The organism is Psychrobacter nivimaris (assembly GCF_904846365.1).
Taxonomy (GTDB): Bacteria; Pseudomonadota; Gammaproteobacteria; order Pseudomonadales; family Moraxellaceae; genus Psychrobacter; species Psychrobacter nivimaris_B.
Genome location: NZ_CAJHAL010000014.1, coordinates 1 through 57,671, shown reverse-complemented (window position 1 = coordinate 57,671; position 57,671 = coordinate 1). Strand labels below are relative to the sequence as shown.

The 57,671-nt window shown below is 42.7% G+C and carries 47 protein-coding genes and 1 pseudogene (1 of these 48 running past the window's edge); 23 read left to right on the top strand and 25 right to left on the bottom strand.

Annotation, left to right across the window (positions count from 1 at the left end):
- A protein-coding gene (locus tag JMX63_RS07465) for a glycosyltransferase (protein ID WP_227673281.1) crosses the window boundary here: on the top strand, positions 1-899 show its 3' portion. It extends 274 nt beyond the left edge of the window; only the last 899 of its 1,173 coding nucleotides appear in the window; its start codon lies beyond the left edge, outside the window; its stop codon occupies positions 897-899.
- 52 nt (positions 900-951) lie between these two features.
- Here the strand turns inward: JMX63_RS07465 and JMX63_RS07460 are convergent, their stop codons facing one another.
- The 4 genes from JMX63_RS07460 to aspS form a co-directional block, all read right to left on the bottom strand.
- The gene (locus tag JMX63_RS07460; protein ID WP_201571830.1) at positions 952-1,809 is read right to left on the bottom strand and encodes a hypothetical protein; all 858 of its coding nucleotides are present in this window, start codon (positions 1,807-1,809) and stop codon (positions 952-954) included.
- Between the two features lie 96 nt (positions 1,810-1,905).
- Entirely contained in the window at positions 1,906-2,706 is an 801-nt protein-coding gene (locus JMX63_RS07455) for a glycosyltransferase (RefSeq protein ID WP_201571829.1), read from the bottom strand.
- Positions 2,707-2,856: 150 nt separating this feature from the next.
- Positions 2,857-3,903: a lysophospholipid acyltransferase family protein gene (locus tag JMX63_RS07450; protein ID WP_201571828.1), complete on the bottom strand. Its 1,047-nt coding sequence runs from the start codon at positions 3,901-3,903 to the stop codon at positions 2,857-2,859.
- A gap of 67 nt (positions 3,904-3,970) precedes the next feature.
- Positions 3,971-5,797: an aspartate--tRNA ligase gene (gene aspS / locus JMX63_RS07445; RefSeq protein ID WP_201571850.1), complete on the bottom strand. Its 1,827-nt coding sequence runs from the start codon at positions 5,795-5,797 to the stop codon at positions 3,971-3,973.
- A 374-nt stretch (positions 5,798-6,171) separates the two neighbouring features.
- On the opposite strand from aspS, the gene sohB reads away from it, so the two are divergent.
- The 5 genes from sohB (at position 6,172) to JMX63_RS07420 (ending at position 11,952) form a co-directional block, all read left to right on the top strand.
- Entirely contained in the window at positions 6,172-7,152 is a 981-nt protein-coding gene (gene sohB, locus JMX63_RS07440) for a protease SohB (RefSeq protein WP_201571827.1), read from the top strand.
- Between the two features lie 258 nt (positions 7,153-7,410).
- Entirely contained in the window at positions 7,411-8,661 is a 1,251-nt protein-coding gene (locus JMX63_RS07435) for an acyl-CoA dehydrogenase family protein (protein ID WP_227526716.1), read from the top strand.
- A 241-nt stretch (positions 8,662-8,902) separates the two neighbouring features.
- A complete protein-coding gene (locus JMX63_RS07430) occupies positions 8,903-10,147 on the top strand; it encodes a phosphotransferase family protein (protein WP_201571826.1) in 1,245 nt (414 codons plus the stop codon).
- A 48-nt stretch (positions 10,148-10,195) separates the two neighbouring features.
- A complete protein-coding gene (locus JMX63_RS07425; RefSeq protein WP_201571824.1) occupies positions 10,196-10,960 on the top strand; it encodes a histidine phosphatase family protein in 765 nt (254 codons plus the stop codon).
- A 122-nt stretch (positions 10,961-11,082) separates the two neighbouring features.
- Positions 11,083-11,952, top strand: coding sequence for an SDR family oxidoreductase (locus JMX63_RS07420; protein ID WP_201571822.1), 870 nt, complete (start codon positions 11,083-11,085; stop codon positions 11,950-11,952).
- Between the two features lie 89 nt (positions 11,953-12,041).
- On the opposite strand, the gene JMX63_RS07415 is transcribed toward JMX63_RS07420, so the two are convergent.
- The 6 genes from JMX63_RS07415 to JMX63_RS07390 all read right to left on the bottom strand — a co-directional run bounded on the left by JMX63_RS07415 (position 12,042) and on the right by JMX63_RS07390 (position 19,504).
- Entirely contained in the window at positions 12,042-13,742 is a 1,701-nt protein-coding gene (locus tag JMX63_RS07415) for an AMP-binding protein (RefSeq protein ID WP_201571820.1), read from the bottom strand.
- A gap of 641 nt (positions 13,743-14,383) precedes the next feature.
- Complete coding sequence (locus JMX63_RS07410; protein WP_102092208.1) at positions 14,384-16,081, bottom strand: AMP-binding protein; 1,698 nt, start codon at positions 16,079-16,081, stop codon at positions 14,384-14,386.
- Between the two features lie 406 nt (positions 16,082-16,487).
- Positions 16,488-16,685, bottom strand: a complete 198-nt coding sequence (locus JMX63_RS07405) for a hypothetical protein (protein ID WP_201571819.1) — start codon at positions 16,683-16,685, stop codon at positions 16,488-16,490.
- A gap of 461 nt (positions 16,686-17,146) precedes the next feature.
- Positions 17,147-17,923, bottom strand: a complete 777-nt coding sequence (locus JMX63_RS07400; protein WP_227673280.1) for an ABC transporter permease — start codon at positions 17,921-17,923, stop codon at positions 17,147-17,149.
- 147 nt (positions 17,924-18,070) lie between these two features.
- Entirely contained in the window at positions 18,071-18,910 is an 840-nt protein-coding gene (locus JMX63_RS07395; RefSeq protein WP_201571815.1) for an ABC transporter ATP-binding protein, read from the bottom strand.
- A gap of 6 nt (positions 18,911-18,916) precedes the next feature.
- Positions 18,917-19,504: a thioesterase family protein gene (locus JMX63_RS07390; protein WP_201571813.1), complete on the bottom strand. Its 588-nt coding sequence runs from the start codon at positions 19,502-19,504 to the stop codon at positions 18,917-18,919.
- Between the two features lie 205 nt (positions 19,505-19,709).
- Here JMX63_RS07390 and xthA point away from each other — a divergent pair, with 205 nt between their 5' ends.
- From xthA to JMX63_RS07375, 3 genes are all read left to right on the top strand, one after another.
- A complete protein-coding gene (xthA, locus tag JMX63_RS07385; protein WP_201571811.1) occupies positions 19,710-20,534 on the top strand; it encodes an exodeoxyribonuclease III in 825 nt (274 codons plus the stop codon).
- A 191-nt stretch (positions 20,535-20,725) separates the two neighbouring features.
- On the top strand, positions 20,726-21,949 hold the full coding sequence (gene argJ / locus JMX63_RS07380) for a bifunctional glutamate N-acetyltransferase/amino-acid acetyltransferase ArgJ (protein ID WP_201571809.1): 1,224 nt from the start codon (positions 20,726-20,728) through the stop codon (positions 21,947-21,949).
- A gap of 360 nt (positions 21,950-22,309) precedes the next feature.
- Positions 22,310-22,708 (top strand): DUF4377 domain-containing protein, encoded by a 399-nt coding sequence (locus tag JMX63_RS07375; protein ID WP_101204449.1) that lies wholly within the window; start codon positions 22,310-22,312, stop codon positions 22,706-22,708.
- 116 nt (positions 22,709-22,824) lie between these two features.
- On the opposite strand, the gene JMX63_RS07370 is transcribed toward JMX63_RS07375, so the two are convergent.
- On the bottom strand, positions 22,825-24,261 hold the full coding sequence (locus tag JMX63_RS07370; RefSeq protein WP_227673284.1) for an L-serine ammonia-lyase: 1,437 nt from the start codon (positions 24,259-24,261) through the stop codon (positions 22,825-22,827).
- A gap of 519 nt (positions 24,262-24,780) precedes the next feature.
- On the opposite strand from JMX63_RS07370, the gene JMX63_RS07365 reads away from it, so the two are divergent.
- Positions 24,781-26,205 carry a solute carrier family 23 protein gene (locus JMX63_RS07365; RefSeq protein WP_102092484.1) on the top strand — a complete coding sequence of 475 codons (1,425 nt, stop codon included), beginning with the start codon at positions 24,781-24,783 and terminating at the stop codon, positions 26,203-26,205.
- A 130-nt stretch (positions 26,206-26,335) separates the two neighbouring features.
- On the opposite strand, the gene JMX63_RS07360 is transcribed toward JMX63_RS07365, so the two are convergent.
- The 3 genes from JMX63_RS07360 to JMX63_RS07355 form a co-directional block, all read right to left on the bottom strand.
- Positions 26,336-26,878, bottom strand: a complete 543-nt coding sequence (locus tag JMX63_RS07360) for an IS630 family transposase (RefSeq protein ID WP_265089095.1) — start codon at positions 26,876-26,878, stop codon at positions 26,336-26,338.
- Entirely contained in the window at positions 26,829-27,179 is a 351-nt protein-coding gene (locus tag JMX63_RS14495) for an IS630 transposase-related protein (RefSeq protein ID WP_101204408.1), read from the bottom strand. The genes JMX63_RS07360 and JMX63_RS14495 overlap by 50 nt, the downstream gene beginning before the upstream one ends.
- Before the next feature lie 85 nt (positions 27,180-27,264).
- Complete coding sequence (locus JMX63_RS07355; protein ID WP_201571805.1) at positions 27,265-28,197, bottom strand: DMT family transporter; 933 nt, start codon at positions 28,195-28,197, stop codon at positions 27,265-27,267.
- 479 nt (positions 28,198-28,676) lie between these two features.
- Between JMX63_RS07355 and JMX63_RS07350 the strand changes: the two genes are divergently transcribed.
- Positions 28,677-29,693, top strand: coding sequence for a WG repeat-containing protein (locus tag JMX63_RS07350; RefSeq protein WP_201571803.1), 1,017 nt, complete (start codon positions 28,677-28,679; stop codon positions 29,691-29,693).
- Positions 29,694-29,710: 17 nt separating this feature from the next.
- Here the strand turns inward: JMX63_RS07350 and JMX63_RS07345 are convergent, their stop codons facing one another.
- Together JMX63_RS07345 and JMX63_RS07340 are read right to left on the bottom strand one after the other, a co-directional pair.
- Complete coding sequence (locus tag JMX63_RS07345; protein WP_057759800.1) at positions 29,711-30,760, bottom strand: alpha/beta fold hydrolase; 1,050 nt, start codon at positions 30,758-30,760, stop codon at positions 29,711-29,713.
- A gap of 27 nt (positions 30,761-30,787) precedes the next feature.
- Positions 30,788-30,952, bottom strand: a complete 165-nt coding sequence (locus JMX63_RS07340) for a rubredoxin (RefSeq protein ID WP_057759803.1) — start codon at positions 30,950-30,952, stop codon at positions 30,788-30,790.
- A 365-nt stretch (positions 30,953-31,317) separates the two neighbouring features.
- Between JMX63_RS07340 and JMX63_RS07335 the strand changes: the two genes are divergently transcribed.
- On the top strand, positions 31,318-31,884 hold the full coding sequence (locus JMX63_RS07335; RefSeq protein ID WP_201571801.1) for an adenine phosphoribosyltransferase: 567 nt from the start codon (positions 31,318-31,320) through the stop codon (positions 31,882-31,884).
- 151 nt (positions 31,885-32,035) lie between these two features.
- On the opposite strand, the gene JMX63_RS07330 is transcribed toward JMX63_RS07335, so the two are convergent.
- Together JMX63_RS07330 and JMX63_RS07325 are read right to left on the bottom strand one after the other, a co-directional pair.
- Positions 32,036-32,503, bottom strand: coding sequence for a hypothetical protein (locus JMX63_RS07330; RefSeq protein ID WP_201571799.1), 468 nt, complete (start codon positions 32,501-32,503; stop codon positions 32,036-32,038).
- 110 nt (positions 32,504-32,613) lie between these two features.
- Positions 32,614-33,558 carry a transaldolase gene (locus JMX63_RS07325; protein ID WP_201571798.1) on the bottom strand — a complete coding sequence of 315 codons (945 nt, stop codon included), beginning with the start codon at positions 33,556-33,558 and terminating at the stop codon, positions 32,614-32,616.
- 458 nt (positions 33,559-34,016) lie between these two features.
- Between JMX63_RS07325 and pheA the strand changes: the two genes are divergently transcribed.
- From pheA to JMX63_RS07290, 7 genes are all read left to right on the top strand, one after another.
- Positions 34,017-35,189 carry a prephenate dehydratase gene (pheA, locus tag JMX63_RS07320; protein ID WP_201571797.1) on the top strand — a complete coding sequence of 391 codons (1,173 nt, stop codon included), beginning with the start codon at positions 34,017-34,019 and terminating at the stop codon, positions 35,187-35,189.
- Between the two features lie 119 nt (positions 35,190-35,308).
- Entirely contained in the window at positions 35,309-36,451 is a 1,143-nt protein-coding gene (gene hisC, locus JMX63_RS07315) for a histidinol-phosphate transaminase (protein WP_201571796.1), read from the top strand.
- 98 nt (positions 36,452-36,549) lie between these two features.
- The gene (locus JMX63_RS07310) at positions 36,550-38,895 is read left to right on the top strand and encodes a bifunctional prephenate dehydrogenase/3-phosphoshikimate 1-carboxyvinyltransferase (protein ID WP_201571795.1); all 2,346 of its coding nucleotides are present in this window, start codon (positions 36,550-36,552) and stop codon (positions 38,893-38,895) included.
- A 195-nt stretch (positions 38,896-39,090) separates the two neighbouring features.
- Positions 39,091-40,053 (top strand): EamA family transporter RarD, encoded by a 963-nt coding sequence (gene rarD / locus JMX63_RS07305; RefSeq protein ID WP_201571794.1) that lies wholly within the window; start codon positions 39,091-39,093, stop codon positions 40,051-40,053.
- 42 nt (positions 40,054-40,095) lie between these two features.
- Positions 40,096-40,533: a dihydroneopterin aldolase gene (gene folB / locus JMX63_RS07300; protein ID WP_201571793.1), complete on the top strand. Its 438-nt coding sequence runs from the start codon at positions 40,096-40,098 to the stop codon at positions 40,531-40,533.
- A complete protein-coding gene (locus tag JMX63_RS07295; protein ID WP_227673278.1) occupies positions 40,454-41,056 on the top strand; it encodes a 2-amino-4-hydroxy-6-hydroxymethyldihydropteridine diphosphokinase in 603 nt (200 codons plus the stop codon). Before folB ends, JMX63_RS07295 begins: the two co-directional genes overlap by 80 nt.
- A 182-nt stretch (positions 41,057-41,238) precedes the next feature.
- A complete protein-coding gene (locus JMX63_RS07290; RefSeq protein WP_201571792.1) occupies positions 41,239-42,495 on the top strand; it encodes an RCC1 domain-containing protein in 1,257 nt (418 codons plus the stop codon).
- Between the two features lie 271 nt (positions 42,496-42,766).
- On the opposite strand, the gene cysE is transcribed toward JMX63_RS07290, so the two are convergent.
- The 4 genes from cysE to dnaE form a co-directional block, all read right to left on the bottom strand.
- Positions 42,767-43,678, bottom strand: a complete 912-nt coding sequence (gene cysE / locus JMX63_RS07285) for a serine O-acetyltransferase (RefSeq protein WP_201571791.1) — start codon at positions 43,676-43,678, stop codon at positions 42,767-42,769.
- Positions 43,679-43,867: 189 nt separating this feature from the next.
- On the bottom strand, positions 43,868-44,749 hold the full coding sequence (locus JMX63_RS07280; protein WP_201571790.1) for an RNA methyltransferase: 882 nt from the start codon (positions 44,747-44,749) through the stop codon (positions 43,868-43,870).
- A complete protein-coding gene (locus JMX63_RS07275; RefSeq protein WP_057759831.1) occupies positions 44,749-45,129 on the bottom strand; it encodes an Hpt domain-containing protein in 381 nt (126 codons plus the stop codon). Before JMX63_RS07275 ends, JMX63_RS07280 begins: the two co-directional genes overlap by 1 nt.
- 72 nt (positions 45,130-45,201) lie before the next feature.
- A complete protein-coding gene (gene dnaE / locus JMX63_RS07270) occupies positions 45,202-48,921 on the bottom strand; it encodes a DNA polymerase III subunit alpha (RefSeq protein WP_201571788.1) in 3,720 nt (1,239 codons plus the stop codon).
- A gap of 337 nt (positions 48,922-49,258) precedes the next feature.
- On the opposite strand from dnaE, the gene JMX63_RS07265 reads away from it, so the two are divergent.
- Positions 49,259-50,389, top strand: a complete 1,131-nt coding sequence (locus JMX63_RS07265; protein ID WP_201571786.1) for a restriction endonuclease — start codon at positions 49,259-49,261, stop codon at positions 50,387-50,389.
- 97 nt (positions 50,390-50,486) lie between these two features.
- Here JMX63_RS07265 and ggt read toward each other — a convergent pair whose 3' ends face one another.
- A complete protein-coding gene (ggt, locus tag JMX63_RS07260) occupies positions 50,487-52,445 on the bottom strand; it encodes a gamma-glutamyltransferase (protein WP_101204468.1) in 1,959 nt (652 codons plus the stop codon).
- Positions 52,446-52,763: 318 nt separating this feature from the next.
- Here ggt and JMX63_RS07255 point away from each other — a divergent pair, with 318 nt between their 5' ends.
- Genes JMX63_RS07255 through JMX63_RS07245 form a run of 3 tightly spaced genes read left to right on the top strand, consistent with a single transcriptional unit; the run spans position 52,764 to position 56,513 of the window.
- Positions 52,764-53,933, top strand: coding sequence for a hypothetical protein (locus tag JMX63_RS07255; RefSeq protein ID WP_201571784.1), 1,170 nt, complete (start codon positions 52,764-52,766; stop codon positions 53,931-53,933).
- 47 nt (positions 53,934-53,980) lie between these two features.
- Complete coding sequence (locus JMX63_RS07250) at positions 53,981-54,865, top strand: hypothetical protein (protein WP_201571782.1); 885 nt, start codon at positions 53,981-53,983, stop codon at positions 54,863-54,865.
- Positions 54,866-54,920: 55 nt separating this feature from the next.
- Positions 54,921-56,513 carry a hypothetical protein gene (locus JMX63_RS07245; RefSeq protein WP_201571781.1) on the top strand — a complete coding sequence of 531 codons (1,593 nt, stop codon included), beginning with the start codon at positions 54,921-54,923 and terminating at the stop codon, positions 56,511-56,513.
- A gap of 149 nt (positions 56,514-56,662) precedes the next feature.
- Here JMX63_RS07245 and JMX63_RS07240 read toward each other — a convergent pair whose 3' ends face one another.
- Positions 56,663-57,187: a Spy/CpxP family protein refolding chaperone gene (locus JMX63_RS07240; protein ID WP_201571780.1), complete on the bottom strand. Its 525-nt coding sequence runs from the start codon at positions 57,185-57,187 to the stop codon at positions 56,663-56,665.
- A 377-nt stretch (positions 57,188-57,564) separates the two neighbouring features.
- Positions 57,565-57,671 (bottom strand): annotated as a pseudogene (locus JMX63_RS07235) (IS1595 family transposase); the annotation flags it as partial.

Here is a 57,671-nt window from a genome sequence, read left to right as displayed (position 1 = left end):
CAGTCGCTAAACGTATTGATGGTTACGTACGTAGCCAAATAGGGAAGCCAGATTTGATACTGGCTAATATCTATAAGATAAACTGGATTATGGCATATAGTCAGTTGTCAAATATCGTAAATGTACTGCATACAGCACTATCTAAGCAGTTCCAAAATCAGTTATTAGAGACGCCAGTACAGACTATAAGTCATTTGAAAATGGTCTATGGCGCTCATCCTTGTAGCTGTGTGAGTAAGGGTGCACGCCAAGACCTGATTGATCTTATAGGAAATATTACCAAAACCACAACAATCTATAATCCTTGTGATGCTGCTGATATAAATACCAAAGCAGCAGCATCTAGCCATCTTGAACATTTTGGCTTAGTAGATAAAGAGTACATTATACATGTCGCCTCATTTGATGACATGAAAGGTCATCGAGACTTGCTACAGGCGTATGCCAAAACAGAACGAAAGCTGCCGTTAGTACTAGTGGGTAAAGGTAGGCTTGAATCAGAGATTAAACAGTTGGCTGTCCAACTAAATATTAGCGATTGCATTAAGTTTTTAGGCTTTCAGACCAACCCTTATCCGATCATTGCCTCAGCTGCACTGATGGTACTCACCTCTAAGTTTGAAGGCTTCGGATATGTCATCGTAGAGGCGCAAGCACTGGGTGTACCAATAATCAGTACGGATTGTCCTTTTGGGCCAAGAGAACTATTACCTGAGCAAAACTTGATTGCGGTAGGTGATATTGATGGCTTGGCGTTACTCATCGATCAAGCCATAGACAACCTTACAGATTATATAGTGCCACTAAACCAGCAGTTGCTGCCTGAACATATTGCAAGACAGTACTTAGAGTTTGGTTCTGTTTTGGATTCAGATAAAATGAGGGTTTATAACGTGTAGTGGTTCTTAATTAAACGCAATTAAGTCGAGGTTATTAATTGTGAGTCATTAACTAGAAAGTGTCGAATAGCGATTTAGAGATAGGAGAATGATTGATGACAGGAACACCATGCGATTGATAGATTCTGCCGAGTAAGTTAAACGAAGGAATAATGCGCTCGTTCATGACTTTGCTGAGCATACTTGGTGCACTATTGTTTTTATTTTCATAAAATCGTGGTTGCTTACTGTTGAGCAGATCAATACCGTACAGATGAATACTCGCTGCTTGACGCGAAAACGCCAACTGCGCCGCTACATAAGCGACAGTACCTGCTTCCACAAACCCATGAGTAATGTTAAGAGAGACGCCGATGTCAGCCGCTTTATGATCGCTATCAATAATAAAGTTTGGATTATTGATAAAGTACGATAGCGGCATTTTTTTATTGAGTAATTTTTTCTTAAAGATAAGCTTATTAAAAGATAGCTTGTTTGACTTGACTCCCCATGGCCTATCCACTGGGTACAACACTCGCATGGCATGATGGTACGTTCGCATAATATCAGGGTGCGTGGTGGCCATCGCTTCAAAGACAGCTAATGTTGCATATAGAGGTTGACCCTTATAGTACTGCTGTAAAATCTCCGGCTGATGACTGATAAAGCGCGCATCACTGATGACGTAACCAGCAATATCGGTAAACTGATGCTGCCCAATCAGGCTGATACTGCCATTGACAAAAATAGTAGGCGTATCTAGTAGCTCTGATAACGGCAGCTGCTGTATAGATGGCCCTGAGGCGATAATATTGACGTCTTTTCCATGCAAGCTCTGTTCAGGTTCATTGGCATTAAACGCATTGATAATGATGAGCTCATTATCAATATTGAACCCAGCGGTAGCAGGTAATCTCAAATATAGCGCCATACTATTTTCCAGTCGTTTATTTCACCTATCTTATATCTTAATACACTGCCTTTACGCTAATTATAAATTGTCTACATATGGTTAATTACTAAGCATTTATTGCCAATGGTCTTTTAACCATGGGCTTGGCTTCACATGTCGATACCATTTACCGCCACTACCAGAAATCGCATCGGGCGGGTTGATCTCACCGTGGAAGATAACGATTTTTGCATCATCCGGCAGAGTAGGTGTGCGCACAAAGTTAAAAGGAATCGGCGCAATACATTGGTACTTAAAGCTGACACACCATGTCTTATCCCAATACTCTAAGTGGTGATGCTCACGCAAATAGTTAGAAAGGTAAGCCTGCTCGTGACGTACTTGGGTGCGAATAGTTTCAAAGTTTCGCTCAAAATTAGACAGCAAATCAGGATAGGTATTCATACCAATATTGAAGCGATAAACAGAGCTATTGCCAATCATACGCCAAGGTTTTTTCCAGTCGCGGATGATGACGACACTGTCTTCATGCACTGCTTGATAAGTAAAAAACGCATCGATATTATCGACAATGACGATATCAATGTCTAAAAATAGGGCCACACCTTTTAAATCATACAGCTCAGGTTTAAAAGTAGTCAGTTTTTTCCAACCACGTTCAGGACCTGCTGGTAAATCCATATCGGGTATCGGATAACAGGCAATCGCAGGGTCAATACCTGTGCTGTCATCGGTCAAGCAAACCATTTGGAAATCTAAGGTTAAATGTCGACTAACCATGTTGTAGAGACGATTGACGTATTCAGGACCATATTTGTCGCCCCATTTCATACAGATGATATAACGCTGTTCAGCAGCATTTGTGCTAGTCTGATTAGGATCTGTAGATGAAGTCTTAGTTACGTCAGATGTCATAATGCACTCGTATTGAGATAATAGTCAGATAAATGAAGGATTAATAAAAGTAAAAGAATATAGAGTTCAGCCAATATTAGCATAGCTGTGACTGATGGAACGTTTAAACTGATAGTACGTCTAAATAGTGCAACGTTAGGTTGGTGATGACTAATGATTGTCGAGCTTAGTGTTATCATTTTTAACAGCACTATCGTTTTTAGCATTGTCGATTTTAACGTTGTCGATTTTAACGTTGTTATTTCGAACGCTATCGTTGATATCGCTATCAGAACGACTAGAAACGCTAGAATGGTGAGATTGGATAAAGGCTGCTAAAGTCTCTTTATCTTTTCGGTAAGGGTTGCCTAAGTTTGGTATACGCTTAAAACGTCGATAGCCCCACATATAATGACTGTAGTTGTCTGTAATCATACGCTCCATGGCTTGATTGAGAGCATGAGTTGCCACTTCGGCGTTACGGTCGTATAAAGCAGGATTATCGAGTTTGTAGCAGTAGATATCAAAACCGCGTCCATCGGTACGGCGAATACAAGATAAGCCAACCAGCACACATTTGGTTTTGCTAGCCAGTTTAGAGGCAAGGGTGCTGGTCAATGTTTTGATACCAAAGAACGGAACAACAACACCGCCTGATGGCTCTGGAACGTGGTCTGGCAGTACAATACTAAAACCACCTTGCTTGAGCGTTTTAAACACGGCTTTAACGCCGCTACCATCAGTAGGTACCAAAGTCGCGTTAAGTCGCGCTCGACCCTGAAGGATAAACTCGTTAGCGAATTTGCCGTCAACTGGCTTATACATAATGGTTGGCGCACCAAACTGGTTGAGCCAAGCATTCATCATCTCCCAAGTGCCGAGATGCGGGACGATAGCAAGCATGCCATTTGGATTGTCAAGACCTTCTAAAAAAATGTCTTTATTATGGACATCACAAATCTGAGCGATACTCCACTCAGGAGGCATCGCCCAGCTTTTTATAGATTCAATACTGGTCAAACATTGATGATAGATGATGTCTTTAGTCAGCGCCCGTTTTTGCTGCTCAGACAGTGTGTGAGTAATCAGCGCCAGATTGATCTGAATGGTACGCATGATACTTAGACTGGGTATCTTAATGATAACCCACGCAACAAAACGTGCCAGCATCTGCAGTACAGACAATGGCACGACTTTGAAAATATGATACGGATTCATGACCACTCACATGGTAATGAATCACGTAACAAGCACTGTAGACAGCAACCGCGCATCATCAAACGATTTATTCAGCAGGCTTGCTGGTATCAGCTTGTGCTTTTTCACGCACACGGATACCAAGCTCACGTAGTTGTTTGCTATCAACGCCAGCAGGTGCTTGAGTCAGTGGGCAATCAGCCGTTTTGGTTTTTGGGAAGGCGATAACGTCACGGATAGAGCTTGCGCCTACCATCAACATAATCAAACGATCCAAACCAAATGCTAGGCCGCCATGCGGTGGCGCACCGAATTTTAGAGCATCAAGTAAGAAACCAAATTTGTCTTCAGCCTCTTGCTCACCAATACCTAAGGCTTCAAGTACAGCTTGCTGCATATCGTAAGTATTGATACGTAAGCTACCACCACCAATCTCAGTACCGTTCAATACCATGTCATAAGCGATAGATAAAGCAGATTCTGGATTGTTTTTCAACTCTTCAACTGAGCCTTTAGGCTTAGTGAACGGATGATGCATCGACGTCCAGCGACCATCGTCAGTTTCTTCAAACATTGGGAAGTCAGTCACCCAAAGTGGTGCCCATTCGCAAGTCGTCATTTCAAGATCTAGACCGATTTTTTGACGTAATGCACCAATCGCATCATTCACGACACTGACTTTGTCCGCACCAAAGAAGATAATGTCGCCATCTTCTGCAGCAGTACGCTCGATTAAGCTTACCAGTACGTCATCAGTCATGTTTTTGATGATTGGAGACTGTAAGCCAGACTCTTTATCCACACCGTTGTTAACGCTGCTAGCGTCATTGACTTTGATATAAGCCAAACCGCGTGCGCCATAAATACCAACAAACTTGGTATAAGCATCGATTTGCTTACGGCTTAATGATGCGCCACCAGGAATACGTAGAGCAGCCACACGACCTTTAGGATCGTTAGCAGGACCGGCAAATACCTTGAAGTCAACGTCTTTCATCAAATCTGCAACGTCAACCAACTTTAGAGGAATACGTAAGTCAGGCTTGTCTGATGCATAGTCACGCATGGCTTCTGCGTAAGTCATGCGAGGGAATTGCTCGAACTCAACGTCCATCATCGTCTTAAACAAATGCTTGATAAGACCTTCGTTGATGTTCATGATTTCTTCTTCGTTCAAGAAAGACGTCTCAATATCCACCTGAGTAAATTCAGGCTGACGATCGGCACGTAAATCCTCATCACGGAAGCATTTAGCAATTTGATAATAACGGTCAAAACCTGACACCATCAATAATTGCTTAAATAGCTGTGGTGACTGCGGCAAGGCAAAGAAGTTACCTGGACGGGTACGTGATGGTACAAGATAATCACGCGCACCTTCAGGCGTTGCACGAGTCAAGATAGGCGTTTCAACATCCAAGAAACCATGATCGTCTAAATAACGACGAATCGCTGAGGTTGCCTTGGCACGGAACACCATACGTTCTTGCATTTGGGGACGACGCATATCAAGATAACGATACTTTAGACGCAGGTCTTCAGATACAGTTGTTTTTTCGTCATTCAATGGGAATGGCGGCGTTTCAGACTTAGCCAGTACTTCAATTTCTTTGCCCAATAGCTCAATCTGGCCACTGGTCATATTATTATTTTCAGTACCTTCATAACGGCGACGTACGCGGCCAGTTATCTTTAGCACGTATTCAGGACGTACAGCATCTGCTGCTGCAAAAGCTTCTGGGGTATCAGGGTCGACCACGACCTGTAAGATACCAGCGCGGTCGCGCATGTCTAAGAAAATCACGCCACCGTGATCGCGACGACGATGTACCCAGCCTACGATACTAATGGTTTGCTCAAGCAAGCTCTCGGTTACGGCTCCGCAATACTCGTCTCGGTATTCGCTATGCGTCATAGTGCTTTGCGTCATAATATGGTTATCCAGTTATCAGCCCAATTCGAAGTACAATAATGCAGCCATTGCTGTGCGTTTCAAGCTATTTGCAAAAAAAACACACAAACAACGCGATTAAGACATATGGTCATCACGTTGGCTGCAGAAAATTTGATATAAACGCATATTATGCCTAATCTGCCTTTGTTATACAACCAGCTGAGTTCAATCAAAGAACGGGAGTCTGCAAGTATCTGACGTATTTATTCAGTGATATTTATATTGGGTTAAATATTGTCATCATGCTTGAAAACACCGCTTAGTGTGCACATATCAACCGCACGCTAATAAAAACAGCCATATCAATATATTTACTGACTTGAGGATTTGTAACCATGCTATTTCATCCCCCTAAAAACCCTGTTGAGCTTAAAATACGCCACTTGAATGATGCTCAAAAGCAGCGCCGTGAAGATTTGATGGAAGCCACCCAAGGCAAAGCTGCCCTCAAACAGTTCAAAAAAGTCATGGCCAAAAAAGCCAAGCAAGCATTGAAAGCAAAAACTAAAAATAAGAAAAAACATACCGATCATAAGGCACAAGTTTTTGTGCTCGATTTTGACGGTGATATCAAAGCAACTGCGGTCAAACACTTGCGTGAAGAAATCAGCACTTTAATTAGTACCGCAAATAAAGGTGACGAAGTTATCGTACGTCTTGAATCAGGCGGTGGTCTGGTACATGGTTATGGTTTGGCCGCAGCGCAATTGGTTCGCCTGAAAGATGCTGGTTTAAAACTGACTGTTTGTGTTGATAAAGTGGCGGCAAGCGGTGGTTATATGATGGCCTGCGTTGCAGACAAGGTAGTAGCTGCACCATTCGCTATCATTGGTTCAATCGGTGTGGTGTCACAGTTGCCAAACTTCCATAAATGGCTAAAAAACCATGACGTCGATTATGAAATGTTTACCGCTGGTGACTATAAGCGTACGGTGACTGTATTTGGTGAAAATGATGCCGAAGACCGTGCCAAATACCAAGAAGAACTAGAGCAGACGCATGAGCTATTCAAGCATTTTGTTAATACATATCGTCCAGAACTCGATGTTGCCAAAGTAGCTACGGGTGAGCATTGGTATGGCGAAGATGCGTTAAAGCTTAACTTAATTGACAGTCTACAAACTTCAGACAGCTATATTTTAGAGCGTATGGAAGACAACGAAGTGTACGCACTTTATTCACGTCAGAAGCCGACGTTAGCAGAAAAGCTAGGATTGGCTCAAGCAGCAGAAGCGACACTGAGCATGGCTGTAGATAAATTACCTGATGCACTTGCACGTTTTGATTTGAACAGCCGCCTAAATATTCTGAAATAATGTTAGTTATCATTATGATAGTTAAATAATGGTATTTCAGCGCTCAGAAGTTTTTGGATACATTGTTTATATTTTGTAAAAGGCGTGGCCTAGCTGGTCGCGCCTTTTTGCTGTTTATTGACAATTGCTGTGTTATAAATGTAGCACACGGAAAACAGTATACGTGCGTACACTAAAGCTCTAGTAGAGCTTTTTATCAACATTTGATTTAGACAATCAATAAAGAAAAGGAAGTCATTTATGTCTAACGACAATTTAATGTTTACCGCAACAGAACATGGTCAAGCCATGCATGCCAAAGTCAAAGCGTTTATCGAAACGAATATTGAGCCTATCGAAGCCCAATTCTGGGAAGATTGTCATAAGAAAAACCCTGATGGTAATTGGGAAAACTGGGAATGGCCAGAAGCCTACGAAAACCTGCGCAAACAAGCACGTGAAGAAGGCTTATGGAATTTATTCCTGCCAGATGACACACTAGGTGCAGGACTGTCAGTCACTGATTATGCGCCTATTGCAGAATTGACTGGTCGTAGTTTGCTAGCACCTCATGTATTTAACTGTAATGCACCTGATAGCGGTAACATGGAGCTGTTATGGCGCTACGGTACTCAAGAGCAGCAAGACAAGTGGCTTACCCCAATCCTAGAAGGTAAGACACGCTCTGTATTCTGTATGACTGAGCCTGACGTGGCGTCAAGTGATGCAACCAATATGCAAGCAACAGCCGTAGTAGATGGTGATGAGATTGTCATCAATGGTAGTAAGTGGTGGTCATCTGGTCTTGGCGATCCAGCAGTTGATGTCTTGATTGTGATGGCATATACCGCGGATGAAAGTGCAGACCGTCATCATCAGCATTCGATGGTACTTGTGCCAGTCAACACACCAGGTGTAAATATTAAACGTATGCTTAAAGTGTTTGGTGATTATGATGCACCGCACGGCCATGGTGAAATTAGCTTTGAAAATGTGCGTGTGCCAGTCAGCCACTTTATTGGTGGGCCTGGTAAGGGATTTGAGATTGCGCAGGGTCGTCTAGGGCCAGGCCGTATTCATCATTGCATGCGCTGTATCGGTGCTGCCGAAAAATCTCTTGAGTTAGCGGTCAAGCGTGGTATGTCACGTACTGCCTTTGGTAAGCCATTACTACAATTGGGTGGTAACTTTGAGCGTATCAGCGAAGCCCGTATCAAAATCGACCAAGCACGCTTGCTCACATTGTACGCCGCCCAAAAAATGGATGCTCAAGGCACCAAAGCCGCATTGACGGAAATCTCTGCTATCAAAGTAGTGGCGCCAACTGTGCTACAAGAAGTCGTTGATATGGCGATTCAGATTCATGGTGGTATGGGCGTGTGCCAAGATACATTACTACCGAACTTCTACGCGCAAGCACGTGTACTACGTTTGGCAGATGGTCCAGATGAAGTACATAAAACCATGATTGCCAAACTAGAACTAAAACGTCAGGGCTTTAGTCGTTCTGCTAAATCTGACAAAGCTTAGTCTTAAGTTTAATCTTAACAAACGGTTGTGTGAGTTAGTTTCGATTTGCTCACGCAACTATCAAGAATAAGCCAATCAAAATGCTAATTAAGAATTCACTATTAACAACTTAGTAGTGAATTTTTCATCACTAGAGCGAGTCCTCATTTCAAAAATAGTGAGAAGAATGAGATAAATTGAATTGAGAACTAGCTCGCATATCTGTTATAAAAATAAATGACCACATGATAAGGAATGTCTCATGGCAACTGATAATAAAGTACTAGACAAAGGCGGTGCCGTACGCGAGGGTGAAGAGCTTGATGCCAAAGCAGTCAGTGAATGGCTTCGCGGTCAAGGTGTCGGCGTAGTAGGCGAGCCTAAGGTCACTCAGTTCTCAGGCGGCGCATCAAACTGGACGTATCGACTACAGTATGAGGGTGAAGATAAAAACCAAGACCTCATACTACGTCGTCCACCAAAAGGTACCAAGGCAAAATCTGCCCATGACATGGTGCGTGAGTACACCGTTCAAAAAGCGTTAAAAGATGCTTATCCTTATGTACCTGAGATGATTGCGCTATGTACGGATGAAGCTGTTATCGGCGCTGACTTTTATGTGATGGAGCGGATGGAAGGTATTATCCCTCGTGCAGAATTACCAGAAGGTATTGATCTAAATCCAGAACAAACGCGTCTGCTTTGTACCAATGTATTAGACGCTTTGGTAGAGCTACACCAGATAGACTATACCGAGCATTCTGATTTGGTCAATTTGGGCCGCGGTGAAGGTTACTGTGAACGCCAGATCAGTGGTTGGGATAAACGTTATGTTAAAGCAAAGACGCCAAACGTACCGAGCTTTGCACTGGTTAGACAATGGCTTGCTAAGCACACGCCTGCTGATAGCAAAACTTGTATCATTCATAATGATTGGCGCTTTGACAATGTCATACTTGATGCGGATGAGCCGACCAAAGTTATTGGCGTGCTCGACTGGGAGATGGCAACCCTTGGTGATCCATTGATGGACTTGGGTAGTGCGTTGGCTTACTGGATTGAAGAAGATGATAATATCATCATGCAGCAGTTCCGTCGTCAGCCAACACATTTAGAAGGCATGATGACGCGCGATGAAGTGGTTGAATATTATCTAAAACAGTCAGGTTTAGAGATAGATAATTGGACCTTTTATGAAGTGTTCGGATTGTTCCGCCTCTCAGGCATTATTCAGCAAATCTACTATCGTTATTATCATAAGCAAACCACCAATCCAGCTTTCAAAAACGCTTGGCTCGTTATACATGTCATGCATGCTAAATGTTTGAAATTAATTGCGCAATATGAAGGCGAAGCCTTATTCAATGCGCATGTGCAGCCGCATTTAGAAGACATAGGGGTAGATGCTGCTGCTATCGAGCAGTTACCAAGCCCTGTTCAAAAAGTGGTCAAAAGTATTTTACCAAAAGGTTATTTTGCAAAAGCACCTGACTCTCCTGAAGCGTAAGCATTCAGCAAACCGTACTTTAGCAAATATGATAAAAGGTAATAATTTATGACAACCATACTTTTAGCACGTCATGGCCAAGCGTCTTTTGGACAAGAAAACTATGATCAACTCTCAGAGCTGGGCAGTATTCAAGCCCAAATGTTAGGTCAGCACTATGCAGCTACGCAGCGCCGTATTGATGCCATATTTACTGGTAGGTTGGTTCGACAGCAAGACTCAGCACGTCATTTTTGGGAGCGTTACCAATCATCTGTACATGTTAATAATAGCAATGGCACAGCTGTTGCGCCCGCAATCAACTTTGATCAGCCTGATAGTTATATTTTGCCGCAATTTGATGAATTTAATCATAAAGACGTGTTCGTTAAGTCAGCAGAGGCATCTGGTAATCGATCTGACATCTCAGCTGAAATCGCCAAAGCAGAATCGCCAGCGACACGACTGGCAGAGCTATTTGATCAAGCGATGCGACGGTGGCATGCTGGTGACAATGATCAAGACTATCTTGAAAGTTGGCCACAGTTTAATAATCGTGCACAGCAAGCCCTTGAACAAGTACGTACAAAAGTAGCAAGCATGAGCTTAGGTCAGGACAGTACCGTGCTCGTATTTACTTCAGGCGGTGTCATCGCTGCAATCACTGCACAGTTATTGCGACAAGGCAGTCAGACTGCTTATCAGCTGAATAAAAGCTTGGTTAATACGGGTGTGACCTCTATTACTTTAAAGAATCAAAGTTCTCGCTTGTTATCTTTAAATGAATACAGTCATTTATTCTCTGATGGCAAACCGTTTGTGACATGGCGATAAATTTACATATGATTTGCGAATAAGGTAGTGTCATATCTGCTTAAAGTATAAGCCTTATCGACGTTTATACTAAAAAGTTACCAATTTGATTCTGTGCAATATCGATATACAAAGGACGGTACATGCAAAATAAATTAATAAAATTGGTTGCTAAAAGTGCGCGCCATAGCAAAAACCAGATAGTAGGCGCGGTTCGACCTGCAAGCTATCTAAAAGACTTGAGTCAGCAGCAAGTAGGCAAAGGTAAAACGGTGCTTATCACAGGTGCCAGTTCAGGTCTGGGCGAGGGTATGGCCAGACTGTTTGCTAGCCTTGGCTACAACTTGGCTATATGTGCGCGTCGCATTGATCGTTTAGAGCATTTAAAATCGGAGATGATGGACAAGTATCCTGATATCCGAGTTGAATGCCAAGCACTAGATGTGAGTGATTATGATACGGTCTTTCAAGTATTTGATGCTTTTGCAGATAATTTCGGTAGCATTGAGCGAGTAGTGGTCAATGCTGGTATTGGTGATAGCCGCCGCATTGGTAAAGGGCATTTTGAGACTAATCGTCGCACTGCCGATGTCAATTTTGTCGCCGCACTGGCACAGTGTGAAGCCGCCATGAATATCTTCCGTGCTCAGAACAATGGCCATTTGGTCGTGATATCGAGCATGTCAGCCATGCGCGGATTGCCTAGGCATCTGACGACCTATGGTGCAAGTAAAGCTGGTTTGGCTCACTTAGCAGAAGGCATTCGCGCCGATATGCTTTTGACCAATCTTCCTATCAAAGTTTCTACAATTTACCCAGGTTATATTCGCACTGAAATCAACGAAGGCTCTAAGCCATTACCGTTCGAAGTCGACACAGATACTGGTACTAAAGCTATTGTCGCAGCTATTGAAGCGGGTGTGGATGAAGCCTGTGTGCCGAGCCTGCCTTGGTCCATGGTCAGTCATGCCATGAAGCATTTGCCATTACAGGTGATGAATAAACTAAGCTAATCAAATTGGTTTTCCTAAGGTAGAAAAGAAGAAGCCCACTACAATAATAGTGGGCTTCTTCTATTTACTCTGAAATAGCAGGGCAAGTATTACAACGTTTGAGGGTTGTTTGACATATGCTGTTCACGCAGCTTTTGACGCAGTACTTTACCAACGTTACTCTTTGGTAGTTCGCTAACAAACTCAATATGACGTGGACATTTATAACCAGTCAAATTTTCAAGTGCGAATTCCTTGATGACTTCTTTAGTGACGTTATTATCAGCAGGTACGATATAAATTTTAACCGCCTCACCTTGATTTTCATCAGGAATACCAATTACGGCACAATCGACGATACCATCACAATCGAGCATAACTGACTCGATCTCATTCGGGAATACATTGAATCCTGAAACCAAAATCATGTCTTTCTTACGATCTAGTAGAGTAAAGTAGCCTTTCTCATCCATGCTAACGATATCGCCAGTGCGGAAGTAGCCATCGCGAGTAAAGTCATTGCTATTGTCTTTATTAAAGTATCCTGACATGACGTTTGGACCTTTGATACACATCTCGCCTGATTGATGCATGCCAACACGCTCACCGTTTTCGTCAATCACGATAATATCGACACTCGGTACAGGTATACCAATAGTACCGTTGAACTTGCGATCAGTGATAACGTTGGCAGTACCACCAGCCACACCTTCCGTCATACCCCAACCTTCAACCATGGGGCAACCAGTCACTTCTAACCAACGTGCTGCGGTTTGCTCGGTTGCCGCCATACCACCTGCTTGCGTGATACGTAGCGAGCTAAAGTCTAAGTCTTTAAAGTTTGGTTGGTCAAGTAACCCTTTAAATAGAGTGTTTACAGCAGGGAAGATGTGGAATGGTTGTTTTGATAACGTTTTAATAAACCCAGGCATATCGCGCGGATTAGGCACTAGGATAAAGGTATAACCTGAACGCATACCAAGCAGACTTAGCATGAAGGCAAAAATATGATATAGCGGTAAGGCCATAACCATATTGATATATACTTCATTGATACCTGAGGTCACAGGACGATACCATGCCTCTGATTGCATAGCAGCAGCAACGACATTACGTTGTGTTAGGATAGCACCTTTAGATAATCCAGTCGTACCACCTGTATATTGCAAGATCGCTTTTTGTTGTAGGGTGGTTTTTGGTGCTTGAATCGGTAGGTTTTTTCCCTTTTTTAATACTTCAGGGAATTTAGTGACATTGTACTTAGGATCGTTCAGGTTGTATTTTGGAACCAAGCGTTTGACCTGACGGATGACTGTATTGACCAAAATACCTTTTAAACCCATCATATCGCCCATTTTTGACAGCACGATACGTTTGATATTGGTTTCTTCAATGACTTGTTCTAAAGCTTGAGCAAAGTTATCCACAACAAAAATAACCTGAGCGCCCGAGTCGTTCAATTGATGACGTAGCTCACGGCCTGTATATAGCGGATTGATAGGTGTACAAACGTAACCTGCACGCAGAATACCAATCATAGTCGGTAGGTATTGTGGAACGTTCGGCATCATAAGAGCTACTACGCTACCTTTAGGTAAACCTTGAGCTTGTAACCATGCTGCTACTGCCAGTGAAGCGTTATCAACATCACCATAAGTATGCGTCACACCCATACAGATAGTCATCGGATGCATACGAAAGCGGTTAAAACACTCTTCATATAACTCTATGAGGCTTTCATACTGATCAGGATTAATCGTCTTGGGTACATTTTCTGGGTATTGAGCAAGCCAAGGTTTATCTACAGTCATGATTAGCGTCCTTAAATATTAAAATAAATTAAGGCTCTATAAAAAAGTAGTCACATCCATGTCAACAATTTAAATCGCTGTTCCGTTAGCAAGAAATTGTCGAGTGCTATCCTATATGTTCACATACTGCTAAAATACGGGGCCCTTATAAAGTTTGATTTAATCACAGAGCATAAATAGCTCATCAGATTAAAAAACCAATTAATGTTTTGGTAATGAAAATAGCTACTAGTAATGCTGCTAATCAATCGATATGAATCATAATTATATAAGATCAAAATAACAGAAAGTATAGTGACACATTTTGGCAATACATTAACATAACTACAACCGTGCCTGTTATTCTTATACAAGAACTTGATAGTTTACAGTTAAATTTGATAAATGAAACAATATATGTTGAATAATCAGAAAATACCTAGACAAATAATTTACTTTCTTATCAAGTAATTAACATGAAATTTATTCAAAAAATGTCATATAACTGAATATGAAAGTAGATTTGTAGTAATTATAATAGAGAAATTTTATAGTTGAATGACAGAAAATAAATATACAAAAAGGGCATCTTACAATTACTGTAAGATGCCTTTAGTAAAAATAAATTCATGTTTTTAGAATTTTTTAAAAATTGTCTCTATTTATACTTGAGGGTAGTCTGCATTGTGTTTTTCACGCAATTTTTGACGCAGTACTTTACCGACATTACTCTTTGGTAAGTCGCTCACAAACTCAATGTGACGTGGACACTTATAACCCGTTAGATTGTCTAACGCAAAATCTGTAATCACTTCTTTGGTAACATTATTGTCTTCAGGTACTACGTATATTTTGACCGCTTCACCTTGATGACTATCAGGAATGCCAATTACCGCGCAGTCAAGAATACCATCACAATCAAGCATCACGGACTCAATTTCGTTTGGAAATACATTGAAGCCTGAAACCAAGATCATGTCTTTTTTGCGATCTAGCAGTTTAATATAACCCTTGTCATCCATGCTGACGATATCACCAGTGCGGAAATAACCATCACTAGTAAAATCAGCACTACTGTCTCTATTCAGATATCCAGAGGTTACGTTAGGGCCTTTAATACATAGCTCGCCCCCTTCGTTTAGATCTACATGCCTGCCGTCTTCATCGATAATAATAACATCTACGCCAGGTGCTGGCACACCGATAGTACCGTTAAACTCACGATTGGTAATAACGTTGGCGGTGCCGACTGCAACGCCTTCTGTCATACCCCAACCTTCGATCATCGCGCAGCCAGTTACTTCTAACCAGCGATTCGCAGTTTGCTCAGTAGCCGCCATACCACCAGCTTGTGAGATACGTAAAGAGCTAAAGTCCAAATCTTTAAAATTAGGATTATCGAGCAGCCCCTTAAAGAGGGTATTTACTGCAGGGAAAATATGGAATGGTTGTTTTGATAAGGTTTTAACAAATCCAGGAATATCACGTGGATTAGGTACTAGTATAAAAGTATAGCCTGAGCGCATACCAAGTAGGCTAAGCATGAATGCAAAAATATGATAGAGCGGCAGCGCCATTACCATATTGATATACACTTCGTTGATTTCTGACGTAATAGGGCGAGTCCATGCTTCTGATTGCATTGCTGCTGCTACGATATTACGCTGTGACAAAATAGCGCCTTTCGAAAGGCCTGTGGTACCACCTGTATATTGCAAAAATGCTTTTTGATCCAAAGACATTTTTGGTTGCTGAAAAGGTAGGTTTTTACCTTTTTTCAATACTTCAGGGAACTTAGTGACATGGTATTTAGGGTCATTGAGATTATACTTGGGTACTAAGCGTTTGACCTGACGAATAATCGTATTGACCAAAATACCTTTCAAACCCATCATATCGCCCATCTTCGATAGGATGACACGTTTGATAGCCGTTTCTTCAATGACTTGCTCAAGCGCTTGGGCAAAATTATCGACCACAAAAATTGCTTGGGCACCAGAATCGTTAAGCTGATGGCGTAATTCTCGGCCAGTATATAGTGGGTTGACAGGGGTGCACACATAGCCTGCACGCAGTATCCCAATCATAGTTGGCAGATACTGTGGAACGTTTGGCATCATGAGAGCGACGACACTACCTTTTGGCAAGCCTTGATTCTGTAGCCAAGCAGCGACTGCCATCGAAGCATTATCGATATCACCATAAGTATGAGTCACTCCCATACAGATGCTCATTGGGTGCCCACGGAAGCGATCGAAGCATTCTTCGTACAGCTCCATGATGCTGCTATATCTATCGGGATTAATGGTTTTTGGCACACCGGCTGGATATTGAGAAAGCCAAGGTTTGTTCGATATCATAGTTAGCATCCTTGCGATTTGATATAGGCTAAAGTATTTTGAAAAGGTAGTTATCAATCTATCAATGGTACAAAACACCACTTATTTAGGTGGTATATACCATCTTCAATAGCATCCCTGTCTATTGATTAATAGCTAGTTTTTTTGCTGCTGTCACAGCATTTTATTCAATGAGTATTTATATAAAGCATTAAATAGAACAAATAAATAAAAAGTTCAGTAATAAAAATAATGCTCGTTCTAAAACTATTTATCTATAGCTTACAAATAGAGTATCAAAAAAACGATACATTTGAGCAATACATTAGCATGAATTTAGTCTAAAACAATAACAGTAAGCGATACTGATCAGTACATATATTAACTTATAAGAATATAGTGACTTTGCTGGCTGACAAAAGAAGGATTAGATAATTAATATTGATGAGCTGATGAAACACAAAGGAATGTAGATGCCAAAATTATTGCGGTTGCTCATTGGGTGCCCACGGAAGCGATCGAAGCATTCTTCGTACAGCTCCATGATGCTGCTATATCTATCGGGATTAATGGTTTTTGGCACACCGGCTGGATATTGAGAAAGCCAAGGTTTGTTCGATATCATAGTTAGCATCCTTGCGATTTGATATAGGCTAAAGTATTTTGAAAAGGTAGTTATCAATCTATCAATGGTACAAAACACCACTTATTTAGGTGGTATATACCATCTTCAATAGCATCCCTGTCTATTGATTAATAGCTAGTTTTTTTGCTGCTGTCACAGCATTTTATTCAATGAGTATTTATATAAAGCATTAAATAGAACAAATAAATAAAAAGTTCAGTAATAAAAATAATGCTCGTTCTAAAACTATTTATCTATAGCTTACAAATAGAGTATCAAAAAAACGATACATTTGAGCAATACATTAGCATGAATTTAGTCTAAAACAATAACAGTAAGCGATACTGATCAGTACATATATTAACTTATAAGAATATAGTGACTTTGCTGGCTGACAAAAGAAGGATTAGATAATTAATATTGATGAGCTGATGAAACACAAAGGAATGTAGATGCCAAAATTATTGCGGTAAAATAAATTGATCTTTTTTATTAAAGAATCGTCGATAAATAAGTAAGGCGCTGATGGTGCAGCCAAGCGTGCTGCTGACACATATCAGGAACATAGTAACTATTTGATAGCGTACGGCTTGAGTGGGATCGGCGCCCGCTAGGATTTGACCCGTCATCATGCCTGGTAAGCTAACAATACCGACGACTAGCATAGAGTTTAAAGTTGGAGTCATGCCATTAGTGATAGCTGCCTTTATCTGCTCATGGACGGCTTCGAATGGCTTAGCAGATAGACTGAGCATCATCTCGATACGCCCTGATTGCTCATGAAAAGATTCGATCAATTGATTGCTCGTCAACGAAATGGCAGTCAGAGAGTTCCCTAATATCAGACCCAATATAGGAATAATAAATTGCGGTGTATACCAAGGCTGCACATTCAAAATCGCTATAATCGCAATCGCCGTTACTAGTATTGCTGAGATACCGACTGCCAATAACGTATCTGTTAATAACCCCTTATAACTGCGTTTAACGCGATTTTTGGCGGCACTTCCTGCAATTAAAGTCATGACCGTTAAGATAAGTAGCACTTCATACCATTGTTCACGTGCAAAAATCCACGCCAGTATCAGCCCAATAAAGCTAAGTTGTATGATCGTACGAAAGGCCGCTATTAGAAGGGTCTTGCTTAGTTTTAAACGTAAGCGCCAAGAGATGAGTAATACAATGATAATTAGGCTGCTAGCAAGAGCGATATCACTATAAGTGAGAAAAATTTGCATATCATTCGTACCACTCATATGAGCTTATTTAGGAAGTAATTATGGTAATAATACAAGGTGAGGGTTGAGGTCATTAACGTGCTAAATTGTCTGAGCAACTATACGACGACTTAATCACTTGATTAAATATTTCTGAATACAAGTTCTTTAAAAGTCTGTAGTGAGTACACCTGCTTGCATGTGCCAGTGTCTATTTGCCAAAGGCATAATATCTTTTGTGTCGTGAGTCACCCATAGGAGTGTGCGCTGAGCATCTGCGTGCAACCAGCTGATGAGTAAGTTGACTAGCTGTGCTGAAGTGCCCATGTCTAAAGCGGCGGTTGGCTCGTCTAGTAATAGAACTTGTGGACTAAGTTGTAATAGACGCAATGTATTGACCAGTTGGCGCTCGCCACCAGATAAGTGCTTGGCGTCCTGTTGCAAAAAATCTGCACTTCTATCTAAGTGTTGAAGCTGAGCAACATGCCAGTCTATGTTAAAAGTCTGCGACTGGTGAGCGTGCAATTGATAAGGCATTTGTAAGTTTTCAAGGACACTGCCGTCTAACAACTGTGGGTGCTGAGCGAGTAGGGTAACTTGCTGGCGCCACAGTACAGGTGCAGTCTCATGAATATCGTGATAAACATTACTCGACGTGTCATTATCATGCAAACGAATAGTACCGCTGCTCATGGGAAGTAACCCTGCCAATATTCGCAACAGTACTGATTTACCGCTACCAGACGCTCCTGTCAAAACAGTAACTTGCCCTGACAATAGCGTACCGCTCGCACCGCTTATTAGCGTTCGATCAGGAGTTGATGGCTCTTTATCCAGTGAAGCGTCTGCGGTTAGCTTGCTTGCCCATTTTTGATAAATGCTATACGGCATAGAGCTTTTATTCGAGGCTTCTTTGCTATTTTTAATGCTTTGAGCATTTATCGTCCGTTGGCTATGTACCCATAGGTTATCAAATTCAAGCAACACTCTATCCGTATCTATGCTCATAGCGTTCTACTGCTGACCATTTACTTGCTCGTCGATAGCTTGTTCGATCGTAACGCGCAGTTTTTTTGGTACACGAATAGGACGCATTGGTGGGGTTGTCGCTGAAGTATCTGGTTTATCGCTGCCTATCTCGTCATTACTCATTGGCTCTGGTTTGACGAGGTTTTGTACGCAGGCAATGACAATTTTGGTACTGCTTAGTAGCTGGCTATCATCTGTTTCGTTAGTACTATGATTTGGTAGATTGCGATAGATACTTTGATAAAATATGATGCTGGCAGGTTTTAGCTCCACTTTATCAATACGTACGCTAATTACCTCATCTAATAGAATGGCTCTTTTGTATTGCAAGTCCGCCTGACTCACGACAAAATGCTGCACTTCACCGCTATCAGTCTGCAAAAAATACCCATTTAAGCCCAGCTCAGTAAACCAGTCGCGTCGGCAGTTTTCAAAAAACACCAAGTGATTGGCGTGATAGACTATACCGCCAGCATCAGTATGGTTAATATAGACGTTATAATCTTTAGCAAATAATGGTTTGGTGTCATCACTCATGGCTGATGTCGTATTTTTTTGCTTAATTGTTGTCATAGTAATGCTCGATATTTTTAGTAAGTATTGTTGAATAAAAGTGTTTCAGATAGACCAATAATAGATAGTGCTTATAATAGAGTTACTCTAGCTCAAGATATCAGGCCATGCAACCGCTAGAAACGCTTACATTTGTTATCATAGCCGTTTATATTTCCCTCATTTATAGAGCGCTATATTCTAACCAATCAGTATAGGACAGTTTATGACCCGTTTTGTCAGTTTTAACATCAATGGTATCCGTGCACGTCAGCATCAGCTCGAGGCGGTGCGCGAGGTAATCGATCCTGATGTCATGGGCCTACAAGAAACCAAGGTTCATGATGATCAATTTCCGCTTAGCGATATCGAAAGTCTAGGCTACCACGTAGAGTACTTTGGACAAAAAGGGCATTATGGCGTTGCACTGTTATCCAAAGCTGCACCTGTATTTGTACAAAAAGGCTTTCCTGGCGAAGATGAAGAAGCCCAAAAGCGCTTTATCCATGCACGTTATGAGTTTGAAGGTCGTGAAGTAGATGTACTTAACGGGTATTTTCCGCAAGGAGAGAGCCAAGATCACCCGACCAAATTTCCAATGAAGCGCGCTTATTATGCCAATTTGATGGCTTATATTGATACGCTAAAAGCGGAAGGTCGTTCGATTATCGTCATGGGTGATATGAATATTGCACCAGAAGATATCGATATTGGTATTGGTGAAGTTAATGCTAAGCGTTGGTTGAAAAACAGAAAAACCTCATTTCTGCCGGAAGAGCGCGAATGGTACTCAGCATTGATGTCACGTGAGTTAACAGATACTTACCGTCTGCATTATCCAGAAAGCACTGAGTTATACAGCTGGTTTGATTATCGCAGTCGCGGCTTCAATGATGAACCTAAGCGCGGGTTACGTATTGATCATATTCTATGCACCTCGGATCTAATCGATAAATGTATCGATGCTGGTATCAGTTATGAGCTACGTGCTATGGAAAAACCATCTGACCATGCACCGATTTGGTCAGCATTTGACCTAAAGAAACAGTAATACTTATATACCGTGATGCCTATATATAGTCAATCTTATGTAAACTAGGTACGATAATCAGCTTGCTCAGTTTATTAGTTATAGAGCTGAAGCTAGTGCTTCTTGTATTTGAATAAGCTTAAACTGACTATAGTATTTATCACTTCGTATTACACAAATAACGATAAAAATTGAGAAATAAGGATTTTATTATGGCTGTTGGAAATGTATCAGTACCTGACGTTATCTATCCTATCGATGGTATCAAACTCAGTGCCACAGCGGCAGGTGTCCGTTATAAGGACCGCGACGATCTAGTAGTTATCGAAATATCTGACAAGGCCACTACTGCGGTTGTAACCACTAAAAACACCTTTTGTGCCGCGCCAGTGCGAGTATTGCGTGAGCACTTTGCTAAGGTTAGTCCGCGCTATTTAGTCACCAATACGGGTAACGCAAATGCAGGTACGGGCGCTGATGGCAAGCGCCGCGCTATTGATATCTGTACAGCATTGGCTGACAAGGCCGGTGTAGATACCAATACGATATTGCCATTCTCTACTGGCGTGATTGGTGAGCCGTTAAATAGTGATGCCGTCATCGCAGGTTTGGATAATGCATTGGCTAATCTAGCGTCTGATAGCTGGCTAGCCGCTGCTAATGGCATTCGCACGACAGATACTATTCCTAAATTGGCCAGCCAAAAAATTGATGTAGCAGGTACTAGCTATCATGTCACTGGTATGTCTAAAGGCTCAGGAATGATACGCCCAAATATGGCGACCATGCTAGGCTATGTGGCGACAGATGCCAATATCACCGCTGACTTACTGCAAGAAATGCTAAGCGCTATCAATGAGCAGTCTTTCAACCGAATTACTGTCGATGGCGATACCTCAACCAATGACTGTTGTGTGTTAATCGCAACAGGTGCTGCTAGCTCAGAGGTGATTGATAGCACAGAGCATCCACATTATCAGCCTGTATTTGATGCATTGGCTGATGTGTTTGTCCGTCTGGCACAATTGATTGTGCGTGATGGCGAAGGCGCTACTAAATTCATGACGGTCAAGGTGACTGGCGGTCAGACCACGCAAGAATGCTGCGATGTGGCTTATGCAGTCGCACATTCACCCTTAGTAAAAACGGCATTCTTTGCCAGTGATGCTAACTGGGGACGCATATTAGCAGCAGTGGGCTATGCTGGTATCGAAAATTTAGATACAGAGCAAGTTGATGTGTATCTAGACGAGGTAATGATTTGTCAAAATGGCGGTGTTGCACCTGACTATACAGAAGAGGCGGGCAAAACAGTCATGAGCCGACCTGAGATTACCATTCATATCGACCTTGCACGTGGCGATGCTAGCGATACCGTATATACCTGCGATTTGTCATACGATTACGTCAAAATAAACGCTGATTATCGTAGCTAGTACTTCTCCATAAAACAGAATTTGCGTAGTTGCATCAAAGCCAGAACAATATTTGTTCTGGCTTTTTAATGTCAAACTTCTGCTCAGTAGCAAATAACTCTGCTATTCAATACGCTTCATTAACATCAGTTGCAAAAGCTGACGTTACTTTACAAAGCAGTTATAGAGGGTAAGACGAATAGCGACCTATAATGGTTTCAGTAAGAAGCAAACAACCTTATTAGCTTGTAGCAAAGCAAGATAAGGTGTTCAAAACAATAAGTTTATCTAAGTAGCAATGAATTATTAGCTAAATCAATAAATAAGCCAGTAACTAAGCTATCAATAAAGAATCAATAACAATTATCTGAGGATTGAATAATGAAGAAATTAGCACTTGCAGCATTGATGACGACTTTTGCCCTTTCTGGTTGCTCTACGATGAGTATGGATGATGAGCGCACGATGGTTGTTGAAGGACAACCTATGAATGTAAAAGTAGTTAATATTCCAAGTTTTGAAGTGGAAATTGCACCGCGTAAAGCAGTATGTGACTTAACTGCTACTGATGGCAGCATGGTTGAATCACAGTGCTTGCAGTATCGCCAAACCTATCAGAAAAACTACACAACGCTAAACGGTAATATTCAGGGCTTTACCTATGAGCCGAACTATCGTTATGTCCTAGATGTACGCCAAGAAGCAGTAACAGCAGAAGGCTCAAACGTAGTGCAGCCAGTATGGATTCTAAACGAAGTGGTATCAAAAACTGCTGAATAATATTGATAGCAATATATAGACGATAAAGCAGTTATACATGACAAAAAAGGCCTCTAATTCGTTAGAGGCCTTTTTGTTGTTTCTATTGTCAGTAAATTATTTCTCGAGAAGTTAACCTAGCACTGACTATAATTAACACTGACACCGCGCGTTGCCGTAGGGATTCTATTGTCAGCATAAATCGCCAGACCGCCTCGTGCTGTTTCTTTATACTTATCAGACATATCAGCTCCTGTTTGCTTCATCGTCTCTATCGCTTTATCTAAAGAGACGAAGTGCTGACCATTGCCTCTACAGGCTAAGCGTGCTGCATTGATTGCCTTGACTGCGCCCATCGCATTACGCTCGATACAAGGCACTTGTACCAGTCCGCCAATAGGATCACAAGTAAGACCTAGATTGTGCTCAATGCCAATCTCTGCTGCATTTAGGCATTTAGCTGGCGTGCCATTCATGATTTCTGCCAGTGCAGAGCCTGCCATTGCACACGCAGAACCAACCTCACCTTGGCAACCGACTTCAGCACCAGAGATTGAAGCATTTTGTTTGATAAGGCTACCGATAGCAGTGGCGTTTAGCAAAAATTTACGAACGCCATCTTGGCTGTAGTTGGGCAAAAAGTCACGATAGTAATGCAGTACGGCAGGAATGATACCTGCTGCGCCATTGGTTGGAGCAGTGACTACTTTGCCGCCATTTGCGTTTTCTTCGTTAACGGCGAGCGCGTACAAATCGACCCAGTCCATAGCGGCTAACTTATCAGTCTTGGTTATCGGTTGGTCTTTTTCAGCGCACAGCTGCGTGTGCAAATCTTGGGCACGGCGTTTTACATCTAATCCACCCGGTAGGATACCGCCATTTTCACAGCCTTGTTTGACGCAGTCTTGCATGACTTCCCAAATGCTATCTAGATAAGCAAATACTTCTTCTTTGGCATGGAAGTGACATTCGTTTGCTAGTACCAATTCGCTGATGCTCAAGTCATGCTCACGACATTGCTCTAGTAGCTCTGCTGCGTTATTGAACGGGTAGGGAACTCTATTGATGGTCGGGCTGGCATGATCTTCGTCTGGGTTAGTTGCATCTTCTTCATTGATGACAAAACCGCCACCGACTGAATAGTAAGTCTGCTGATAGCGAATGCCTTCAGTTGAGATAGCACGTAGCGTCAATGCATTAGGATGATAAGGCAGCACAGTATCGTCATACCAGTAGATGTCTTGCTCTGTATCAAAAGCAATCGTATGCGTGCCTGATACATTGAGAATCTTGTCAGAGAAGATAGGAGATAGGTAGCTGCTGGTCATGCGTGTGTCTATCGTGCTAGGCGTATGTCCAAGCAGTCCTAACAAGATAGCGGTATCTGTTGCATGGCCTTTTCCGGTCGCTGCCAAAGAGCCATACAGTTCAATCTCAATGGTCTTAACCGCAGTCAGTTCCATCTGCTCAGTTAGCGAGGTCAAAAATAAGTTTGCAGCGACCATCGGTCCGACTGTATGCGAACTGGATGGGCCGATGCCGATTTTAAATAAATCAAAAACACTGATCATAATAAGTCACCAAAAATTTTAAGCGCTTTAGCCTATTTTATCTATGGCATTGGGCGCTTTTGTGAAAAATATAATAGACAGCCGTCGCTCCTAGTCACCATTGATAGGTGGGCGCGAGACACTATTTATGAAGGTTATAAGGTAAATGAGCACTGAGGGCAATCGAATAATAACTTTTATTTATTTTGAAACTCCGTTATCATGCTCGCAGTCAACAACTATGTAACATCCTGTAAGTTGGTTATCATCGTAAAATAAGACGGATTAAAAAAGACTAAATTTTTCAGTCAGACATATCCGTATTCATACATCTAGCAAGATATGGCTATCATACCAAATAATACTTTTGGTTTGTCATATTACAACATAAATGAATGAATTAGGATGACATATTATAGATAGAAAGACTTAACGTTTTGCTATTTATACAAGCCCTTAGAAATATATCCATTTATTAATATACTTATTTTATCAGTTATTCTAGCCTATTACTTTAGCTTAGCTCACATAGGACAAGCGCGCATGCCATCTCAAAAAGACCCTTCATCAGCGTCAGACAATAGCGCTCAAGATCTATCGACTCAAAATGCCTTGGAGTCTGCAGGCATTGATTCAGCCGCTATCAATTATCCGCACAATCCAGATTTTGAAAATGGCCGTTGGTTTCCGACATGGCGTCCTTATAAGGGTGACTTGGATCGTGATCCAGTCGGTATCAACGACTATTTACCTCCGTCAAAAAGCGTATTGCTCGGTATACAGCATACGTTTGCCATGTTTGGTGCAACTGTGCTTGCACCTTTATTGATGGGGTTTGATCCTAACTTAGCTATCTTGATGTCCGGTATCTGTACAGTAATGTTCTTTATGATTACCGGTGGGCGTATGCCGAGCTACTTGGGATCAAGCTTTGCTTTCATTGGTCCCGTCATCGCGGTGACCGCTTATGCAGGCGCAGGGTTCAATGACAATCTAAATGTTGCGCTAGGCGGTATTATGGCCTGCGGTATTATTTATGCATTGATTGGTCTGCTAGTGATGAAGACAGGTACAGGTTGGATTGAGCGTTTGATGCCGCCTATCGTGACGGGTGCGATTGTCATGATTATCGGTCTTAACTTGGCGCCAGTGACCATTCAAGGCGTGTCTGCCAATCAGTTTGATGCTTGGATGGCTACCTTGACCGTACTGCTCATTAGTGGTGTTGCAGTATTTACTCGCGGTATGTTGCGTCGTCTGTTGCTACTCGTCGGTCTGGTTCTGTCGTACGTTGCTTATTTTGTCATGACCAATATTCTAGGCTTTGGTACAGCGATTGATTTTAGTACAGTAGCTGCCGCTTCATGGTTTGGACTACCAAGCATTCATACGCCGCGCTTTGAGATGAGCGCTATTATCCTAATTGCACCTGTGGCTTTTATTTTGGTGGCTGAAAACCTAGGGCACTTTAAGGCAGTAGAGGGCATGACCAAGGCTCGTGTGACGCCTTATATGGGCCGAGCATTTTTGGCGGACGGTTTGGCCACGACTTTTTCGGCAGGATTTGGTGGTACAGGTGTCACTACTTACGCTGAAAACATCGGTGTCATGGCGGTTACCAAAGTGTATAGCACGACGATATTTGTCGTAGCAGGATTGGTTGCTATCATATTGGGACTGTCACCAAAGTTTGGTGCGATCATTCAGACCATACCAGCAGCTCTGTTGGGCGGTGCTTCTATTGTTGTCTTTGGTCTTATCACGGTTGCTGGGATAAAAATATGGATCGATAGCCATATTGATTTTAGTAAAAACAGCAACTTGATCATCGCAGCAGTGACGGTCATTATGGGTACCGGTAACTTTAGCTTGCACTTAGGCGGCTTTGATTTAGGCGGTATCGGTACTGCTACTTTAGCCGCTATCGTGTTGAATGCTTTGTTTAACCAAAGCTCTGAAGCGAAATAAGTAATACTGATGAGATTGAAGTTTGAGCTTATCAAATAAAGATAGTCAAAGCATATCTCATCTAACAAAAAGCGCCCATGCTACCGATAGCATGGGCGCTTTTTTATGGCAGTGTTGAGCAACAGTATAGTTAAGTCTTTATAAAATCGATACAGCCCATATCACGAAACAGTTTAGGTAGATTATTCTCCATCCATCCTTGGCGTAGAAACTTAGCCTGTGCCCATTTTTTCTCGATAGGGTTTAGATCAGGGCTGTACGGCGGCAGCCATAAAATACGATGACCATGTCTATTAAGTAGCTTTTGAATACGCTTACTCTTATGAAATCGAGCATTATCCATGACAATCACGCATTTAGTTTTAAGACTTGGGATTAGCGTGTATTTGCACCAGTGGTAGAATATGCTGCTGTTAATATTGTGTTCAAAGTAATCAAGCGCAAATAGCATTTTTTCATAGAGAGCTCCGATGACATTCGTACGTCTCGAAGCTTGCCAGTTGTAGCTATCGATACAGGGTTTACCAATCGGTGCATAGCCATGAGAACGAATGGTTTCAGCCTCAAAGCCGCTTTCATCCATATAGACAATGGGATAGCCTTGCTGCGTAAAGCGATCAAGCCTACTCTGGAATATCGCTCTTTTTATCGGACACGCTTTTGGATGTTCCAAGGTCTTTTTTTTGACTGATACCAAGACGCTTTAAAGCATTAAAGATGCCCGTTTTACTACAGTTCAAGCGACGAGCTCTTTCATAGTTATAATCATCTGGGTATCTTTTTACGTCTTCAATCAATGCGTCATCAGGTATTTTAGTCGGTGCTTTATTTCTGGTTGTTTTAGGCGCTAATTTCTTCTGCCAGCTGTGAATGGTGCTGGTGCTAAGTCCATAAAATAGCGCAGCTTCTCGTATGGTCATACCATCAGTGATGCTAGAAAGTACCTGTTTGCGATAGTCTATTGAATAAGTCATCGTTTATTTCATTAAATGCAATTGTTAATAGGGTTGTATCGGTTTTATTTGGATTAGACTATAGTATAGAACAACAGTATCGGAACTATTTATAATCTCGCTTATAAAATCTTGAAAAAAATCGATAGCGGCGAAGGGCGCGTGGCTTTGGCTTCAATGAGCCTAAGTAAATAGCAAACATCGTTAATAGTGCACCACTCCACTGTAAAGTGTTAATCGGCTTGTCCAGCCAGCTATAGTCAATGACAAGGGCTGCAATAGGTTCAGTCAATAATAGCAGTCCAGTCAGTGCTAGAGATAGTTTAGGAATAGAGTAGGCAATCAATCCCCATGCTAAGCACTGCATCACCGTACCATAGATAAGCACCCAGCCAATCTCAGACCATGTATTGGGTAGGATATTATCTGTGTCAAATACAAACATCGGTATAATCATGGCTAAGACGCCGCCGATACTGATCAGCTGCATTAGCATAAATATAGGCGTCGGTTCAGTGTCATGCGTTTTGCGGATAAAGGTCATCGAAGCCGCTAGCATGGCACCAGATACAATCCCAGTGACAAAGCCCCAAGTCGCAGCGGTATTGTGTGCAAATTCAGGACTACCTATCATCGCCACGCCTATCATGGCTAAAAACAAACTAATAAGCTGCACGATAGACTGACGCTCATTAAAATACAAAAACCCAATCGCAGCCAAGAAAAATATTTGCAGACTATTAAGCAGCGTCGAAATACCAGGCCCAACCGCATAAATACTCTCATGCCACAGCGCCAAATCTAATCCTAGAAATGCTCCCGATAGTAGCGCATAAAAAACGGCCCGTCTTGATTTGGGCGTTCGTTGGCCCATTATCTTAGCCAATACCGCAAATACAATACCAGAAACAGCCAATCGCCAAAACGACATGGCCCAACCACCAATATCGACGTGAGCGACAATTAAGCTGCCCAACCCAAAAATGATACAACCAATGACTAAGCCAATAGGTGCAGATCGCGTTGAAGCAATAGCCATAATTTGTCCTTATAACAGTATTTGAATAACAGCACTCTTATTATCATTGCATCATGTCAGAACTTATGTTGACACAAAGCCATATTGTCGTGGTTTTCAGTGCAAAATGAAATGGCAAAACCACAATTTATTACGGTGAATACAGATACTCTCGCTATGCGGAGGATTATTGGGCACGTTAGACGCAAATAAATAATCAAAGTATTTGATATAGCTACGTTTTTCACAAGAGTCTTATGACAGTTGGGTAATAGTATTTATATCAAAATATTTGTATCAGGGTGACGATTCGTAGGAGTATAAAAGCGCATGATGTATACAAGTGATATTTTTGTAGAGATGGTTTGTAGGGATAATATGTGTGTAGCACTTTAAGCGCCATTATTGCTGCAACACATGTATAGTAGATTGACGATATAATGTACTTAACGTCTGATTTGTTATACCAAACAATCTATATTATTTGTCTAGGTTTATTTATGCTTCAACGATTGCTATCAAAAAAACAGCCACATACATTGTCTGGCTTGCTACCAAAAATATCGCAATACAGTGTCGTCGTGACGATGCTATCTAGCGCATTGTTTTTGATGCCTAGCGCACATGCCGCCAGCTGTAAAAGCCCAAAAAGTTATTACAAAAACGTCTCCTGCACGGCTAGTAGCAGTTACTTTTTGGCGATCAAAGATTTTGGTGCGCCAGTGGCGTTAATCGATAAAAAAGGCAAACGAGTCGTTGATTTATCGCGTTATCAAAAAGTCGATGCCGATAAACTGTCAGGTGGACTGTTGCCTGTACTGCGTAACAGTCGCGTCGGTTATCTCAATATGCAGGGCCGCGAAGTCGTGCCTGCCATGTACGATATATTGACAGAGAGTCAAGGTTGGGCGCGGCCTGTATCGGATGGGCGTATCGTGGTAAAAAAAGAGGGTAACTATGGTGTGATTAACACAGCCAATAGTACCGTTGTCTCATTTTCTGCAGCGATTGATGATATCGATAATTATCGTAATGGAGTAGCGCGTGTGCGTAAAGGTCGTGCAACCAGTTGGGTGGATAAAAACGGCAATGCGGCGAGTGATCCGAATGCCCAGAATAACACTCAGGCAGTGAATAAACCTACTTCTTCTAACGAAAAATCTAGCACAGCATTACAGTCTGCACCGGCGCGTTTTACGACACTTCAATCGCGTCAGCAAGATGGTAAATGGGGTTTCGTCGATGACAATAATGTCACGATGATTACGTACTCATTTGATGAAGTGCGTCCGTTTTCTGAGGAATATGCTGGCGTGCGTATCGGTGAAGAGTGGGGCTTTGTCAATTTAGGCGGTGAGCTGGTGATTCCTTTTCGCTTTGCTAATAGTGGTGTGAACGCTAACGATAGCTATCAGGGCAAACCATCCTTTGTATTTACAGGTGGTAAGGCGTGGATTGGTAACCTAAAGAATGGGAATAAAATGTGTATAGATAAGGAAGGGGCTGGTGTCGCTTGACATTGATGTTTTTAAAGCTAGTTGCTCGATAAATGATTACTGATTAAGTCAACCATATAAGGCTGATAATACTCTGGAATATCGTGTGCCATGCCTTCGATGAGATGGAACGTAGCATTAGGAATGGTCTTGGCAACCACTCGGCCCTGTGAGGCAGGCAGGAGTCCATCAGCGCTACCATGTAATACAATCGTTGGTGCTTTGACTTGCTTACTAAATCGGCTGATAGAGCCTGATGCCAAGATAGCATTGAGCTGCTGTACTGTACCAAGCGGGTGGAAGTTGCGCTGATAGCGAATCTTAGCGATTTCACGGACCATACGCACATTCACATGACCTGGTGTACCAACGGTCTTCATAAACCAAACACTATGACGCACGATATCACGCTCAGAGTGGCTCTCTGGACGATTGATAAGGGTATATAGCTGTTTGGGCTTTGGCGGCTTCAAAAACGCACGATTGGTCGTGGTAAACATAAGCGCCATTCGCTGCACTAAGCTTGGATAACGTGCCGCCACAATTTGTGCAATCATACCGCCCATCGAAGCCCCAAGCAGATGTGTCTTGCCAAGCTTGAGTGCTTTAATTAGACGTGCGGTGTCTTCAGCCATGTCTGTCAAGTTATAAGCAACCTGTGTGCTTTTGTTAGACAGCCCTGTTTGTAGGCGTACCATCATTTTAAGCTGGCTAATACGCGGCAAACCTTCTATCTGCACTTTAGAAGACAAGCCGATATCACGATTATCAAAACGAATCACAAAAAAACCAGCATCGATAAAGCGCTTAATAAAATTGTCTGGCCAAAATATCATTTGTGAGCCTAGCCCCATGATCATCAGCAGCGGCGGATTGTTGGGGTTACCGCCAGCTTCGACACACAACTCAATACCATCACCGATGTCAATCATTGCTTGACGAAGGTGCTTACTCAAGTCAGAGTCGCGCCATTGATGCTCCCCAAACTTGCGCCACTCAGGAGTAGGGTAGTTATTCAGATGATCTTCTAGATTGTTATCTAGCGTTTCAGGCAATTTGGCACTATTGATGTCATTTGATTTTGTCATGAAGTGTCCTAATTAGAGGGTCATCTACTACAGCTCAAGCATCTCAAAATCAAGCTTACCGACACCGCACTCAGGGCAAGTCCAGTCATCAGGGATGTCTTCCCACTTAGTGCCAGGTGCGATACCTTCTTCTGGGCAGCCAAGCGCCTCATCATATATCCAGCCGCAGACAATACATTCATAACGTTTCATAAATAGTCCTATCGATCATTACCAGTATTACAGTTACAGCGTGCTATAAACGCTCATTTTTAATATTACAGCTATTATATTAGACTGCAAAAACGCACGTAGTTTAGCATATAACCGCAATTTTCATAGTTAAGTTTACACTTGTATATTGAGATGACTTTTCTTTTATCAAGTCAATCACATATGTGACCTTATTAGTGCTTAATAACAAGACTGGACGCCAGCCCGCCATACGAAAACCAATTATGCTATAATAATCGCCGCTAAATTCACAGTAATGCTTAGCATTTATCGCTGATATATCATCCAGTTGTTGTCTTATCTAAACTAACTAAACCATCTAAATACATAAGCTAAGGGTCATCATGAGTACCAATGCCGCCGCCACATCCGCCACCAACAATGAGACGTCTCATGTGCTCAATACTGACCATCCGTTTTGGCAGATTATTCGCACAGTACCAGACTTTCCAAAAGCTGGCATTGATTTTTATGACATTACCCCGTTACTGCGCAGTCATATTGACGCTGTTATCGATGCGCTGCTTGCTGCATTACCAGAAGGGCTTATGGACGAGATAGATTGTCTGGGTGCAGTAGAAGCGCGTGGCTTTGTATTTGCTAGTATGCTGGCAGGCCGTCTGGGCAAAGGCATGATCTTGCTGCGTAAGCCAGGTAAGCTGCCGCCACCGGTTGCCAACAAAGCCTATGCACTGGAGTATGGTAAAGACACGCTTGAGATGCAAAACAATCTACCGCCTGAGCGCGTACTATTGGTTGATGATATCTTAGCGACTGGTGGTACGTTGACCACTGCCTACGAGCTGTGTCAATCAGCTGACCATACTGTGGTCGGTGCGCTAGTGTTACTGGACTTGGTCGACTTGCATGGCGAGTTCCCAGTACCTGTTTATACGGTACTAAAAGCTTAAAATGAATGACGGCTTCTTTGACTACTAGGCACGTCGTATTGTCGATATAGTTAAACGATTCTCCAAATAAAAAAGCGCCCTGATACTATGTCAGGGCGCTTTTTTTGATGCTGTATTAATGTTTTTTAGTATTGTGTTAAGTAGGCTGTGTTTATTGCTCTTCGTCTTGTTCGTAGTCCTTACAAGACTGCTCTATCACCGTACGACCGACTGTCTTTGGTGTGGTAACTTTAAAGTCTTTTGTGGTCAATATTGGTTTTTCTGACTGCCATGATTTGGTTGCTTTGCCTTCAGCATCGTAGTTAACGAAGGCTCGTCTATAGTAACTGGCGTCTTTACATGAAATGAGTAGTTGTTGCTCACTATGGTCAATATTGCTTTTTTCTTCCTTCTGGTCATCCGACTTGGTGTCTGTGTCTTTAGGATAGGTTCTAAGGATAGATACTGTGATATTTTCGACGTCTTTTTCATCTATGATACTGATGTCAGAGCTTTCAATAGAATCCAAATCTATACTAAAAATTGATCCAGAGCTGCTCTCGGACACCTCTACCCAGTTGACTGCCTGGGCGCTGATCGCTAAAGCACTGCCTGCCAATAATATTGATAGCCGTTTCATATAAGCCTTGCTTCTTGTCATTTGAAGTAGGTAATGATAGCCAACTTACTATTAGTAGGCAAATATCTTTTGTGCCAGCCCAGTATCCGTCGTGCTCTGTCGTGTGGCTGTTATTGTCCGCGAATGGCTGCCAATGTCTTTGCCAGCTCGTCACGCGCCCCGATAAAACCGTCAATTCCCTTAGGTAACAAGTCCTGCGTAACCTTGTCTTGCTGATACGCAGCACTAAATTCTTCATGTGTTAAGCTTACTTGAGTCATCGCCTTCATATCCATCGACATACTCGGAGACAGTTGGCGAGTTACCTCGGTATCCATGGCTGCCAATTCATCAATGAGGTTGGGAGCTATCGTCAACAAGTCACAACCTGCCAATGCCAAAATTTGCTCGGTAGAGCGGAAACTAGCGCCCATTACTTGCGTCTCGTAACCGTGCTGTTTGTAATATTGATAAATGAGCTTGACTGACTGTACGCCCATGTCATCAGAAGCCGGTACGTTTTGACGGCTTTGCTGGCGTTTTTGCCAATCTAGAATACGGCCAACGAAAGGTGATATCAGGGTCACGCCAGCATCTGCACAGGCAATCGCTTGATGTTGTCCAAACAGTAGGGTCAGGTTACAGTGGATATTTTGAGTCTCAAGATAGCGCGCCGCCTCGATACCTTGCCAAGTTGCCGCCATTTTGATCAATACTCGCTCTGAATCGACGCCTGCTTTTTGATAAGCATCAATAAAGGCCAGTGCCTTATCTATCGTCGCTTGAGTATCATAAGATAAGCGAGCGTCCACTTCAGTAGAGACTCGGCCTTCGATCAGCTCTAAGATATCGCAGCCAACCTGAATGGTCAGCGCATCGATCACGGCATCCACGTCACCATTGTGACGACTCATGGTCTCTGACAGCATACCTTGGTTGTCAGGATGAATCAGAGCCTTGGTAATAAGGCTTGGGTTGGTGGTTGCATCGATAGGTTTTAAACGGGCAATAGCGGCAAGGTCACCAGTATCAGCAACAATCGTGGTCATAGTGCGTAGCTGTTGTAATGCGCTCATCAGGTATCCTTTTTTTATTAATCACATGATGCTCCTCTTATATATAACAGGGTAGGGAGCTGAACTGGAACTGTAACACAGTTTTGGACAGGTGTTGCCTCATAGTTATGCTATGCGTCGCTGTTATCTGGCTCAGCTGTGCTAATATTAATAACAGTTGGTATATTTATACGCATTTACGCATGGGCACTGACCTTAGTTTTTGCTATAGTAGAGCCGGATATGTATCAAGCTGCTGTATTTGGCAGTAAATATAGCATTAACGCCAAATGGCACTAGCAATATAAGGTGTTTTTGATAGACTGTTTTGAGGTTGGTTTTGAACATAGTTTCTATCATCAGCCTTTAATTGAAAACAGAAAATAGTCAGATTTGGCAATAGAGCTAACCTACGTCATAGCAATATTTAAATAATAGTAATATCTAACAGCGATAAAATCTAAAAAGGATGGGCGGTAATGAACGAGCAGTCACCAGAGCAAACAATGGATAATCTAAATCAAACCACTACAGGCGCTAGCGATACCGCAACTGAAAAAGAGTTTTTAGACAATATTCGCCAAAATATTGACGCAGTAGACTGTGAGATCCAAACGTTAATCAACAACCGTGCAAAGTTGGCTCAGCAAGTAGCCATGGTAAAGAAAAATCATACCGCTGCTGATGACAATAGCAATCCTATCTTTTACCGCCCTGAGCGTGAAGCACAGGTACTAAAAGCTGTCATGGAGCGTAATGCAGGTCCAATCGCTGATGAGAAAATGGCGCGTTTATTCCGTGAAATCATGTCAGTATGCTTGGATTTAGAAGCGCCGCAGCGTATTGCCTTCTTGGGCCCTGTCGGTACCTTTACGCATGCCGCTGCCCTCAAGCACTTTGGTAAAGCCGCTGATACTGTGCCGATGACAACCATTACTGATGTGTTCCGCGAAGTCGAAGCGGGGACAGCGATGTATGGCGTGGTTCCTGTCGAGAACTCTTCAGAAGGCGTCGTCAACCATACTCTAGATGGCTTCTTATCTTCTACCTTAAAGATCATAGGTGAAGTTGAGCTGCCAATTCATCAAAACTTCTTGGTTGCTGAGCATACCAAGATTGATGGCTTGAGCCGTATTTATTCGCATCAGCAGTCGCTTGCTCAGTGCCGTCATTGGCTAGATGTAAACTTCCCTAATGTTGAACGCGTTGCTGTATCAAGCAATGGTGAAGCCGCTCGCCGCCTCAAAAACGAATGGCATTCAGCTGCGATTGCAGGTGACGTTGCTGTTGCAGAGTATGGCTTGCATAAGCTCTACTCAAATATCGAAGACAATCCAAGCAACACCACACGCTTCCTTATCATCGGTCATGAGGCGATTGCGCCATCTGGGCAAGACAAAACTTCGATCGTCGTCTCCGCTCACGATAAAGCAGGCGCACTGATCGAAATCTTGAAACCTTTGTCATACCATGACGTATCGATGACTAGCATTGAGACACGTCCTGAGCGTCCTAACAAGTGGGCATACGTATTCTTTATCGATATGAATGGTCACGTTAATGATCCAAACGTTAGCGCTGCCATCAATGATATTCGTCCATTGGTCAAAGATTTGCGCATATTAGGCTCATATCCAAAAGCTGTCCTATAGAAGACTACCTATAGACAACTATAGGCTTACTCACAGGTATTCATACATAATAGATGGGTCTTAGCTTTTACAGATAGTATTCAAAAAAAGCATTTACAGACACCATCTAAGGATAAACCATGCAGACTACTCAATTGACCGCATCAGATCTATCGCCGTTAACGCCAGCTTACGACAGTATTTTGGCATTAGCACCTTATCAAACTGGTAAGCCGATTGAAGAGCTGACACGTGAGTATGGTGTCTCAGACGTGGTCAAGCTGGCTAGTAATGAGAATCCAATGGGATGCTCACCCCGAGTGACGCTAGCAGTGACTGAGCAGCTAGGGCAGTTGTCGCGCTATCCTGATGGCAATGGCTACTATCTAAAGCAAGCGCTGGCTGATTTTAACGATGTCAATGCCAATCAAATTACCTTAGGTAATGGCTCTGATGATTTGCTCGATATTTTAGCACGCAGCTTTGTGGGTGCTGATGATGCCATCGTCTATAGCCAGTATGCTTTTGTGGTTTATCCTATGCTAGCGAAGATGCAAGGTGCCACGGGCATTGAAGTGCCTGCTCAGCGCTTCGGCCATAATCTAAAAGCCATGAGCCAAGCGGTGCAAGATAACTCGAATACCAAAATCGTTTTTATTGCCAATCCGAATAATCCAACGGGTACGCAGCTAGAGCAAAAAGAGCTGTATCAGTTCGTTGCCAGTGTGCCAAGCTCAGTCTTGGTGGTACTAGATGAAGCTTATATCGAGTATAGTCCTGAGAGTAACAACCGCACACTATTAGATGAGTTCGATAATGTCATTATTGTGCGTACTTTTTCTAAAGCTTATGGGCTGGCAGGTTTGCGTGTCGGCTATGCCCTAAGCTCAGTGCCAGTGGCCGACTTATTAAACCGTATTCGTCAGCCATTTAATGTCAGCCGTATCGGTTTAGCTGCCGCTGCTGCTGCACTTGCCGATCAAGACTTTATCGAAAAAACTCGTCTAACGAATGATGAGCAAATGCGCTGGCTAGAAAAGCAGTTTGACGCGCTAGGATTAGGTTTTGTGAAGTCGCATGCCAATTTTATTATGGTCGAAGTGCAGGTTGAGATGGAAGATATAACCGCTGCTTCTATCCATCAGGCACTACTTGAACAAGGCGTTATCGTCCGTCCGTTGGATGCTTATGGACTACCTAACTGGCTACGTATCACAGTAGGTGTGGCTGAAGACAACCTACGTTTGATTGATACTCTGCGTTCTATTTTGACTGAAGACTAAGCGCATCTATAAGTGCTTTGTAATTTAAAAACTGTTCTTAATTAGCCATTAAAATTTATAACACTAAGACTGGCCCTATCTATGTCTTAGTGTGTCCAATGAGAAAAGCCGTGAGTAGTCAGAAAAATAATAAACTTCAATCGTCTCTAAATACTACGCTACCTATATTTAAACAAGTTTGCGTGATTGGACTTGGGCTGATTGGTGCCAGTTTTGCGCAAGCTATTAAAGATAATGGCTTGAGCGAGCGTTTGGTAGCAGTCGATAGGCATGCACCAAGTATCACAGAAGCCATCGAGCATGGTCTACTTGATGCTGGTAGTGCAAACCTACAAGACGTCATCGCTGGCAGTGATTTAATCATCATTGCAGTGCCAGTACAGGCAGTTCAAGCAGTGTTTGTTGATATCAAGCAAGCGATGGATAACGGACAGCTTGCCAGTGACTGCATCATGACAGATGTCTGTAGTACTAAAGTCAATATCATTGATGCCGCTAAGGCAGTGTTTGGTTCGCTGCCGATAGGTCTAGTGCCAGCGCATCCAATTGCTGGGGCTGAAAATTCAGGGTATCATGCGCGCCGCGCCAGTTTATTTGTCAATCATAGTGTCATTATTTGCGAGCTACCGACAACCAGTGCAACTGCTATTGCAAAGTTGCGACTATTATGGGAATCAGTAGGCGCAAATGTCATGTCAATGGATGCTGAGCACCATGACCGCATATTAGCGCACACCAGCCATTTGCCACATTTACTTGCCTTTAATTTGGTTGAGCAATTGGCAAGCCATGATGATAATTTAGATATGTTTCGTTATGCCGCTGGTGGGTTCCGCGATTTTACCCGTATCGCCGCCAGTGACCCTAAAATGTGGCATGATATATTTTTTGCCAACCAAAGCGCGATTGTTAGCGCCCTTGATGAGTATGGTGTCTATTTACAGGCGATGCGCCAGCTTATCATTGATAAAGATTCAACCGCCCTGATGGGACTTTTGGGCCGCGCGCAAGCCGCACGGCGACATTTCGGCCATATGTTAGCCAGCACCCCTTATACGGATACTTCTGCTATGTCAGCTTCTTATAATATTACCCCTAGCAATACTGTTTCTGGCACCATCGCGATTCCTGGTGACAAATCTATCTCGCATCGCAGCATTATGCTCGGCAGTCTTGCCACAGGCGTGACAAATGTTACTGGGTTTTTGGAAGGGGAAGATGCGCTAGCGACGCTGCAAGCATTCCGTGATATGGGTGTGACTATCGAAGGCCCTGATAATGGCAATTTGACCATTCATGGTGTCGGTATGAATGGTTTAAAACCTAGCAAAACCCCACTGTATATGGGTAACTCTGGCACCAGTATGCGTCTGCTATCTGGTATCTTGGCGGCGCAATCGTTTGATAGCGTGTTGACAGGTGATACTAGCTTGAATAAACGCCCAATGGAGCGCGTGGCGGCACCGCTACGGTCTATGGGAGCTGTGATTCAGAGTACTGGTCATAGTGGTACGGCACCGCTGAGTATCACTGGTCGTGATACGGTTGGCAAGCCATTACAGGGCACTGAATATGATATGCCAGTTGCTTCAGCTCAGGTAAAGTCTTGCTTGTTACTAGCAGGTCTATGGGCCGAGGGTACGACAACGGTCACACAGCCTGAGATCAGCCGTGACCACACTGAGCGTATGCTATCGGCCTTTGGTTATCCGGTAACCGTTGAAGGCAATCGCATCAGTGTCACTGGTGGCGGCACACTAACAGGTGGCGATATCGCAGTTCCTGCTGATATCTCATCTGCAGCGTTTTTTATGGTGGCAGCGGCCATCAGTCAAAATAGCGAGCTGACCTTGACCCAAGTAGGTATCAACCCTACGCGTACTGGCGTCATTGATATTCTAAAATTAATGAATGCAGATATTAGCCTAAGCAATGAGACACATGTAGGCGGCGAGCCAGTTGCTGATATTACGATTCGCAGCTCAAACCTAGTCGGTATTGAAATACCAGAGCATCTCGTACCATTGGCGATTGATGAATTCCCTGTGCTATTTATCGCAGCTAGCTGTGCAAAAGGCCGTACGGTCTTGACTGGTGCTAAAGAGCTGCGTGTCAAAGAGTCAGATCGTATCGCTGTGATGGCAGAAGGGTTACATACGCTTGGTATTGATTGTACTGTGACTGATGATGGTCTCATTATTGAAGGTAAAGGCGTAGCTACCGAAAACGGTGAAGTAAACAATAGCCAACCTGTCTTTGGTGGTGGTCATATTGTCTCGCATCATGATCACCGTATTGCGATGAGCTTCTCTGTTGCCAGTCTGCGTGCATCCAAGAAAATTACGATTGAAGGGGTTGAAACGGTTAATACCAGCTTCCCAGGATTTGCTGAACTTGCCAACCAAATTGGTATGTCTATCCAAGTGGATACTGGTGCTGAGTAAGTCGCTAAGCTGCCATTAACTCTTAAAAATTTAATCTAACATCGTTAGCAATGTATTCATGTCACTATTGGCGTGAGTACATTGCTTTTTACCTTATAATCTCACTGTAGTAACCCTGCGCTTTCACTATTCAATTGACAATAATAATTAGAATTAGGTGAGAGCGCGCTTTGCTCTAAAAAGTTGTCCTATATTATGACTACCCAAAATGTCATCAAAAAACCCGTTGCCCCGATAACCACAACCAGACGCGGCATTATTACTGCGCTTATCGCGTTCTTTATTTGGGGCGGATTTCCGCTATACTTCAAGCAGTTATCTGATTATGATGCGACGGAGATCATTGGCCATCGCATTATTTGGACATTTTTATGTTTGCTGGTGCTGCTGGTAGTGACCAAGCGCTGGCAGTGGATTGACACCTTAAAGCAAAATCCAAGATGGATTGTATTCACCTTTTTGTCTGGTTTAATTATTGCGACCAACTGGCTGACCTATGTATGGGCGGTCAATCAAGACCGTATTCTTGAGGCCAGTTTGGGTTACTTTATCGGGCCATTGGTCGGCGTTGCGCTATCCATGATCTTGTTCAAAGAGCGTTTGCGCACGCTACAATGGGTAGCCATTGGCTTTGCATTATTGTCTGTGGTCATTCAAGTGGTGATGATTGGCAGTCTGCCGTGGATATCGTTGATTTTGGCGTTTAGCTTTAGCACTTACGGGACTATTCAACGACAAACGCCATTGACTGCTGTGGATGCTATGTTTGTTGAGACGGCAATGTTGGTACCGTTATGCCTGTGGTGGTTTTGGCAGTCTGATGTGGTCAGTCACCAGCTGAGCTTTTGGTTTAGCTCAAACATTTGGCTGCTTATGATTGCAGGCCCGATTACTTTGATACCGCTGTTATTGTTCAATAAATCTACCAAGCTTGTCGCGTATAGTATCCTAAGCTTTATGAATTATCTGACACCGACGTTTATCTTCTTCTTAGCGGTGTTCTATTATAAAGAACCGTTCGATTTACAACGTTTGGCAGTATTTGGTTTGATTTGGTTAGGTCTGCTATTATTCAGCATCGACCTGTGGCGCCATCGTCCAAGTAAAGTGTTAAAAGCGGCGCGCTTACGTGAAGAAGCGCTACAATCGGTTAAGTAAATATTAAAAACACAAAAAAAATTAGCAAATAAGGATGAAAGCATGTTTCATACTCAGTCTGATGTTGTATTTATAAAAGGTCTAAAAGTTGAGGCAGTCATCGGTGTTTATGACTGGGAGCGTGCTATCACTCAGCCATTACTCATTGATATTGCGCTTGAAACGGACATTAGCCGTGCTGCTGTGTCCGATGATGTCAGCGATGCCCTGAGTTATAAAGAAGTCTGCGATGATGTGAGCGAGTGGTGCAAAGAGATTCAAGCAAAGCTGCTTGAGCATTTGGCTGGTCAAATCTCTGATAAGATATTTGCAAAATATGACTGTCAAAAAATAACGTTGAGCATTGCTAAGCCTACCGCTATTGCCCAAGCTGATGCGGTAGGGGTGCAAATAACGCGCTATGCGCCAGCATCAACCAACAAGCCAGCTACTAAAGAAGCTGCCAAAGAAGTTAACGTCAGCCAAGCTGATGATGCATAAAACGTCAGTGGATTTGAATGTGGCAATGCTAAAACGATGCGCACCTGAGACTGTGCAAGCACAGCCTGTGGTAGAGCTAGTGTTAGCGCTAGGCAGTAATTATCAAGCCGACAAGTATCTCCCGCTTGCTCGGCAGCAATTAGCAGCGCTAGGTGAGGTGCGATTGTCTACGGCTTTTCAAAATCCTGATTTTACTGCAACATTGGAACAACCGAAGCCTGACTATACCAATCAATGTGTCCATCTAGTACTGACCACACCTGTGAGCCTACAACAACTACAGCAAACCTTTAGAACGCTTGAAGGGGACTGTCATAGATGTCGACAGACTAAGCCAAATCAAGTGCGACGAGTGACGATGGATATTGATATTTTGATGGTTAAATTGGCAGACAAAGAAAATAGCCTAAGCAAAGATTCGATATTTAAATCAATGTCTGATTGGATAGTAATGGCAGATCGTTATCCGTTTAAAGCGCATGAGGAAGCGGGAGTTAAAGAATTGATTTTAACCAAGCTATAGTTTGGCTAATAAGTAGCCGTATCTTAATCGCCATTGTATCTTGTTATCTGAAACCATCGCTGTTCAGTACTCACTCTGCCTCAACCCATCAGTTTCCTAGACAAAAATCTAATAAAAACTATGCGATTATCTAAGCAGTTGTTAGTATAAGTGACGATGTAATCTTCAAGATACTACTACCTATGCAAAAACCAATGAACTTTTTGAATAGAAAAATAATCAAGAGTTTAGTAGCAATAATCATTATATCTACTTTACCTGCCTGCGATAAAACGCCTTCCGAGCATCTTCAATCTCTTACCGAAGACAAATACCCTGTGGCAAATATGCCAGACGAGCCGTTAGAAACCCCACTTGAGATTAACATTGAACCTAAGCGCCTTGCGATGACCAGCTCATGGAGTGCAGGAGTAAAAGACGATGGTACGCTTTGGACATGGGGTACAGACGGTTTATTGCGTGATACTAAGACAGGACAAGATCCAACGCCTAGGCAAGTCGAGGGTGTCAATGATGCGGTGGCTGTGTCAGGTGCTGGTCATATGTTACTACTACGAAAAGATGGCACAGTGTGGGGTTGGGGTAGTAACTCTCATGGAGAGATAGACCCTAGTGATGGTGACATCTTTATTGAAGAATTGAGACAGATTAAAGGGATTGAGAATGTTGTAGATATCGCTGCTGGTGAAATGGACTCCATATTCTTAACTAATAACGGTGAAGTCTATGTATTAGGCAGTAATGAAGGTGGTTGGGTTAATGAAATCCCAAAGCAACTTATTATCCCAACTAAAGTTCCTAATCTTTCAGATATAATCCGTATTGAATTTAGAAATGGAGTTCTATTAGCGTTAGATAAAAAAGGCGAGTTGTACTCTACAGGAAAATCAGAACGTGCGTTAGGACGTCTTCTCTATCAATCACAAGAACCTGAAATAGAATATCATCCTGCTGCTAAAGTCGCATTACCTAAAAAAACTATCGATTTCTCAGTAACCTCTACAAGCGCAATGGCAGTTCTTGAAGATGGAAGCGTATGGAACTGGGGAAGCAACAGCTCTGATAACCTAGCCTTATCAGATTCTGAAGATATTAAAATGCCAGAAAAAAATCCATATTTACATAAGGTTGTAAATATTGGAATACATGCTGCTGTAACTTCTCAAGGTGACTTATATACTTGGAGTAAATACGGGTTTGGGAAGAATAAAAACTCTATTTCAGCGTATACATATAATAAACCTTTTTTAATAATGCAAAATATTGATCCAGACCAAATAGTTTATGGGTACTTATCATATGCTGTGGTCACAAATGATGGCAATGTCTGGTTTTGGAATTGGAATGAAAATGGGCAACGCGGCACGGGTGAAATTGTAGAAAGCATGGAAAAAGATTATGTATTAACCACCGAAAAATCACTATTTACGTTAAATTAAACTTCTTAATTATCAGGAAACTTACTATGTCACAGTCCATCAAAGATATCTTTTATTATGCGCTACTAACTCGTGCTGCTTACTCTGAGATGGAAAGCAACGATTTGCTAAGTCAGAATTTGCTAGAAAATTAAGAAGGTTAACCTACCATGTATGCAGACATGGTAGATTTTATCCAATCCCGCTTTGATTTTATTCGTTCTTCACTACCTATATAAGCATTTGTTATCAGTTTATACGGCAATAGTTCTGCCTATTTTTAACAACTGTTTTACCTGCTTTCCTCATCATTAATATCTTCTACATCAGCACGACCAATCACATCTAAATCTTCTAGACATAACTTATCGTATTCTTTTTTACAAAAATTAGGATCAATATCGCACATCGCTGACTGTAGTTGATCGAGGCGATTTTCTGACTGTTGAATGTGCTCAAGCATCTTAGCAAAAGCTTCTGCGACAGGATCTTGTGAATAAGGGTCGATACCATAAGCACGGAAGGTATTGGTGCGTTTGGCAGTAGGGGTAGTATCTTTAGTTTGATCGTTGCTCTCACCAGCATGCGCAACTTTTTCTTGTTGCTTGGCATCTTGTACTTTTGTCGCGATTGGATTGCCTTTTTCATCATGATAATCTGAGATCATACGAGCCGCACTGCCGACCATCGTAGCGCCTGCTGGTACAGGTTTGACTACCACTGCATTTGAGCCGATTTTGGCATTTTTACCGACAGTGAATGGCCCCAGTACTTTGGCCCCAGCGCCGACTGTTACACCATCTTCTAGTGTTGGATGTCGCTTGCCATTGTTCCAAGACACCCCGCCTAAAGTGACACCGTGGTATAAGGTCACATCGTTGCCAATCTCAGCGGTCTCACCGATAACGACACCGACACCGTGATCGATAAAAAAGCGTCTACCAATCTTAGCAGCAGGGTGAATCTCGATACCTGTCATGATGCGCGAGCCGTAGGAGATCACGCGAGCGGCTAGTTTTTGTTCATTGTTCCAAAGACAGTGTGCACCGCGATGCAAAACAAGCGCATGTATCCCCGGATAAGTTAGGATCACTTCCAGACTATTACGCGCCGCAGGATCTCGGGTGAATACTGCATCAATATCTTCTTTCAAATCGTTCTTGATGGTAACAAGTGATTTGAACAATTTGGATGGCAATGACATAAAGCGTCCTATCTATTCGTCGGTAGAGTGTCGTTGCGAAAACAGCGATGCCTCTAATCTGTGGTCATAAAGTTCGGATAATCAGGAATATATATTTTCGCTAAGCTTCTGCAAGTTATAACAGCTTTATACCGCAAAATATAGTAAAAAGCTGTCAAACAAAGGCAAGCTTATAAACTACGGCTTGTTTTAGTCTTTCGATAGTTTGGCAATCAAAGCGCTTAATAGCTGATATTCTTTTTGATCAAGCTGTAGGCGTGACCCAAGTCTAGACAAGCGCGATGGCAATGACTTTAGATGTTCGTTATTTGCTAGGCCACGCTGTACCATAAGGTCAGTGGTGCGCTGAGTGAGCTGTTGCAGCTGCTGCTGATTAATAGCAGGCTCATCCCATTGCTGACGCAAATTCACATTGATTATCGATTGGGCGTCTGTGCTTGCATCCGAATCTAAACTATCAGCTGTCTGAGTATGCGTTTGAGCATAAGCAAAAATAAAGCTGGCGATGACTTGCACCGCTGATGCAACATTTAGCACAGGGTAAGCAGGATTGGCATCGATTTGAATGTGATAATCAGCATAAGCCAATTCTTCATTGGTCAATCCACGGTCTTCACGTCCAAACAATATAGCAATATTTGGTTTGTTAGAAGTAGCAGCAGATGAGGTATCAACATTACTATCGTCTGCACTTAACGCTGCCTGTGCATCGATAAAGTCAAACATAATCTTAGCGGCTTGCGTAGGTGTCACGACAGGGCGCGGCATATGACGGCTACGACTGCTAGCAGCAAATACCAATTGACAGCCAGAGATAGCAGATTCTAAAGTAGGTGCAATTAAAGCTGACGATAATAACTCACTGCCACCCGCTGCATGAGATACACTGGTTTCGTCAATCGGTAATTTGGGATCGACCACCGTTAAACGAGACAAGCCCATGGTATGCATGGCGCGTGCCGCTGAGCCGATATTGGCGGGCAAAGTGGTATTAACCATGACCACTTGTAGGCAAGCAAGGTAGTCGTTCACTGAATGCGATGATACGGCTAATGAAGCGTCGTTACTCATTATTGTCCCAGTCTCTGATTGATTTCTTGTTCAGCACGGTGTAATGCAATGGCAATCTCTTCGATAAGGACGGCTTGCTCATTGATACGGCGTTCACGGCAGTATTCTTGTAACTGGCTGCTCAGACGGACTAATTGAGTTGTACCTAAGTTGGCGCTGGCGCCTTTTAGAGCATGAGCAGTTTCAAAGCCATTGGCGTTATCGTCTTTTTGATGAGCAATTCGCAGCGCTGCAACTCTTTGCTTACTATCAGCAAAATATACTTGTATCAAATCAACAAAGTCTTCTTCAAGCAAGTCACGCATGTCCTCGAACTGTTCATGATTGATAATTTCTTCATCAGTTTGTCCGAGCATATTATTATTTGTAGTGTCATCCATGGTGGTTGTCCAATTTATAAAAGTTAAAGCAATAAGATTACTATAATGAATTTTTAAAACGTAATGTACGTCTTAGCTGTAATGGAAATGTAAGTTATCTTCACTTACTAGCATTTTTAGCTGTTGCAAATTATCATCGTTTGGATAAACGCGCCAGTGCTCAGACAGTCCCACATTTGCGATACCGTACATTTCATAGACGCTCAACCCAAGCGGTAGACAGTTATCATTGATAGAGGCGTCGGTATTGCTCAAGGCATTGTTGGCATAACTGGCTGACATACCGTTTTGATTGGCCGCATCATGGTTCATGTCGCTCTCTAATGCCAATAAATCATTGCCGTTTTCATCATACAAGCTACCACCCATCGCAGGGTCGTAGACATTACTACTGCTGCTACCTTGCTCGTCTTGCTCTTGGTTATAAGCCAGACGCGGCTCGGGAATAATGTCAGCCTGTGCGGATTTGAGTAATGGTTGCAAGCGTGTAAGTAGGTCAATATCGCTACCATGGACTTTGATACTGATTTTTTTGAGCCAACGTAGTCTGGCATCTACCATGCTCATGGCACTATCAAGACGTGCGAACAAACGTCCATCCCGCTCACGGATGCTGCCTTTGATGATGACAACTTCATCGATTTTCAACTGCTCTTTGACACGATTAAAGCGTTCAGCGTAGCAGCTAACCTCGAGTCTCGATGTACCATCATCCAGAGTAATCACGTTGCGGTTACCAAAGTTGGCAATATCTATAATAAGCCCAGAAAAATAGCAGCTGCCGTTATAACCAGTATCGGTTAACTTATCGAGACGTGCACCAGAGGTATAGCGTTTTAACTCATCCAAATACTCATTGATTGGATGTCCCGTTAAGTACAGTCCCAAGGTGTTTTTTTCCGCTTTTAGACGGTGTTTGTCACCCCAAATGAGTTCTGGCGTCATGACTAACGGCGGCGCTGCGACCACACCGTCCATTTCACCAAACAAATCCATCATACCAATTTCGCGGTTTTGACGATCTTGCTCAGCAGCCTGTACTGCGCTTGGCAATTGACTCATCAAGGCACCGCGAATCTCGTAAGCTTCATCGGCTGGCAAGTCAGGTCGTAGCGTGGCGGCAAAGTCATCAAAACAGCCAGCACTGACCAACGCTTCAAGTGTGCGTTTATTGACTTTTTTGATGTCGACACGGCGGCAGAAGTCATACAAGTCTTTAAAAGGACCTTCGCGGCGGCGTGCATCTACGATAGACTCTACCGCGCCTTCACCCACGCCTTTAATTGCGCCAAGACCATAGATGATATTGGTCGGAGTATCGGCAACGAAGTGCCACTCACTGCGATTGACTGAAGGATTGACTACAGTTAACCCAAAGTTTTCACGGCAATCATTGATAAAGAACACGACATTGTCGGTGTTGTTCATATCAGAAGTTAAGACCGCTGCCATAAATTCGGCAGGGTAGTATTGTTTTAGATAGGCTGTTTGATAAGCCAATACCCCGTAAGCCGCAGAATGAGAGCGGTTAAAACCGTAACCTGCGAACTTTTCCATCAAGTCAAATACACCGCCTGACGTGACCTCATCGATACCTTGTGAGGTGGCACCAGTGACAAAAATATCGCGCTGCTTTGCCATCTCTTCAGGTTTCTTTTTACCCATCGCACGGCGTAGCATATCAGCACCGCCCAAACTATAGCCTGCCATCACCTGCGAGATTTGCATTACCTGTTCTTGATAGACAATAACGCCATTGGTGTTTTCTAAAATCGGCTCAAGATTGGGATGGTCATAAATGACTTCCTCGCGACCATGCTTACGGTCGATATACATCTCTACCATGCCTGCATCGAGTGGGCCAGGACGATACAGCGCACACATGGCGATGACATCCTCGATATTGGTCGGTTGCAGTTTGGCCAGATATTTTTTCATGCCCATACTTTCTAGCTGAAAGACCGCCGTGGTTTTGGCATCTTGCAGCAGTTTATAGGCTTTGCTGTCATCTAACGGCAAATCTTCCAAAACTAAAGCAGGTACGTTTTCTTTTGCACGGCGCAAATTGATATTTTCAACCGCCGCGTTGATGACGGTTAAGTTACGTAAACCCAAAAAGTCAAACTTCACCAAACCAACAGCTTCTACATCGTCTTTATCAAACTGGCTGACGCGGTGACCTTCATCATCACAGTAAATGGCACTAAAGTCAGTAATCTTGTGCGGAGCAATCAATACACCACCGGCATGTTTACCGACGTTTCGACAGACACCTTCCAGCTTAATCGCCATCTCCCAAATCTCAATGGCATCTTCATAATCCATATTATCAGGATTAGAGATCAAGTCTTTGAGCTGTGGTTCTTGCTCAAGCGCTTGGCTCAGTGTGATGCCAGGCGTTTTTGGAATCAGCTTGGATATTTTATTGGCTAAAAAGTACGATTTGCTTTGTACGCGTGCCACATCACGCACAACCGCTTTTGCGGCCATAGTACCAAAGGTAATAATCTGCGATACGGCATCACGACCATAGGTTTGCGCGACATAATCAATGACGCGGTCACGACCTTCGATACAAAAGTCGATATCGAAATCGGGCATCGATACACGCTCAGGGTTCAAGAAGCGCTCGAATAGTAGATCGTAATGAATCGGGTCAAGGTCGGTAATGTTTAGGGCATAGGCGACCAACGAACCTGCACCAGAACCACGTCCAGGGCCTACTGGGACGCCATTGGCTTTTGCCCAACGGATAAAGTCCATGACGATTAGGAAGTAACCGGGGAAGCCCATGGATAGAATAATATCTAACTCATATGCGAGGCGTTCATCGTATCTCTGACGGAAATCGCTCCAATTATCAGTACGCGCTTCGACAGGAAACAGCTTATCTAAGCGCTGCTCAAGACCGCGTTGTGACTCGGCACGGAAAAACGATTCAATCGTCTCGCCTTCAGGCACAGGAAAGTCAGGTAGGACGTTAATACCAAGCGTTAAGGTGACATTGCAACGTGTAGCGAGGCGCAAGGTATTATCAATTACTTGCGGAATATCAGCAAATAATTGCTCCATCTGAGCTTGTGTTTTTAGATACTGCTCATCCGAGTAAGTCTGCGGACGGTTTGGGTCAGCAAGAACATAAGAGCCTGCAATACAAACGCGGGCTTCATGAGCATCAAAATCATCCTGCTCTAAGAAACGCACGTCATTATGCGCAATGATAGGGATGTTGTGTTTGGCACCTGAATGGATGGCTGCTCTAATAAAAGCATCTTCGCCCGAACGATTGGTACGCTTGATCGCAAAGTACAAACGATCGTCAAATTTTGCCTGCCATTCAGTAAGTAGTTCATCGGCCTTTTCTGGCATCGAGCCGACCAATGCTTGACCCACGTCTGACTTTTCGGTGAGCAGTACAATCACACCTGCTGCATGCTCTAGTATATGACTGCGCTTAATAACCGGCGTACCATGATTGATAGGATCAGCACGACCTTCGGTAAACCCAAGCGATACGATACGGGTAATGTTTTGATACCCTTCGTTATTCATGGCAAGTAAAGTAAGGCGTGTGTCTTCATTGTCCATGATGACTTCACTACCAATAATAGGCTTGATACCCGCACCTAAGCAGGCACGATAAAATTTCACCGTGGCATATAAATTGGACAAATCAGTCAATGCCAACGCGCGCTGATTGTCAGCAGCAGCAGCTTTTACCAGCGGTTTGATACGCACGATAGAATCGGTGATGGAATATTCGCTGTGAATGCCAAGATGTACAAATGCCATAGAAGACTCTTACTGGTACGATCAAAGAAATAAGCTACCGTTAAAATAATTGATGATTATCAATCAATTATACTGATATCTAGAGACCGACAAGACCTCGATAGCCATATTGATACGTTTTAAATGGGGTCGTCAATAATAGCATTATTTGCCGCAGACAGCCACAGGTTCAAAGGGTTTAATCTGCGTGAGAGGATTTGTTTTTCTTACTTATTAACATGAAATTTTGCTGCGTTTTCTCTCAATAGTTGTTAGCATAAACATTTGTTTTTAAATAATTGTAATGCTATGCCGATTTCACTATATTATTCACGCAATCAAAAAAGACGATAATACTATGAGTAATATTACTAAGCTGCCTGCATTTGGCGACATGTTAAATGCTGGAATACAAACTATAAAAAATTTAAGTACGCGAAATACTATTGGGCGCACTGTATTTTACAGAGAGTTTGAGAAATTAGCGCAAATCGTAAATGATCATAAAGACATCAACTATATGAGTAACTACGATATACGCCATGAATGTCATGATGGTTCGCCTTGCTACGACGAAATTATTGATTTGATATTAGTATGCTTATCTGCAATGGGCTTGGTTAAGGAAGATAAATTTAGTTTGATTCCTAATCTAAATCAGAATTTTGCCAATTTTATTACTTTCGATGAGAAAGTAACCCCTAAAAATATCATACGTTTAGACCCTTTCGGTAAAGTTTATTTTTGGCTAGCGGGTAATAATTTTAATCAATATATTGGTGAAGGAATACCAAATAGTGATTATATTGCCAACTTTAAACGCTTCGATAGCAAATCTTTTGCTGATTTGCAAAAAGTTAATATCGCTGCTTATGGTAAAAACGGTGACGCGCTTATTAGCCATTTGATTGACGAAACTAAACGTCGAACCTCTATATTTATGAATAATTATGCAGATGCTGCTGTTGGTAATGATTTTGTCAAAGTGACGCCTGATATGATCATGGCTCAACTTGAAAGCTTATCACCTTTGCAGTTTGAGTGGTTTTGTTTGAAATTAATTGAGAGATCCTTGGAGATAGAAAGTCCTGAAAGTAATCTAACATCTCGTCATACAGGGCGGTCTAACGATAATGGTATTGATGGACTAATTATTCAGGACTTTCCAGATGGTGAGGTGCACAATTATTATATACAGGCCAAGCTCTATAGTAATGGCAATAATATATCTAATGGCGACTTGAGAAATTTCATAGGTGCATATCCTCCACAAAAAACCAATCATCATGGCATCTTTATTACTACTACAAGCTTTACTAAGCCTGCTCAAGACTATGCTAATTCGACTGATTCGCACAGTCTTATTCTCATTGATCAAATGAACTTGATCGAGTTAATGATGCAACATAAAGTCGGTTTAAAAGAGGTGAATGCCAGACCAAAATTATTATTAGATAATGATTTCTTTGAAAGAATTAAGCTATATTAAAGCAGGTCAGTATTTACTTATTTATACAAGAAAAGCTCTATGAGTTATAGCAACACATAGAGCTTTTTTATAATGACTAGAGACATATATTCATAACTTAGTAACCAACCACCGCTGCATCGACAATACGTGGATCAGACGATCCATAAACACCGTTTGGTGTGAGCATGATCGATTGTGTAGATCCCATCGCGGATTTTGGACTGACGGTATGACCCATCGATTCGAGCTTTTTCACGGTATCTATATTCAGTGCTTTTTCTACTCGAATCTCATCAGGTAGCCATTGATCATGGATACGCGGTGCATGTGTTGCCTCAGCGATATTCATATCATGATCGATGACATTGGAGATAATCTGAGTGACAGTCGTGATGATACGGCTACCACCTGGGCTACCCGTGACGATGTAAGGTTTGCTGTCTTTGAATACGAGTGTCGGACTCATAGAAGACAGTGGACGCTTATTGGCTTCCACAGCATTAGCGTCGCCACCAAGTAAACCGTAGCCATTTGGTACGCCAGGTTTGGCAGAAAAATCATCCATTTCATTATTGAGCAAAATGCCTGTACCGTCCGCAACGAGACCAGTACCATAAGAGAAATTCAACGTATAAGTATTGGCTATCGCATTACCGTCTTTATCAACGATAGAGAAGTGTGTGGTCTGATCACTCTCATAGGGCAGAGGATTGTTCGCTTTGATAGTCGCTGCTGGCGTGGCTTTATTGGGATCAATCAACGTACGCAGTTTGTCTGCATAGGCTTGTGAGGTTAAGCCGCTGGCAGGTACATCGATAAAGTCGGCATCTCCCAGATACTCAGCTCGATCTGCATACGCTAACTGCATTGCTTCTGCCATTAAGTGAATAGTCTGTGCGCTGTTTTGTCCGTAGTCTTTGAGCGGATAGCCTTCTAATATATTCAAAATCTGCACGATGTGAATACCACCAGAGGAGGGCGGCGGCATAGAAACAATCTCATAGCCACGGTAGTCGCCTTTGACAGGTTCGCGAGCAATGGCTTGATAATTGGCCAAATCTTGCAGGCTCATGCTACCGCCTGCTTCGTTGACTGCTTTGACCAGTTTTTGAGCGGTCTCACCCTTATAAAACCCATCGGTACCCTGTACCGCAATCCGCTTTAACGAACGCGCAAGCTCAGGCTGCTTTAAACGTTCACCTGGCTGATAAGCGCTGCCATCAGGCTTAAAAAACACTTTTTTAGTACTTGGCCATTTCTGTAAGCGATCACTCAACGCCGTGAGTGACTCGGACAAGCCAGCGGTGACTTCTATACCGTTTTCAGCCAGTGCTATCGCTGGTGCCATAACTTGCTCGCGGCTCATCGTACCATGCTCTTCTAGCGCTTTTAGTAGTCCTGCTACTGTCCCTGGCACGCCAACGGCCAAGCCATGATAGCGAGATAAGTCGCTGACAGCATTGCCTTCTTTATCAAGGTACATATCGCGTGAGGCGCTACTTGGTGCTTTTTCACGGTAATCAAGCGCCACCGTTTTGCCTTGTTTGGCATCATAAATCATCATAAAACCACCACCACCGATATTACCTGCGCGCGGCAAGGTTACTGCTAGGGCAAAACCCACTGCAACGCCAGCATCTACCGCATTACCGCCGTCCTTTAGAATCTGTAAACCAATGTCAGAGGCAAGCGCTTCTTGGGTAGCGACCATGCCGTTCTTTGCCCAAACTGGATGATGAATGGCGTCTTCAGAATAGATGGCTTGGTCACTATTAGCATTGTTAGCATTGTTCGATTCGGTGCTAAGTGTATTGGTCTTTGCTCGCGTGATGCGCTTGGTTTCAGAGAGTACCGTTGGACTATCAGCCATGATGGCCAAGTTTATAGCACTGGTATTGATTGATGTATTGTTGACCGTGGCGTTACTTGTTGAGTTCGTTGGCTCTACAGCCTGTGTGGATATAGATAGCAGTAGCGTACTTGTAATGAGCACGACGCTAGATTTGAGTAAGGTATTAATTTTTGGTTTACGTTGCTGAGCGGTTCGATGGTGGCGAGATAATAACTGTGACATCGCAAAGTCCTTTTTACGCGAGTGGAGAGAATAGAGTTAGGAAATAGATAAGCCTAAATAGTAACGAAAATATGAAATAGTAGAAAGTTGTTTATTATCTTTTGTGGTGTACGCTTTTATAGCGTTTAGCTGTATCAACAGTATTACAAATAAATGGAGCTAATGATAAAACAGCTGTTATACAGAGAAAATTATTTATGAATGAAGAAATTCTTTAAAAATATTCGCTAATATTACTAAACTGTAACGTCTTGTGATATAAATAACGGTACCAATGTACACTCATTATCGACTGTCTATTCATACAAAGAGATTACTATGTCATCACACCATATTAATAACCGCAATCGACAGCGCTACTCTGAGACTGCGCCTGCTTATTTATCTACCACTGATCATAAAAACTATAATGGCAAAAACAATAACAGTCATCTATATCCAACCAGTAAATTGACGTCTATCGCCTTGATAGTTGGTAGTGCTTCACTTGTACTCGCAGGTTGCCAATCAACTGCAGCCAGCTCATCTTCCAATCTGTCGTCGAATAGCAGCGCTTCTAGTACCATGATGGACTTTAGTGTTGCAGATACCGCGCAGAGCCAAAGTCAGGGTCAAGCCTTTACTGCCAGTCAAAATGCTCAGGCCGCGCGTTATGAGCAGCTGTTTAATCAAGAGAAGTATCCAAATACCGAAAACCAAGCCAAATCACACTTGCTAGCAGCCATTCGTCAACACTTGGCGACCGATCATGTCGCAGTCGCCACAGCCAATTATCGATCAGCACCCTTCATTGACCCAAATAGTATTGACGCAGGATCTAGTAGCTTGCTCAGAACGATCATAGAAACCTATGTGTATCAGCCTGAGGGTGCATATAACAGAAGTGATGATGAGCCATACAATGATGACTATAACGATTATGATAATGCGAAAGATTCGATAGAGTCCGACTATCCTAGTGACTATGATAAGTCTAGAGCAGAAGCTGAAGCAGAGAGAAGAGCTATTGCTGCTATATTGGCTGAAGCAGGGGAGAATGAGCCTACGAGCAGTGATACCAACAGCGATAACGAGTATGCCTACGATACAGCAGATGACTATAGCAGCGATGATTACAGTAGTGACGACTATGATAGTTATGCTGAATACAGCAGCAGTGCTGAAGGTATGCTCTCAGGGATGTCGGGTTTAAGTCCCAAGTCAATGGCTGCAAAGTATGAAGCCATGCAAATGGCAAAACAGCAAGCTAAGACAGAGACGGTAAATCGTGGCAGCCTACCAATGTCATCTACAGGCATGATTGGCAATATACTTGATATGTTCCACCGCACTCCTGAGCAAATAGCTGCATCCAATGCTTATCAGTATGAGCATTTAACATTCTCAATAGTGTCAGTCAATACCGTCCCAAGCAGCGCCAACTACAAAGCGTCTATAGCTACGACTACGCCACACCAACGATTAGCTCATCGATACAGATACCGTTAGCATTTGATTTTAATAGTAGCAGTGTCGTAGTAGATTCATCGGCCATCATGCCGATTGTTGCACTTGTCAACCCTGAGAATACGCCATTACCATCACATATGACCTCGCATACGGTGAGTTTTGGTTTGCCTGAAAGTATCACGGCACAATTGCCACCAGCGGTGCTCTACGATGCGGTGCTCAATGCGATACAGAGCAGCATGGCTGAGCTGGCGCCTGAGCATTTTAGCGCAGTAGATATCAGTGGTGACACGTTTGCCAAAGAAGTCGGTGCGACTCGCGCAGTCAAAGTCTATTTTGGTAGTCAGCAAAGCGGTGAAATGATTGGTAAGACGCTCAAATATGTGACGAGATCACTGCAAGAATACGTAGATGCCAATCCAGATAAATATCCTGATGGTGCCGCACTAAAGACAGCACTTGCTAAAGCGCAATTATACAATAAAGGCTATCAAAGCGCGGATGTCGGTTCGCTATTGCAGCTGATCGAAGCTATCGGTCCTATCTCGTTTAATCAAATCAACTACTATTACTTAGACAGCTCAGATCGACTGCTGGCCAAGCAGCAACGTGTCAATATCGGTAGTGATTTTATGGGGTCGACCACAACCATGCTAAACCAAGTACGTTACGATAAAGCCAGCTTTAACCGTCATGCCTTGACACCACTGCTTGCTGAGTCTTTTGGTTCAGACGCTACGCCTCCTATCGATGGCAATGCATGGATAGCTACGCAGCGCGAGAAAAAAGACAGATTACAAACGGCTCGCTATGCACGCTACGACTATCAAGATAGCGGTGTCGAAGGTGCTTATAGCAGTGATGAATATGGCAGCGATGAGTATAGTAACGATAATGACAATGACAATGGCACAGACGCTGTCGATGAGAGCCGAGTTGACGATGCTCAAGATGATATGAATGAAGAATAGAAGTCAAATGACCTCATCTCATTGCATTTACGCTCATATCTATTAAGGATAAAAAATGAAAACAGTACATCACACCATTGCACAATGTATGCCATTTAAGACTAAAAATAATCTGCTAGTGACCAGCGCATTTTTGACAGGGGCACTGTTGTTAACAGGTTGCCAGTCTACCAGTTTGGGCCAGTCCAACACGGCGGCTGTAAAACAAGCACCTAGCGTTGCTAAAAAGACACTAGAAACAGCACTACAAAAACAGCGTCGTCAGTCATTTAGCTATCATAGCAATCTTGAGATTGGCAATAACCAACAATTTACAGATGCTGATACTGATACTGGTACGGAGAAAATGGCGGTATCAGACTATGTAGATGAACACTGCGAAGAGGCACATGACCAAGCGTACGCCGCTCTAATCTTGCAAGCCGAACAGCAAAACAAAGATATCTTAGCGGTGGATTACGATACTAAGCGTGACAGCATAAGGCAGTCGTACTTTGAGTGCGTAGCTGCCTATCATGCATGGGATGACCATCAATACGATAGCGATGTAAAAGTAGCACCAGATTATCAAGCGCTATTTGATAATTATGAGGATAAACAAAGACCATTAGATGTGAAGAAAGCACAGTTATTAGATGAGTATCTACTAAAGCCGCTTTCTATCGACTCTCAAGGGATCTATCAACCGATGGCAGGCAAGGCTACGATGCTCGCTAGTGCGCAATATCAAGCACGTAATCATCACAGCAGTATCAACCAGCCTATTTATATGGATTTTAAAAACGGTGATATTTACCTATGGGCAGATAATTTTGCGATTCTAAACTCAGAATTGTTAGACGATAAACTCGGTACAAAATGGCAAAACAAGTGGTTAAAAATAGCCATTGATGATGGTACATTGCCTAAAGGGTTTGGTAGTGAAGTAATCAAAAGCCACTTTGCAGCGTTAGATGCGACTTATGACGCGGCGCCTGTCAGCCAGTTTAATTATATTGCCCCTAACTCACTTGCTTCACTGTCTCCAAAGCTGCCCGCGCACCAGTTATCGGCTATGCTACCAAGCGATCAAATCATTCGCCGAGTACAACGCTTTGGGGATTATCAAGCGTCGCAACAGAAATATATGCAGATTTTCTATGATCGGATCAGTGAAAAATACCCAGAGCTGGTACAAGAACCCGAACCGATGACAGCGTTTGAGTCGATTCAAAATCCAAAGGCATTTACCAGTAAGTCTATTGTACAAAAAATACTGGCTATGATAAAAGGTCAAATGCATGAGGGAGCAACGACAGGTGAAACCGTTGCCAACACAGAAGTACAGGAACTATACGGGTTTGATAAACGTGGTCAACTCAAGTGGGAGCACTTACGTCGTCAGTTGGACAATACTAGCGAAACGAATAGTAATAAGGGTATGAAGATAGATGTGTTGCAGCAGTATTCTGCTATTAGCACTAAGGACTTGGCGTTTCCTAACTTACCAAGTAATGTGCAGATGCCGAACGCTAGCAATAGCATTGATTTACGAAAGTATGCTCCAGAGCTGCTGCAATACTACCAAGATGGTAATGGCACGGCAGTAGGTAAGATGGTCTTTAACATGTTGCCGATGGTCAGAGAGCGTATTGGTTCGGTTGAGTAACTGATTAGAGTATTAATGAGTAAATAGAAAGCATTATTAGTTTTTGAACAGGATAGTTTTGCACTAAAAAAAGCGCACCTATTAACGGCGCGCTTTTTCATTTTATACGTATACAGCTGGGTAAAATAACACTTTTCCGGAGTGGCTTATTACATACCTTGATGCTGTTTGTCATGGCCTTTACGGTCTTTTGAGTGCTTGCGACCTTTTTCTTGTCTCTCTGATTTCATTTGTTCCATCTTTGCACGTTGCTCAGCAGTCAATACTTGAGCGATGGCGTGTTGTGTTTGTACACGTTCGATAAAGCGTTGCTTTTCTTTTGCCGCACGTTGATCAGCCAGACGGTTCAAAGCAGCAGTATTCAAAGTGCTGGCATTGGTCAGTGCTTGTATTTGCTGATCCATTTGCGCGCGTTCTGCTTGGTGTTCTGCGCGGTCAGCAGTGCGATCGCCACGTTTGTTTTGCATGATGGCTTTGATTTGCGCTTGCTGTGTCGCTGTTAGATCCAGTTTTGACATTGGGCCTCTCATCTCACCTTTTTTCATGCCATCTTTGTGGTTCTTTTGCATTTGCGAAGTTGGCGTTGTATCAGTAGTCGCGTTAACGCTGGTGCAAGCCGTTACTGTAAATATGCTAGACGCTGCTAATACTGAGCCTAATAGTAATTTTTTCATCATAAGATCCTTGATTACATTGAGTTTGATTTAATAAACACTAAATTTTTATCTCGCAAGTACCATCTGTTGAACGTTATCGCTCGTTATGGTCAGCCATCTTAGAAATGCAATACTTGCTGTTGATAGGAGTATATTACGACAGTTAAAAGTTACGAACATTTATGAAGTATTAAGAAAGGTAACGTTTCTGGTGAATTGACAAGTGCTTGCCTGATAATATGGTTAACTACAGTCTACTGACAATAAAAATGCCACGGCGGCAATTTCGCTAACCATATCAAAATGACACTTGTACGCGGACTTATTGCGCCATGATTACTATAGATTGAGTAAATAGAGATAAATAAAAATTAAGGGGCTGTAGTAGATAAGGATTAAATATCACACCATTTTTTCAGCGTTTTAAGCTGATTAGATGGTGACCCATAGTTAAATCTAAACTCGCACTCTTTTAAAAATAAATGGAAATTCTTCTTATCAA

Excerpts from the sequence above, each read along its gene's own strand:
- argJ (WP_201571809.1), top strand. The coding sequence starts at position 20,726 with ATGGCTGTTGGAAATGTATCAGTACCTGACGTTATCTATCCTATCGAT.
- JMX63_RS07415 (WP_201571820.1), bottom strand. The coding sequence starts at position 13,742 with ATGACTGTAGATAAACCTTGGCTTGCTCAATACCCAGAAAATGTACCC.
- JMX63_RS07255 (WP_201571784.1), top strand. The coding sequence starts at position 52,764 with ATGTCATCACACCATATTAATAACCGCAATCGACAGCGCTACTCTGAG.
- JMX63_RS07280 (WP_201571790.1), bottom strand. The coding sequence starts at position 44,749 with ATGAGTAACGACGCTTCATTAGCCGTATCATCGCATTCAGTGAACGAC.
- JMX63_RS07345 (WP_057759800.1), bottom strand. The coding sequence starts at position 30,760 with ATGACAAAATCAAATGACATCAATAGTGCCAAATTGCCTGAAACGCTA.
- JMX63_RS07420 (WP_201571822.1), top strand. The coding sequence starts at position 11,083 with ATGCAAAATAAATTAATAAAATTGGTTGCTAAAAGTGCGCGCCATAGC.
- JMX63_RS07325 (WP_201571798.1), bottom strand. The coding sequence starts at position 33,558 with ATGAGCGCATTACAACAGCTACGCACTATGACCACGATTGTTGCTGAT.
- sohB (WP_201571827.1), top strand. The coding sequence starts at position 6,172 with ATGCTATTTCATCCCCCTAAAAACCCTGTTGAGCTTAAAATACGCCAC.
- JMX63_RS07295 (WP_227673278.1), top strand. The coding sequence starts at position 40,454 with ATGCGCCAGCATCAACCAACAAGCCAGCTACTAAAGAAGCTGCCAAAG.
- JMX63_RS07455 (WP_201571829.1), bottom strand. The coding sequence starts at position 2,706 with ATGACATCTGACGTAACTAAGACTTCATCTACAGATCCTAATCAGACT.
- JMX63_RS07375 (WP_101204449.1), top strand. The coding sequence starts at position 22,310 with ATGAAGAAATTAGCACTTGCAGCATTGATGACGACTTTTGCCCTTTCT.
- dnaE (WP_201571788.1), bottom strand. The coding sequence starts at position 48,921 with ATGGCATTTGTACATCTTGGCATTCACAGCGAATATTCCATCACCGAT.
- JMX63_RS07430 (WP_201571826.1), top strand. The coding sequence starts at position 8,903 with ATGGCAACTGATAATAAAGTACTAGACAAAGGCGGTGCCGTACGCGAG.
- JMX63_RS07400 (WP_227673280.1), bottom strand. The coding sequence starts at position 17,923 with ATGCAAATTTTTCTCACTTATAGTGATATCGCTCTTGCTAGCAGCCTA.
- JMX63_RS07395 (WP_201571815.1), bottom strand. The coding sequence starts at position 18,910 with ATGAGCATAGATACGGATAGAGTGTTGCTTGAATTTGATAACCTATGG.
- hisC (WP_201571796.1), top strand. The coding sequence starts at position 35,309 with ATGCAGACTACTCAATTGACCGCATCAGATCTATCGCCGTTAACGCCA.
- JMX63_RS07350 (WP_201571803.1), top strand. The coding sequence starts at position 28,677 with ATGCTTCAACGATTGCTATCAAAAAAACAGCCACATACATTGTCTGGC.
- cysE (WP_201571791.1), bottom strand. The coding sequence starts at position 43,678 with ATGTCATTGCCATCCAAATTGTTCAAATCACTTGTTACCATCAAGAAC.
- JMX63_RS07425 (WP_201571824.1), top strand. The coding sequence starts at position 10,196 with ATGACAACCATACTTTTAGCACGTCATGGCCAAGCGTCTTTTGGACAA.
- JMX63_RS07275 (WP_057759831.1), bottom strand. The coding sequence starts at position 45,129 with ATGGATGACACTACAAATAATAATATGCTCGGACAAACTGATGAAGAA.
- JMX63_RS07245 (WP_201571781.1), top strand. The coding sequence starts at position 54,921 with ATGAAAACAGTACATCACACCATTGCACAATGTATGCCATTTAAGACT.
- JMX63_RS07450 (WP_201571828.1), bottom strand. The coding sequence starts at position 3,903 with ATGAATCCGTATCATATTTTCAAAGTCGTGCCATTGTCTGTACTGCAG.
- JMX63_RS07330 (WP_201571799.1), bottom strand. The coding sequence starts at position 32,503 with ATGAAACGGCTATCAATATTATTGGCAGGCAGTGCTTTAGCGATCAGC.
- JMX63_RS07405 (WP_201571819.1), bottom strand. The coding sequence starts at position 16,685 with ATGATATCGAACAAACCTTGGCTTTCTCAATATCCAGCCGGTGTGCCA.
- xthA (WP_201571811.1), top strand. The coding sequence starts at position 19,710 with ATGACCCGTTTTGTCAGTTTTAACATCAATGGTATCCGTGCACGTCAG.
- JMX63_RS07240 (WP_201571780.1), bottom strand. The coding sequence starts at position 57,187 with ATGAAAAAATTACTATTAGGCTCAGTATTAGCAGCGTCTAGCATATTT.
- rarD (WP_201571794.1), top strand. The coding sequence starts at position 39,091 with ATGACTACCCAAAATGTCATCAAAAAACCCGTTGCCCCGATAACCACA.
- JMX63_RS07390 (WP_201571813.1), bottom strand. The coding sequence starts at position 19,504 with ATGACAACAATTAAGCAAAAAAATACGACATCAGCCATGAGTGATGAC.
- JMX63_RS07410 (WP_102092208.1), bottom strand. The coding sequence starts at position 16,081 with ATGATATCGAACAAACCTTGGCTTTCTCAATATCCAGCCGGTGTGCCA.
- JMX63_RS07335 (WP_201571801.1), top strand. The coding sequence starts at position 31,318 with ATGAGTACCAATGCCGCCGCCACATCCGCCACCAACAATGAGACGTCT.
- aspS (WP_201571850.1), bottom strand. The coding sequence starts at position 5,797 with ATGACGCATAGCGAATACCGAGACGAGTATTGCGGAGCCGTAACCGAG.
- folB (WP_201571793.1), top strand. The coding sequence starts at position 40,096 with ATGTTTCATACTCAGTCTGATGTTGTATTTATAAAAGGTCTAAAAGTT.
- JMX63_RS07265 (WP_201571786.1), top strand. The coding sequence starts at position 49,259 with ATGAGTAATATTACTAAGCTGCCTGCATTTGGCGACATGTTAAATGCT.
- JMX63_RS07340 (WP_057759803.1), bottom strand. The coding sequence starts at position 30,952 with ATGAAACGTTATGAATGTATTGTCTGCGGCTGGATATATGATGAGGCG.
- JMX63_RS07290 (WP_201571792.1), top strand. The coding sequence starts at position 41,239 with ATGCAAAAACCAATGAACTTTTTGAATAGAAAAATAATCAAGAGTTTA.
- pheA (WP_201571797.1), top strand. The coding sequence starts at position 34,017 with ATGAACGAGCAGTCACCAGAGCAAACAATGGATAATCTAAATCAAACC.
- JMX63_RS07250 (WP_201571782.1), top strand. The coding sequence starts at position 53,981 with ATGCCGATTGTTGCACTTGTCAACCCTGAGAATACGCCATTACCATCA.
- JMX63_RS14495 (WP_101204408.1), bottom strand. The coding sequence starts at position 27,179 with ATGACTTATTCAATAGACTATCGCAAACAGGTACTTTCTAGCATCACT.
- ggt (WP_101204468.1), bottom strand. The coding sequence starts at position 52,445 with ATGTCACAGTTATTATCTCGCCACCATCGAACCGCTCAGCAACGTAAA.
- JMX63_RS07460 (WP_201571830.1), bottom strand. The coding sequence starts at position 1,809 with ATGGCGCTATATTTGAGATTACCTGCTACCGCTGGGTTCAATATTGAT.
- JMX63_RS07355 (WP_201571805.1), bottom strand. The coding sequence starts at position 28,197 with ATGGCTATTGCTTCAACGCGATCTGCACCTATTGGCTTAGTCATTGGT.
- JMX63_RS07435 (WP_227526716.1), top strand. The coding sequence starts at position 7,411 with ATGTTTACCGCAACAGAACATGGTCAAGCCATGCATGCCAAAGTCAAA.
- JMX63_RS07310 (WP_201571795.1), top strand. The coding sequence starts at position 36,550 with ATGAGAAAAGCCGTGAGTAGTCAGAAAAATAATAAACTTCAATCGTCT.
- JMX63_RS07365 (WP_102092484.1), top strand. The coding sequence starts at position 24,781 with ATGCCATCTCAAAAAGACCCTTCATCAGCGTCAGACAATAGCGCTCAA.